This is a genomic window from Undibacterium paludis, from assembly GCF_022568815.1.
GTDB lineage: Bacteria > Pseudomonadota > Gammaproteobacteria > Burkholderiales > Burkholderiaceae_D > Undibacterium.
Genome location: NZ_JAKZHX010000010.1, coordinates 1 through 57,195, shown reverse-complemented (window position 1 = coordinate 57,195; position 57,195 = coordinate 1). Strand labels below are relative to the sequence as shown.

Annotated in this window: 57 protein-coding genes (1 of these 57 only partly in view); 34 read left to right on the top strand and 23 right to left on the bottom strand. The window is 52.5% G+C overall.

The window, feature by feature from the left end; translation table 11 throughout:
- The 7 genes from alaS to LZ463_RS17585 all read left to right on the top strand — a co-directional run.
- A protein-coding gene (gene alaS, locus LZ463_RS17615; protein ID WP_241457123.1) for an alanine--tRNA ligase crosses the window boundary here: on the top strand, positions 1-1,093 show its 3' end. 1,520 nt of this gene lie to the left of the window's left edge; only the last 1,093 of its 2,613 coding nucleotides appear in the window; its start codon lies off the left edge, out of view; its stop codon occupies positions 1,091-1,093.
- Positions 1,072-1,608: a GNAT family N-acetyltransferase gene (locus tag LZ463_RS17610; protein WP_241457122.1), complete on the top strand. Its 537-nt coding sequence runs from the start codon at positions 1,072-1,074 to the stop codon at positions 1,606-1,608. The genes alaS and LZ463_RS17610 overlap by 22 nt, the downstream gene beginning before the upstream one ends.
- A 4-nt stretch (positions 1,609-1,612) precedes the next feature.
- Entirely contained in the window at positions 1,613-2,131 is a 519-nt protein-coding gene (locus LZ463_RS17605; protein ID WP_241457121.1) for an NUDIX domain-containing protein, read from the top strand.
- 407 nt (positions 2,132-2,538) lie between these two features.
- Positions 2,539-2,766, top strand: a complete 228-nt coding sequence (locus LZ463_RS17600) for a sulfurtransferase TusA family protein (protein WP_241457120.1) — start codon at positions 2,539-2,541, stop codon at positions 2,764-2,766.
- A gap of 491 nt (positions 2,767-3,257) precedes the next feature.
- On the top strand, positions 3,258-4,010 hold the full coding sequence (locus LZ463_RS17595; protein WP_241457119.1) for an electron transfer flavoprotein subunit beta/FixA family protein: 753 nt from the start codon (positions 3,258-3,260) through the stop codon (positions 4,008-4,010).
- Between the two features lie 93 nt (positions 4,011-4,103).
- Entirely contained in the window at positions 4,104-5,033 is a 930-nt protein-coding gene (locus tag LZ463_RS17590) for an electron transfer flavoprotein subunit alpha/FixB family protein (RefSeq protein WP_241457118.1), read from the top strand.
- Between the two features lie 134 nt (positions 5,034-5,167).
- Entirely contained in the window at positions 5,168-6,958 is a 1,791-nt protein-coding gene (locus tag LZ463_RS17585) for an acyl-CoA dehydrogenase (RefSeq protein WP_241457117.1), read from the top strand.
- Positions 6,959-7,043: 85 nt separating this feature from the next.
- Here LZ463_RS17585 and LZ463_RS17580 read toward each other — a convergent pair whose 3' ends face one another.
- Positions 7,044-7,472, bottom strand: coding sequence for an NINE protein (locus tag LZ463_RS17580; RefSeq protein WP_241457116.1), 429 nt, complete (start codon positions 7,470-7,472; stop codon positions 7,044-7,046).
- A gap of 271 nt (positions 7,473-7,743) precedes the next feature.
- Here LZ463_RS17580 and rpsP point away from each other — a divergent pair, with 271 nt between their 5' ends.
- The 9 genes from rpsP (at position 7,744) to LZ463_RS17535 (ending at position 14,439) form a co-directional block, all read left to right on the top strand.
- The gene (gene rpsP, locus LZ463_RS17575; RefSeq protein WP_110255824.1) at positions 7,744-7,995 is read left to right on the top strand and encodes a 30S ribosomal protein S16; all 252 of its coding nucleotides are present in this window, start codon (positions 7,744-7,746) and stop codon (positions 7,993-7,995) included.
- An 18-nt stretch (positions 7,996-8,013) separates the two neighbouring features.
- Positions 8,014-8,556, top strand: a complete 543-nt coding sequence (gene rimM, locus LZ463_RS17570) for a ribosome maturation factor RimM (protein ID WP_241457115.1) — start codon at positions 8,014-8,016, stop codon at positions 8,554-8,556.
- A gap of 25 nt (positions 8,557-8,581) precedes the next feature.
- Positions 8,582-9,328 carry a tRNA (guanosine(37)-N1)-methyltransferase TrmD gene (gene trmD / locus LZ463_RS17565; RefSeq protein ID WP_241457322.1) on the top strand — a complete coding sequence of 249 codons (747 nt, stop codon included), beginning with the start codon at positions 8,582-8,584 and terminating at the stop codon, positions 9,326-9,328.
- 132 nt (positions 9,329-9,460) lie between these two features.
- On the top strand, positions 9,461-9,844 hold the full coding sequence (gene rplS / locus LZ463_RS17560; RefSeq protein WP_241457114.1) for a 50S ribosomal protein L19: 384 nt from the start codon (positions 9,461-9,463) through the stop codon (positions 9,842-9,844).
- A gap of 138 nt (positions 9,845-9,982) precedes the next feature.
- Positions 9,983-10,651, top strand: coding sequence for a CoA pyrophosphatase (locus LZ463_RS17555; RefSeq protein ID WP_241457113.1), 669 nt, complete (start codon positions 9,983-9,985; stop codon positions 10,649-10,651).
- Positions 10,652-10,938: 287 nt separating this feature from the next.
- On the top strand, positions 10,939-11,889 hold the full coding sequence (locus LZ463_RS17550; RefSeq protein ID WP_241457112.1) for a CobD/CbiB family protein: 951 nt from the start codon (positions 10,939-10,941) through the stop codon (positions 11,887-11,889).
- Between the two features lie 117 nt (positions 11,890-12,006).
- Positions 12,007-12,576, top strand: coding sequence for a GNAT family N-acetyltransferase (locus LZ463_RS17545; protein ID WP_241457111.1), 570 nt, complete (start codon positions 12,007-12,009; stop codon positions 12,574-12,576).
- 88 nt (positions 12,577-12,664) lie between these two features.
- A complete protein-coding gene (locus LZ463_RS17540; protein WP_241457110.1) occupies positions 12,665-13,729 on the top strand; it encodes an acyltransferase family protein in 1,065 nt (354 codons plus the stop codon).
- Positions 13,730-14,100: 371 nt separating this feature from the next.
- Complete coding sequence (locus tag LZ463_RS17535) at positions 14,101-14,439, top strand: DUF3579 domain-containing protein (RefSeq protein WP_241457109.1); 339 nt, start codon at positions 14,101-14,103, stop codon at positions 14,437-14,439.
- 33 nt (positions 14,440-14,472) lie between these two features.
- Here the strand turns inward: LZ463_RS17535 and LZ463_RS17530 are convergent, their stop codons facing one another.
- Positions 14,473-15,399: a LysR family transcriptional regulator gene (locus tag LZ463_RS17530; RefSeq protein WP_241457108.1), complete on the bottom strand. Its 927-nt coding sequence runs from the start codon at positions 15,397-15,399 to the stop codon at positions 14,473-14,475.
- Between the two features lie 93 nt (positions 15,400-15,492).
- Between LZ463_RS17530 and LZ463_RS17525 the strand changes: the two genes are divergently transcribed.
- From LZ463_RS17525 to LZ463_RS17505, 5 genes are all read left to right on the top strand, one after another.
- Positions 15,493-16,227, top strand: coding sequence for a histidine phosphatase family protein (locus LZ463_RS17525; RefSeq protein WP_241457107.1), 735 nt, complete (start codon positions 15,493-15,495; stop codon positions 16,225-16,227).
- 24 nt (positions 16,228-16,251) lie between these two features.
- Positions 16,252-17,016, top strand: coding sequence for an SDR family oxidoreductase (locus LZ463_RS17520; RefSeq protein ID WP_241457106.1), 765 nt, complete (start codon positions 16,252-16,254; stop codon positions 17,014-17,016).
- 21 nt (positions 17,017-17,037) lie between these two features.
- The gene (locus tag LZ463_RS17515; RefSeq protein WP_241457105.1) at positions 17,038-17,487 is read left to right on the top strand and encodes a PaaI family thioesterase; all 450 of its coding nucleotides are present in this window, start codon (positions 17,038-17,040) and stop codon (positions 17,485-17,487) included.
- Positions 17,488-17,536: 49 nt separating this feature from the next.
- A complete protein-coding gene (locus tag LZ463_RS17510; RefSeq protein WP_241457104.1) occupies positions 17,537-18,763 on the top strand; it encodes an acyl-CoA dehydrogenase in 1,227 nt (408 codons plus the stop codon).
- A gap of 139 nt (positions 18,764-18,902) precedes the next feature.
- Positions 18,903-20,606 carry a long-chain-fatty-acid--CoA ligase gene (locus tag LZ463_RS17505; protein WP_241457103.1) on the top strand — a complete coding sequence of 568 codons (1,704 nt, stop codon included), beginning with the start codon at positions 18,903-18,905 and terminating at the stop codon, positions 20,604-20,606.
- Between the two features lie 99 nt (positions 20,607-20,705).
- Here LZ463_RS17505 and LZ463_RS17500 read toward each other — a convergent pair whose 3' ends face one another.
- The 4 genes from LZ463_RS17500 to LZ463_RS17485 form a co-directional block, all read right to left on the bottom strand.
- Complete coding sequence (locus tag LZ463_RS17500; RefSeq protein ID WP_241457102.1) at positions 20,706-20,879, bottom strand: hypothetical protein; 174 nt, start codon at positions 20,877-20,879, stop codon at positions 20,706-20,708.
- Between the two features lie 76 nt (positions 20,880-20,955).
- Positions 20,956-22,416, bottom strand: coding sequence for a TIGR01777 family oxidoreductase (locus LZ463_RS17495; protein ID WP_241457101.1), 1,461 nt, complete (start codon positions 22,414-22,416; stop codon positions 20,956-20,958).
- A complete protein-coding gene (locus LZ463_RS17490) occupies positions 22,413-23,060 on the bottom strand; it encodes a DUF4166 domain-containing protein (RefSeq protein ID WP_241457100.1) in 648 nt (215 codons plus the stop codon). The genes LZ463_RS17495 and LZ463_RS17490 overlap by 4 nt, the downstream gene beginning before the upstream one ends.
- Positions 23,057-23,512, bottom strand: a complete 456-nt coding sequence (locus LZ463_RS17485) for a cell division protein (RefSeq protein ID WP_241457099.1) — start codon at positions 23,510-23,512, stop codon at positions 23,057-23,059. The genes LZ463_RS17490 and LZ463_RS17485 overlap by 4 nt, the downstream gene beginning before the upstream one ends.
- 184 nt (positions 23,513-23,696) lie before the next feature.
- Between LZ463_RS17485 and LZ463_RS17480 the strand changes: the two genes are divergently transcribed.
- The 5 genes from LZ463_RS17480 (at position 23,697) to LZ463_RS17460 (ending at position 28,025) form a co-directional block, all read left to right on the top strand.
- On the top strand, positions 23,697-24,359 hold the full coding sequence (locus LZ463_RS17480) for a response regulator (protein WP_241457098.1): 663 nt from the start codon (positions 23,697-23,699) through the stop codon (positions 24,357-24,359).
- Positions 24,356-25,681 (top strand): ATP-binding protein, encoded by a 1,326-nt coding sequence (locus LZ463_RS17475; protein ID WP_241457097.1) that lies wholly within the window; start codon positions 24,356-24,358, stop codon positions 25,679-25,681. The genes LZ463_RS17480 and LZ463_RS17475 overlap by 4 nt, the downstream gene beginning before the upstream one ends.
- A 445-nt stretch (positions 25,682-26,126) precedes the next feature.
- Positions 26,127-26,651 (top strand): peptidoglycan-associated lipoprotein Pal, encoded by a 525-nt coding sequence (gene pal / locus LZ463_RS17470; protein WP_241457321.1) that lies wholly within the window; start codon positions 26,127-26,129, stop codon positions 26,649-26,651.
- A 106-nt stretch (positions 26,652-26,757) separates the two neighbouring features.
- On the top strand, positions 26,758-27,597 hold the full coding sequence (locus LZ463_RS17465) for a serine hydrolase (protein ID WP_241457096.1): 840 nt from the start codon (positions 26,758-26,760) through the stop codon (positions 27,595-27,597).
- A gap of 86 nt (positions 27,598-27,683) precedes the next feature.
- Positions 27,684-28,025 (top strand): NIPSNAP family protein, encoded by a 342-nt coding sequence (locus LZ463_RS17460; protein ID WP_241457095.1) that lies wholly within the window; start codon positions 27,684-27,686, stop codon positions 28,023-28,025.
- 46 nt (positions 28,026-28,071) lie between these two features.
- Here LZ463_RS17460 and LZ463_RS17455 read toward each other — a convergent pair whose 3' ends face one another.
- Positions 28,072-28,476 (bottom strand): winged helix-turn-helix transcriptional regulator, encoded by a 405-nt coding sequence (locus tag LZ463_RS17455; protein WP_241457094.1) that lies wholly within the window; start codon positions 28,474-28,476, stop codon positions 28,072-28,074.
- A gap of 85 nt (positions 28,477-28,561) precedes the next feature.
- Between LZ463_RS17455 and LZ463_RS17450 the strand changes: the two genes are divergently transcribed.
- Together LZ463_RS17450 and LZ463_RS17445 are read left to right on the top strand one after the other, a co-directional pair.
- Complete coding sequence (locus LZ463_RS17450) at positions 28,562-29,098, top strand: nuclear transport factor 2 family protein (RefSeq protein ID WP_241457093.1); 537 nt, start codon at positions 28,562-28,564, stop codon at positions 29,096-29,098.
- A 57-nt stretch (positions 29,099-29,155) separates the two neighbouring features.
- A complete protein-coding gene (locus LZ463_RS17445; protein ID WP_241457092.1) occupies positions 29,156-30,016 on the top strand; it encodes an SDR family oxidoreductase in 861 nt (286 codons plus the stop codon).
- Positions 30,017-30,056: 40 nt separating this feature from the next.
- Here the strand turns inward: LZ463_RS17445 and LZ463_RS17440 are convergent, their stop codons facing one another.
- Together LZ463_RS17440 and LZ463_RS17435 are read right to left on the bottom strand one after the other, a co-directional pair.
- A complete protein-coding gene (locus tag LZ463_RS17440; RefSeq protein WP_489686131.1) occupies positions 30,057-30,518 on the bottom strand; it encodes a NuoB/complex I 20 kDa subunit family protein in 462 nt (153 codons plus the stop codon).
- Positions 30,519-30,576: 58 nt separating this feature from the next.
- Positions 30,577-31,503, bottom strand: coding sequence for an AraC family transcriptional regulator (locus LZ463_RS17435; RefSeq protein ID WP_241457090.1), 927 nt, complete (start codon positions 31,501-31,503; stop codon positions 30,577-30,579).
- 111 nt (positions 31,504-31,614) lie between these two features.
- Here LZ463_RS17435 and LZ463_RS17430 point away from each other — a divergent pair, with 111 nt between their 5' ends.
- The gene (locus LZ463_RS17430; protein ID WP_241457089.1) at positions 31,615-32,163 is read left to right on the top strand and encodes a hypothetical protein; all 549 of its coding nucleotides are present in this window, start codon (positions 31,615-31,617) and stop codon (positions 32,161-32,163) included.
- Between the two features lie 23 nt (positions 32,164-32,186).
- Here LZ463_RS17430 and LZ463_RS17425 read toward each other — a convergent pair whose 3' ends face one another.
- The gene (locus LZ463_RS17425; protein ID WP_277624090.1) at positions 32,187-33,317 is read right to left on the bottom strand and encodes an acyltransferase family protein; all 1,131 of its coding nucleotides are present in this window, start codon (positions 33,315-33,317) and stop codon (positions 32,187-32,189) included.
- A 240-nt stretch (positions 33,318-33,557) separates the two neighbouring features.
- Between LZ463_RS17425 and LZ463_RS17420 the strand changes: the two genes are divergently transcribed.
- On the top strand, positions 33,558-34,139 hold the full coding sequence (locus LZ463_RS17420) for a YdeI/OmpD-associated family protein (RefSeq protein ID WP_241457087.1): 582 nt from the start codon (positions 33,558-33,560) through the stop codon (positions 34,137-34,139).
- 240 nt (positions 34,140-34,379) lie between these two features.
- Here LZ463_RS17420 and LZ463_RS17415 read toward each other — a convergent pair whose 3' ends face one another.
- The 8 genes from LZ463_RS17415 to LZ463_RS17380 form a co-directional block, all read right to left on the bottom strand.
- The gene (locus LZ463_RS17415) at positions 34,380-35,006 is read right to left on the bottom strand and encodes a hypothetical protein (RefSeq protein ID WP_241457086.1); all 627 of its coding nucleotides are present in this window, start codon (positions 35,004-35,006) and stop codon (positions 34,380-34,382) included.
- 117 nt (positions 35,007-35,123) lie between these two features.
- A complete protein-coding gene (locus LZ463_RS17410; protein WP_241457085.1) occupies positions 35,124-35,729 on the bottom strand; it encodes a response regulator transcription factor in 606 nt (201 codons plus the stop codon).
- Positions 35,726-36,853, bottom strand: a complete 1,128-nt coding sequence (locus tag LZ463_RS17405; RefSeq protein WP_241457084.1) for a sensor histidine kinase — start codon at positions 36,851-36,853, stop codon at positions 35,726-35,728. The genes LZ463_RS17410 and LZ463_RS17405 overlap by 4 nt, the downstream gene beginning before the upstream one ends.
- A gap of 39 nt (positions 36,854-36,892) precedes the next feature.
- Positions 36,893-38,713, bottom strand: coding sequence for a CIA30 family protein (locus LZ463_RS17400; protein WP_241457083.1), 1,821 nt, complete (start codon positions 38,711-38,713; stop codon positions 36,893-36,895).
- 207 nt (positions 38,714-38,920) lie between these two features.
- Positions 38,921-40,777, bottom strand: a complete 1,857-nt coding sequence (gene sppA, locus LZ463_RS17395) for a signal peptide peptidase SppA (RefSeq protein ID WP_241457082.1) — start codon at positions 40,775-40,777, stop codon at positions 38,921-38,923.
- A gap of 34 nt (positions 40,778-40,811) precedes the next feature.
- Complete coding sequence (locus LZ463_RS17390) at positions 40,812-41,825, bottom strand: S1/P1 nuclease (RefSeq protein ID WP_241457081.1); 1,014 nt, start codon at positions 41,823-41,825, stop codon at positions 40,812-40,814.
- 144 nt (positions 41,826-41,969) lie between these two features.
- On the bottom strand, positions 41,970-42,311 hold the full coding sequence (locus LZ463_RS17385; protein ID WP_241457080.1) for a hypothetical protein: 342 nt from the start codon (positions 42,309-42,311) through the stop codon (positions 41,970-41,972).
- Positions 42,312-42,348: 37 nt separating this feature from the next.
- The gene (locus LZ463_RS17380) at positions 42,349-42,699 is read right to left on the bottom strand and encodes a hypothetical protein (RefSeq protein WP_241457079.1); all 351 of its coding nucleotides are present in this window, start codon (positions 42,697-42,699) and stop codon (positions 42,349-42,351) included.
- A gap of 221 nt (positions 42,700-42,920) precedes the next feature.
- Between LZ463_RS17380 and LZ463_RS17375 the strand changes: the two genes are divergently transcribed.
- The 4 genes from LZ463_RS17375 to LZ463_RS17360 all read left to right on the top strand — a co-directional run bounded on the left by LZ463_RS17375 (position 42,921) and on the right by LZ463_RS17360 (position 47,118).
- On the top strand, positions 42,921-44,615 hold the full coding sequence (locus tag LZ463_RS17375) for a peptide chain release factor 3 (RefSeq protein ID WP_241457078.1): 1,695 nt from the start codon (positions 42,921-42,923) through the stop codon (positions 44,613-44,615).
- A 355-nt stretch (positions 44,616-44,970) separates the two neighbouring features.
- Positions 44,971-45,285 (top strand): hypothetical protein, encoded by a 315-nt coding sequence (locus LZ463_RS17370; protein ID WP_241457077.1) that lies wholly within the window; start codon positions 44,971-44,973, stop codon positions 45,283-45,285.
- Positions 45,286-45,521: 236 nt separating this feature from the next.
- Entirely contained in the window at positions 45,522-46,328 is an 807-nt protein-coding gene (locus LZ463_RS17365) for a cystine ABC transporter substrate-binding protein (RefSeq protein WP_241457076.1), read from the top strand.
- Between the two features lie 130 nt (positions 46,329-46,458).
- Positions 46,459-47,118 (top strand): amino acid ABC transporter permease, encoded by a 660-nt coding sequence (locus LZ463_RS17360; protein WP_241457075.1) that lies wholly within the window; start codon positions 46,459-46,461, stop codon positions 47,116-47,118.
- Between the two features lie 27 nt (positions 47,119-47,145).
- Here the strand turns inward: LZ463_RS17360 and LZ463_RS17355 are convergent, their stop codons facing one another.
- From LZ463_RS17355 to LZ463_RS17335, 5 genes are all read right to left on the bottom strand, one after another.
- Positions 47,146-48,633 carry a M48 family metalloprotease gene (locus LZ463_RS17355; protein WP_241457074.1) on the bottom strand — a complete coding sequence of 496 codons (1,488 nt, stop codon included), beginning with the start codon at positions 48,631-48,633 and terminating at the stop codon, positions 47,146-47,148.
- A complete protein-coding gene (locus tag LZ463_RS17350) occupies positions 48,621-50,729 on the bottom strand; it encodes a tetratricopeptide repeat protein (protein ID WP_241457073.1) in 2,109 nt (702 codons plus the stop codon). Before LZ463_RS17350 ends, LZ463_RS17355 begins: the two co-directional genes overlap by 13 nt.
- A gap of 123 nt (positions 50,730-50,852) precedes the next feature.
- A complete protein-coding gene (locus LZ463_RS17345) occupies positions 50,853-51,590 on the bottom strand; it encodes a YoaK family protein (RefSeq protein WP_241457072.1) in 738 nt (245 codons plus the stop codon).
- A 167-nt stretch (positions 51,591-51,757) separates the two neighbouring features.
- Entirely contained in the window at positions 51,758-53,272 is a 1,515-nt protein-coding gene (locus tag LZ463_RS17340; RefSeq protein WP_241457071.1) for a tryptophan halogenase family protein, read from the bottom strand.
- 161 nt (positions 53,273-53,433) lie between these two features.
- Positions 53,434-56,190 (bottom strand): TonB-dependent receptor, encoded by a 2,757-nt coding sequence (locus tag LZ463_RS17335; protein WP_241457070.1) that lies wholly within the window; start codon positions 56,188-56,190, stop codon positions 53,434-53,436.
- Positions 56,191-57,195: the final 1,005 nt, after the last annotated feature.

Here is a 57,195-nt window from a genome sequence, read left to right as displayed (position 1 = left end):
TGGTCTGGACGGTGCCGTGTTTGAAGTCACTGATACACAAAAAATCCAGGCAGATGTATTCGGTCATCATGGTGTGTTGAAGTCTGGCAGCCTCAGCATCGTGCAAAACGTCAAGGCACAGGTGAATGCCGAAGTGCGCGCGCAAACCATGCGCAACCACTCTGCCACGCACTTGATGCACAAGGCTTTGCGCGAAGTGCTGGGCGCACACGTATCGCAAAAAGGCTCGCTGGTTGATGTTGAAAAAACCCGTTTCGATTTCAGCCACAATGCACCGATGACTGCCGATGAAATCCGCCAGGTAGAAAACATCGTCAACCGTGAAATTCTGGCGAATGCGGCAACACAGGCGCAACTGATGGGCTACGATGACGCCGTCAAACATGGCGCCATGGCTCTGTTTGGCGAAAAATACGGTGATGAAGTACGCGTGCTCGACATCGGTTCTTCACGTGAATTGTGTGGTGGTACGCACGTGTCCCGTACTGGCGATATCGGCCTGTTCAAGATCGTTGCTGAAGGCGGCGTCGCAGCCGGTATCCGTCGTGTAGAAGCCGTGACCGGCGAAGTGGCCCTGACCCTGGTGCAAAACCTCAACAGTCGCATCAATGAAGCTGCTGCTGCCTTGAAGACACAGCCAGAAGAACTGACGACACGTATCGGCCAGGTACAGGATCACGTCAAGGCACTGGAAAAAGAACTGGCTATCCTGAAATCCAAAATGGCTTCCAGCCAGGGCGATGACCTGGTGAGCAAGGCAGTTGACGTCAAAGGTATCAAGGTACTGGCGGCAACGCTGGAAGGCGCTGATGTGACAGCCCTGCGCGAGACCATGGACAAGCTCAAAGACAAACTGAAGACTGCCGCCATCGTGCTGGCTGCTGTCAATGATGGCAAGGTCAGCCTGATTGCCGGTGTCACGGCAGACAGCACATCTAAAGTCAAAGCTGGTGACCTGGTCAATTTTGTCGCCCAGCAGGTGGGTGGCAAAGGTGGTGGTCGTCCAGATATGGCGCAAGCCGGTGGTACCGATGCCAGTGGTCTGCCAAAAGCCTTGGAGGGTGTCACTGAATGGGTAACTTCACGTCTATGATCCATATACGCCGTGCTGAAGTGTCAGATGCGGCCCAACTGCAAAGGGTGTTCGCCAGCAGCGGCACCTATGCAGGTACTTTGCAATTGCCACATCCGACAACGGAGATATGGCAAGAGCGGCTGGAAAAGGCTGACCCCAAAGATACCCGCCTGGTCGCTATCTATGATGGCGTCGTGGTGGGTATGGCCAGCCTGCATATGGAAAAAAAGCAGAGACGTAGTCATGTCGCCTCGCTCGGCATGGGCGTGGCGGACTCTTTTTCCGGACGTGGCATAGGGACCGCCTTGCTGACCGAGCTATTACATCTGTCTGACAACTGGCTCAATATCCTGCGCCTGGAACTGACGGTGTTTTGCGACAATACGGCTGCCATACGCCTGTACAAGAAATTCGGCTTTGACATAGAAGGCACCATGCGCGCTTATGCATTTCGCGATGGTCAATTTGCCGACAGTTATGCCATGGCACGCCTGCACCCCAGGCAAGCCATGGTGCCCCTGAGAGAAACCTGAATCCATGGAAATGAAATTTTGCCCGGTCTGCGCGACCTCGCTGATAGAACGTGCAGATGAGCAAGAAGCCGGCAAAATAAGGCTGGCCTGCCCAGACGGACACTGGACCCATTGGGACAACCCGCTGCCGGTACTGGCAGCCCTGGTTGAGCTCGATGGCAAGATCATGCTGGCGCGCAATGCTGCCTGGCCGGAGAAAACTTTCGCCCTCATCACCGGCTTCATGGAGCGTGGTGAAACGCCAGAGCAGGGTGTCGCCCGTGAACTGAAAGAAGAAACTGATCTTGACGCTGACCAGGTTACCCTGATCGGTGTTTATGAGTTCATCCGCAAGAATGAGCTCATCATCGCCTATCACGTCAAAGCTTCCGGCACGGTCAGACTGTCGCCAGAGCTGGTCGATTACCGCCTGATAGAGCCGGAAAAGCTCCGTCCATGGAATGCCGGCACCGGCCATGCCATGGCAGACTGGATGCGTTCACGCGGTCTGAACCCGGTTTACCAGGAATGGCAGAGCAGTTGAATCATCTGGCATGACGTCTGAAACAGGTTTTTGCACTTGCAAAAAATATGACTCTGCCACGTCAGTGTCTGCTCTGATTTCTGACAGTTATTTAGGGGAAGCAATCTAAAACCGCAACGCTTGTCAGGAATAATTGTCGCTGGTTGTGCAGGCGAGCAGTTTTCCTGTTGATTTGATGAAATACCTGTCCCAGTAAGCAAGCCGTAAGTTTTGTGATTAAGATGAAAGAACTTGCTCCGAGCGAAGATTATTTGGTTTTGCACCATTTTCGTGCGGAAACTTTTTAAAATATTTTGTCTTTTGTTGTTAGTCTGCTGCAATGCACCATCCAAATGAAAAATCCGGTAGAATTGGTGCATCGATTGTAGAGCTCATATGCTTGTTCAATTTGTATTACTGGGAAAATCATGCAATTCAATAAAGAACTGGATGCACGCGGACTGAATTGTCCTCTTCCAATTTTAAAAACGAAAAAGGCGCTTGCCGAAATGCTCACTGGTGAGGTGTTGCATGTACTGGCAACTGACCCTGGTTCGGTCAGGGACTTCAAGGCCTTTTCCAAGCAGACCGGCAATGAGTTGCTGGCACATCAAGAAAACAGCAAAGAGTTTGAGTACTACATCAAGCGCAAATAAGTAAGCGTGATATTGGCAGGCCCAGATCATTTGTGCAGAGACATAAAAAAAACCCGCGACGTTGTTGCGGGTTTTTTTGTATGTTTTATATGCCGCATCAGTTCCTGACCTGGCCATGATGCTTGGTTGGTCTATCTGGCGGTACAGTATCTTGCTCAACATGACACTTCAAGCTGACCAGGCCAGAGTGGATTAGGCATTCTGCTCTAGCCATAATGTGGATTGAAAAGAACGATCGTGCTAAATTGTGCAAAATCTTGATGTTTTCGTTTTATAATCAATAGAATTTACGTATACGTCAATTTGCGGAGGCGAAAGCGCAGTAATATGCAGGCAGTGTGCAAAACAGCGTGCGTACCAATGGCGAGTTTCGTGCATGGGTAGTACACGAGCGCAGACAGGCGTAAGCAACAAATGTATTCAGTATCAAGCTTTACAATTCGTAATTCGTATCAATCGGTATTTCCCCATTAGCTCATAAAGGCAGAACTATGAAAGTCCTGGTACCAGTCAAACGCGTCGTCGATTACAACGTCAAAGTACGTGTCAAATCGGATGGCTCCGGCGTTGATATCGCCAATGTCAAAATGTCCATGAACCCCTTCGATGAAATCGCTGTTGAAGAAGCGACACGTCTGAAAGAAGCGGGCGTCGTGACTGAAGTGATCGCTGTTTCCTGCGGCGTAGCACAATGCCAGGAAACCCTGCGTACTGCGATGGCGATTGGTGCTGACCGTGGCATCCTGGTTGAAAGCGATGCAGAACTGCAACCGCTGGCCGTTGCCAAATTGCTCAAGGCATTGGCTGACAAAGAACAACCGCAACTGATCATCCTCGGCAAGCAGGCGATTGATGATGACTGCAACCAGACTGGTCAGATGCTGGCAGCCTTGCTGGGTTGGCCACAAGCGACATTTGCTTCCAAAGTCACCGTCGCTGATGGCAAAGCCACAGTCACACGTGAAGTGGATGGCGGTCTCGAAACATTGTCTCTGACTCTGCCAGCCATCATCACTACCGATTTGCGCTTGAACGAGCCACGCTATGTGACTTTGCCTAACATCATGAAGGCCAAGAAAAAACAGCTGGACAATGTCAAACCAGCCGACCTGGGTGTAGATGTTGCTTCCCGCGTCAAGACCCTGAAGGTTGCTGAGCCTGCAAAACGCAGCGCCGGTATCAAGGTGCCTGATGTGGCAACCCTGGTGTCCAAACTGAAAAACGAAGCCAAGGTACTGGGCTGATTCTATTCAGGCTGACTTTTTAAAGCATAGATTTTAAGAATAATTTTGTTGCCAGACGCACGGGCGCTGGTGACACTACAAGTGGAAAACATCATGACTACACTCGTCATCGCTGAACACGACAACGCTGGCCTCAAGGGCAGCACATTGAATACCGTTACTGCTGCTGCACAATGCGGCGCAGATGTACATGTACTGGTTGCTGGTCACAATGCTGGCGCTGCTGCTCAGGCGGCTGCTCAAATCGCTGGTGTCAGCAAAGTATTGCATGCAGATGCAGCGCATTTTGCTGATGGTCTGGCTGAGAATGTGGCTGAACAAGTTTTGGCAATCGCATCCGGCTATAGCCACATCCTGGCACCGGCAACTGCCTACGGCAAAAACATTTTGCCACGCGTTGCCGCCAAGCTCGACGTGTCGCAAATTTCTGAAATCACCAAGGTTGATAGCCCTGACACGTTCGAGCGTCCTATCTACGCAGGTAACGCCATCGCTACTGTGCAATCGACAGACGCGATCAAGGTCATCACTGTACGTACAACAGGCTTTGATGCCGCCACCACTGGCGGTTCTGCTGCTGTTGAAACGATCGCTGCTGTTGCTGATTCCGGCAAATCTGCTTTCGTTTCCCGCGAAGTCGCCAAGTCTGACCGTCCTGAACTGACAGCGGCCAAAGTCATCGTTTCCGGTGGCCGTGGCATGGGTTCTGGCGACAACTTCAAGATTCTGGAGCCGCTGGCTGACAAGCTCGGCGCTGCCATGGGTGCATCTCGCGCCGCAGTTGACGCTGGCTTTGTACCGAATGACTGGCAAGTTGGCCAGACTGGCAAGATCGTTGCACCAACGCTGTATATTGCTGTCGGTATCTCCGGCGCGATCCAGCATCTGGCTGGTATGAAAGATTCCAAAACCATCGTCGCCATCAACAAAGACCCAGAAGCACCGATCTTCTCGGTCGCTGACTATGGCATCGTTGGTGATCTGTTTGATATCGTTCCGCAATTGGTTGCTGAACTGGGTTAATCTGAATTTGCTTTAATCGCCATCACGCTAACCGTGATGGCTCAGGCAGGATGAGTGGTTTGTCGCGCTACTGACAGCAGATTTTGTTGTGGTGACATATTGCTGATCTTGCCTTTTTTATTGGGATATCAAAAATGAGCTATGTTGCCCCTGTTAAAGACATGCTGTTCATCATCAATGAACTGGCTGGTCTGACTGAAGTAAATGCCTTGCCCGGTTGCGAAGATGCGACTGCAGAAACCGTAGAAGCCGTACTGGAAGAAAACGCCAAGTTTGCCGGCGAAGTGGTGGCCCCTTTGAACTTCCCTGGTGACCAGGCACCAAGCTACTGGAAAGACGGTGAAGTATTCACCAGCAAGGGCTTCAAGGAAGCCTTCAAGATGTTTGGTGAGGCTGGCTGGCAGGGTGTGCAGCATCCGCAAGAATTTGGCGGTCAGGGCTTGCCCAAGCTGGTGGCAACGCCGTGCATAGAAATGCTCAATGCCGCCAGCATTTCTTTTGCCCTATGCCCATTGTTGACGGATGGCGCGATTGAAGCCCTGCTGACAGCAGGCAGTGATGAGCAAAAAGCCATCTATCTGGAAAACCTGATCTCGGGTAAGTGGACAGGCACCATGAACCTGACCGAACCACAAGCCGGTTCTGATCTGGCGATGGTGCGCAGCCGCGCCGTGCCACAGGGTGATGGCACTTACAAGATATATGGCACGAAAATTTTCATCACCTATGGTGAGCATGATATGGCAGAAAATATCGTCCACCTGGTGCTGGCGCGTACACCTGATGCTCCAGAAGGCGTCAAAGGTATTTCCCTGTTCATCGTGCCAAAATTCCTGGTCAATGCTGACGGTAGCCTGGGTGCACGCAATGATGCACACTGCGTATCCATAGAGCACAAGCTGGGCATCAAGGCCAGCCCGACTGCAGTACTGCAATTTGGCGACAACGGCGGCGCGATAGGCACGCTGGTTGGCGAAGAAAACCGTGGCCTCGAATACATGTTCATCATGATGAATGCAGCCCGCTTTGGCGTTGGCATGCAAGGCATAGGTGTGGCAGAACGCGCTTACCAAAAGGCTGTGCAATATGCCAAAGACCGCGTGCAATCGCGTGATCTGGCAGGCTCTGCCGGCCCGGTTGCCATCATCAATCACCCGGATGTGCGCCGCATGCTGATGTCCATGCGCGCCCAGACTGAAGGTGCGCGTGCATTGGCCTATGTAGCTGCCGGTATCAGTGACTTTGCTCATCACCATGCGGATGCAGCAGTGCGCAAGGCCAGCCAGGCCAAGTATGAATACCTGGTGCCCATCGTCAAGGGCTGGTCCACAGAAATGTCGCTCGATGTCACATCGACTGGTGTGCAGGTGCATGGTGGCATGGGCTTCATTGAAGAGACCGGCGCGGCACAACACTACCGCGATGCCAAAATTCTGACGATCTATGAAGGTACGACAGCCATACAGGCAAATGATCTGGTAGGCCGCAAGACTTCACGTGATGGCGGCGCTACTGCCAAAGCCTTCATCGCCGACATGCGCGCAACAGAAGCACAATTGACAGCTATTGGTTCTGTAGATGCACTGGCGATACAGCGCCAACTGGCAGCAGGTACAGCAGCACTGGAAGATGTGGTTGATTATGTTGTTACCAACTTCAAACAGGACATCAAAGGCGTGTTTGCCGGCAGTGTCCTGTACCTGAAGCTGGCAGGCATCGTTTTCGGTGGTTGGCAAATGGCGCGTGCTGCCATCATCGCTCAGCAAAAACTGGAAGCGGGCGAGGGTGACGCCGCGTTCTACAAGGCCAAGATTGCTACTGCCCGTTATTTTGCTGACCACATCCTGTCTGCGGCCCAGGGCCTGCGTTCAGCGATTGTGGATGGCAGTGCCGGTGTCATGGCTTTGGCTGAAGATCAGTTCTGATTATCTGCAAGCCATGAGGTAGGCAAGAATAAAAAAATGGCTCATCTATAAAATGAGCCATTTTTATATGCCTGCAGTTTGGCGATCAACCGTAAGCGCCGCCGGTGTACAGCAAGTCAAAAGTGCGGGCAATGGCCGCGATCAGGGCCGTGGCGCCAAAACCTACTGTCAGCACCAGCAACAAGGCCAGTGGCCAGTTCGATGCGCTGGTCTTGCCTGAACCGGCGTTGTAGCGGGCATCCCATTTCTCGTCAGGTGTCAGGCCCAGCACGAGGGCTTCGATCACCGCCACCAGGAAAGAAATGAGCAACAGGCTGTATTGCACAATGTCTGGCTGGCCAAAATAGAAATAATGTACGACCATGCTGACCGGCAGGGTGACAAAGTGCAGCCAGCCCCATTTATCTTTTTTGCCGTTCAGGTAAAAGCGGTGCATGCCAATAGCGCCAAATACGGCGGCGAGAAAGGTTGCCAGGGTTTTGTTTTTGTGTGGTTTTTTGTCGATTGATGTCATTGCAGCAAGTCGTATAAGTCGAAGCTGTGATTGTAAGCCAAGCCGGGCCAGACTGTGTTGATCAATCCGGATGCGTGGATAATATTAATCAAGTGATATCTTTCTTGCATTGATCTACGCCGGAAAGTAGCACGCTGTGTCTCGCAATGATCACATTGAAAGATAAAAATGCAGTTGCAGAAAGGAAAAGTGGGATAGTTCTTGCGACTTGCTTAAGAAGCGGGCTATAATCTACAGCTTTTTCCGCGTTCAGACATTTTTTGGAAATATTATGGTCGTTATTCGTTTAGCTCGTGGTGGCGCAAAAAAGCGCCCTTTTTACAACATCGTTGCAACTGATTCCCGTAATCGTCGCGATGGTCGCTTTATCGAGCGCATCGGTTTCTACAATCCAGTAGCTACTGGCAATGCAGAAACAGTACGCGTTGCTGCAGATCGCCTGGCTTACTGGCAAGGTGTTGGTGCTCAATTGTCTCCAGCAGTTGCTCGCCTGGTAGCTCAGTCCGGTAAAGCAGCAGCTTAATTGCTGCCAAGCTGTATCATGACTGCTGCAGTCCATGCTCCTGATGATCTGGTCCTTGTTGGCTATGTCTCGGGAGCATTTGGTATTCACGGCTGGGTAAGGATACGTCCTTATTCTGCTGATGCTGATGCACTGATGTCAGCAAAAACCTGGTGGTTGGATAAGCCTGAGTTGCGTGATGTTGACCGGCTGGAAGTCAAAATCCAGGGTGAAGACGTCGTTGCGCGACTGGTGGGTGTGCCTGACAGAAATGCCGCAGAAGCACTGAAAGGTGCAACTGTACAAATTTCTCGCAAGCATTTTCCTGCTTTGGCGACCGGCGAATTCTATTGGCTCGATCTGATAGGTTTGCAGGTAGAAAATCTTCAGGGTGAAAATCTCGGTGTGGTCAGGGATTTGATGGACAACGGCGCGCATCCGATTTTACGGGTGGCAGCGGCCGATGTGCCCGAAAATGAGCTGGTCAAACACGAACGTCTGATTCCTTTTGTAGAAGCTTTCGTCAAGGAAGTCGATCAGAAGGCGGGCAAGATCCAGGTTGACTGGGGTAGTGATTATTAAGGTGATGAACTCAGAAGGCATGAACATGCAGTTTGATGTCATTACGCTGTTCCCCGAAATGTTCGCAGCCATTACACAATCGGGTGTGACGAGGCGCGCTTTCGAGCAACAGAAATGCGAATTAAAGCTGTGGAATCCGCGTGATTTTACAACTGACAGGCATCGTACCGTGGATGACCGGCCTTATGGCGGCGGCCCTGGTATGGTGATGCTGGCAAAACCCTTGCAGGCCGCAATCGAGTCCGCCAGGGCGCGTCAGGCTGGATTGTCTGCAGTGGCACCCAAAGTGATTTATCTGTCGCCCCAGGGTAAGCCGCTGACACATGAAAAGGTCATGCAACTGGCGGCAACGCCTGGCCTGGTCTTGTTATGTGGCAGATATGAGGCAGTGGACCAGCGCCTGCTGGATAATTACGTCGATGAAGAAATCAGCCTCGGCGATTTTGTCTTGTCTGGCGGTGAGTTACCAGCCATGGCCCTGATGGATGCTGTCATACGGCAAATCCCTGGCGTCTTGCATGATGACGCCTCGGCAGTGCAGGACAGTTTTGTCAATGGCTTGCTGGATTGCCCGCATTACACCAGGCCAGAAGTCTTTGAAGATCAGGCAGTGCCAGCCGTGTTAATGGGTGGTAATCATGCTGAAATCGAAAAGTGGCGGCGTCAGCGTGCACTTGAGGCCAGTCAGTTAAAGCGCCCGGATTTAATCATCGCAGCGCGTGCGGCAGGCTTGTTAAGCCGTGCCGACGAAAAGTTTTTAAGCAGTTTGTAGTATTTTTCAGCTCATGAGCTGAAATTTTTAAGCGTGAATCTTCATTGATTCACATGGTAAACCCCATCCTCTACCGGGCATCAGTCAGAACCAGATTCTGCAGCGTCGGCAAGATGGTCATAGGAGTAAAAAATGGATCTGATCCAAAAATTAGAGCAAGAAGAAATTGCTCGCCTCGGCAAAAACATCCCTGACTTTGCACCAGGTGACACAGTTGTTGTGAACGTCAACGTTGTTGAAGGTACACGCAAACGTGCGCAGGCTTACGAAGGTGTTGTTATTTCCCGTCGTAACCGTGGTTTGAATTCCAACTTCATCGTCCGCAAGATTTCTTCCGGCGAAGGCGTTGAGCGTACATTCCAGTTGTACTCCCCACTGATCGCTTCTATCGAAGTGAAACGTCGCGGTGACGTACGTCGCGCCAAGTTGTACTATCTGCGTGAACGTTCAGGCAAATCTGCTCGTATCAAAGAGAAATTGCCAGCACGTAAAGCTGTTGCTGCAAAAGCAGAGTAATATCTGGTCTTGCCGTAATACCGCTTTGAAAAAGGATGCTTCGGCATCCTTTTTTCATTGGCATTTTGTGGGCAGTTTTTTCCATGCAGATTGCCTGGCGATCAGGTGAATCGATATTTTAAGAAGACGTAAGCAAACGTGAGCAAACCGGTTTTTGATCCCCAGACTTTCCCCATTCATTCACTTGGTGAAGAGTTTGCCCTGCCTGCCGAGCACCTTACTCCCGCCTGGTTGCGTCAGCGTTTTCAGCAAGAGCATGCATGGTCGCCAGAAAGCGTGGATGAGAGTTTTTTCTCCAGGAACCTGCCTTTTCGTCCGGCATCGGTACTGATCCCCATTGTCATGCGTAACGAAGGCCTGACCTTGCTCCTGACGGAGCGTGCGGCACACCTCAACCATCACCCTGGGCAGATCAGTTTCCCTGGCGGCCGTTTTGAAGAAGAGGATATTGACCCGGTAACCACAGCCCTGCGCGAAGCAGAAGAAGAGATAGGGCTGACGCGCGAATTTGTTGAAATACTGGGGCGCTTGCCCGACTACAAGACCGGTACCGGCTACCAGGTCAGCCCTATCGTTTCCCTGGTGCGACCCGGCTTTCCTTTGCGTACAGATCCGGCTGAAGTGGCCTCCATTTTTGAAGTGCCACTGGGTTTTCTGATGGATGGCAAAAACCATCAGCGCAGAAGCTTTGATTTGCCCGACAATGCCGGCAAAAGGCATTTTTATGCTATGCCTTACGAGCAGCATTTCATCTGGGGGGCCACGGCTGGCATGCTGCGCAATCTGTTTCATTTTCTGCGTGCATAAGGACTTGAAGTCTTTCCTATAGTGCCCTGAGTTACTAATACATTCAACAAATCCGGCGAGAATCGCCACGATACTACCTCTCCAATGCGTCCCCAATGTGCGCAAGGCATCAGCCTTGCTGTGCTTTGCTCCTTGCCTCGTAACGATTTCTCCAGATTAGTTATTGAATGCATTAATAACTCAACGCGCCCCAGAACAAAGCTTCATAATCTGGGCAAATCGGTTTACACTTGCCGCATTTGCAAACTGATTGTTTGCGGTATTGCGCCGCAACATAGACTAGTCACATGACCTTTCTTTCCATTTTGTTAGCTCTGTTGATAGAGCAGCTCAAACCCTTGCGGGCGGATAACCCCATCTATACGCAAATCCAGACCCTGGCTGACAAAATCGAGGCATCCTTCAATGCAGGCAAGGTCAAGCATGGTCGTCTGGGCTGGTGGATAGTGATTGCCTTGCTGACCCTGCCAACGGCGCTGATTTACTGGTTGTGCCTGCGCCTCAATCCTATCGCTGCCTTGTTATGGAATGTGCTCATCGTTTATTTGACGCTGGGTTTTCGTCGTTACAGCCATTACTTCACCTCCATACAGCTGGCCCTAAGTTCCGGTGATGAAGATACTGCCAGACGCTTTCTTGGTGAGTGGACCCATCTCGATACCACAGGCATGGAAGTGTCGGAAATTTCCCGCCTGGCCGTAGAGCGTTCGCTGATCGCCACCCATCGCAATGTCTTTGGCGTATTCTTCTGGTTCCTGATGCCTGTGGGGCCGGCCTGCGCCGTGATGTACCGTGCTGCCGAGTACCTGGCGCGCGCCTGGAATGAGCCCGAACACATGAAGAATGAAGAGTTTGGTGTCTATGCCGCCAAAGTCTTTTACTGGATAGACTGGGTGCCAGCTCGTCTGACTGCCGTGGCTTTTGCCGTGGTCGGCAATTTTGAAGATGCCGTCTATTCCTGGCGCAATTACGCCGACCGCTGGTCGGATGAACTGGTTGGCATCATCCTCTCGGCTGGTGGTGGCGCACTCGGTGTACGCCTGGGCGAACCGGAAGAAAAAGCCATGGTCCTGCAGGCTGACGCCACTGCTGTCGACGTCGACAGCCTGGAACTGGAAAGCCAGCCCGGTGCAGAAGCTTCACCCCGCGCCTTGCAAAGTGCAGTCGGCCTGGTCTGGCGCGCCTTGCTGCTATGGATGCTCCTGCTTTTACTGCTGTCATTTGCCGTCTGGATTTAAGCGAGACCAAGCCCTGAATACTTCAGGGCTTTTTTTGACGTACATTTTGTGTCCGGTTTTGATCAGGCTATACTCACAGGTCTTGTTTTAATATAAATCATAACAATGAGTATAACAATGCGAAAAATTAATGCTCCCGGTTTTTGCCTGCGCGCTTATGAATCCAGAGATGCAGACATGTTTGCTGCCGTTGTGCGTGAATCAGTGCCAACAGTGGGGCGCTGGATGAGCTGGTGCCATGCAGAATTCAATACTGCTGATGCACAAGCCTGGTTTGAGGTATGCGACAAGGCCAGAGAAGAAGGTAGCGCCTATGAGTTCGGTATCTTCTCTGAAGATGGTCATGAATTACTTGGTGGAGCTGGTTTGAATCTGATCAGCAAAATGCATAATTATTGTAATCTTGGTTATTGGGTGCGACCGTCCCGCCAGGGGCAGGGGCTTGCCAGCAAGGCAGCTGGCGTGCTGGCAGGGATAGGCTTCAATGAATTGGGTTTGAGCCGCATTGAGGTTGTTGCTGCTGAAGGTAATCACGGCAGCATCAAGGTCGCCAGCAAGCTCGGCGCCCAGCTTGAATGCATGGCCCGTAATCGCCTGCTGGTTGGCGGCGTGCCGGTAAGAGCAGCGGTGCACTCGCTGTTGCCGCAGGATTTGCGCATAGCAATGGCGTATGTCATTGAAAAATAAGTTGTTTTCGCAGTAAGTGGTTGGGTGTGGCAAGCAATGTTGGCTTGCTGATATTGCGCTATCAACAGATGCATGATGATGGGATTACATGACAGAGCATGATGTCGGCGTGGATACGGCCAAAGGCATAGGCATCATCCTGATCGTCTTTGGTCACAACTGGATCATCGCCCATGATCACGGCGAAATATTCCGCATTGTGTTTTCTTTTCATGTGCCGCTGTTTTTCTTTTTGTCTGGTGTGTTCCTGCGTCCGCAGCAAGATTTTGCCGGGCTCTTGCGGTCCAGGGCTGATGCCTTGCTGAAACCCTTCTTTGTTGTACTGCTGGCCTGGGGACTGGCGCGCTTCCTCGTCTCCCATATTGATTTGCGCAGTTATTTGCTGGGCATGTTGTATGGGACGGGCAACACGATAGAGTGGGTGCCGCTGTGGTTCTTGCCACATCTTTTCCTGGGCATGCTGCTGGCCTGGGCTATGCTGCGCATTGGTATGCGCAGTGCACGGGCCGAGCGGATTACTGTTATCAATATGGTGTTGCTGCTGGCAGCGGGTATCAGTGTCATTCATCTATTCGCCAGCATGGATGCAAGTCAGTTTAACGGGCTGAACCAATTGCTTGGTAACAGGCAGGGCAATTTTCCCGGACTGCCCTGGAGCCTGGACTTGATCGGCGTCAGTAGCGCCTTCATCTTGCTGGGACAGGTTTTGCGTCAGCAGGTTGTGCAGTTCAAACCGAAAGGATATCTGTCTGCCCTGGCGCTTGCCGGATTCGTCGCACTGCATTACCTGTTTGATGAAGCCATAGACCTCAACATGCGTCTGTATGGTAGCTGGTGGATATCGACCTTGCAGGCATTGCTGGGTATTTACCTGGTGCTGGCAATATCTGTTTATTTACAACGGTACTCCGGGGTGGGCAAAGTACTTGCTTACTTTGGCAGCAGCAGCCTGTTCATCATGATTTTTCATTCGTGGATAGAGGTCAAGGCTTTCACCATGGCTGCCAAATGGATCAGTAACGATTACCTCAATGCCATACTGGCATTGCTGGCGGGCCTGCTGCTGCCTTTGCTGCTACTCGAAATGACGAAGAGGCTGAAATTTCTGGCCATGTTGCTGTTGCCAGTACAGCGGCAGGCAAGAAAAGGCTAGGGGGAATGCGGATCATCGTCTGCCATCTGTAGTATCTTGCATCAACGCCAAGTTTTAACCCCCATCTGGCCCAGTACCACATGCATTGGCCTTTAGTCTCTCAAATAAAAGTAGATGCATTTTTGATATGCTTCATCTTGTCTTGAGCTTGTCATTTACACAGCGCATCTTATGCCTGCTACTTTACTCCCTCTCAAAATGAACTATATTGGCTGAGTAGCATTGCTCTACAGACATCAAAATCAGATATATCAGCGCGGCAATTTTGATTCAAGTCTTCTATAAGATATAATATGGAAGTATTCTGAAAGCTTGATATCACATAATGATGTTTTGCTTAATTCACCCTTGCCTCACAGCGAGCCGAGCACATGGCCGATTCCGACAAAAAACAGACTCAGCAAGTACGCGAGTTTTTCATCCAGGGTATCACCAGCGATGGAAAGCAATTCCGCCCCAGCGATTGGGCAGAGCGCCTGTGCGGAGCCATGTCCTGTTTCAGTCCTGATGGTGGCCGCCATTCACATCTGCAATATTCACCCTATGTGCGCCCGATATTATTGAATGGCGTACGTTCCGTCGTGGTCAATGAGGCGATCCGCGAGATAGAACCTTTGGCCTATCATTTCGTCGTCAGCTTTGCCAAAGATAATGATTTGCAAATTATCGATGCCTGTCTGCTGCCAGATGAGCCCAAAGCAGCTAAATAGGCAGCTTTGATTGAAGTGTTAATCCAAGCCGCGTCAATTGCCTTTGTCTGCTGATCCCTGGTCCTGAAAAGCCTGTATCACCTGCTGTCTTAGCCAGCGGTTGGCCGGATCATTTTCCACATTCTGGTGCCAATATAAATACACGTCCCAGGACGGCATGGTCACCGGCAAGGGCAAGATCTGGTTATCAAATTGCTGATTGGCGATGCGGGCATAGGCTTCCGGCATGGTCAGCAATAAATCTGTCTGGCTGACCACGCGGCAGGCGGCAAAATAATGCTGGCAGCGCAGACGTATTTTTCTCTGCAAGCCCAGACGGCTCAATTCAAAATCTTCCAGACCCATACCCTTGCGGCGTGAACTGGCCAGTATGTGCTCGGCTTGCAGGTAGTCGTCAAAACTCAGCTTGCCGCGTATGACAGGGTGATTGCGTCTGGCCAGCACGACCGTGGTGTCCTGTTCTATCTTTTGTCGCCGTATCTCGTTCGGCAAGGGTAAAAGCATATCGATCGCCAGGTCCAGGCTGCCAGCCGCCAGTTCGCTGACCAGTTCCCGTCTTTCTACCTGTATGGCTGCCAGGTTGATCAGTGGCGCCTGGCGCGTGATGCTTTCCATTAATGGTGGCAGGACTGTTGATTCCAGCACATCGCGCAGGGCCAGGTTGAATTGCTTGCTGGCCTGTGCCGGGTCGAATTGTTCGTTCTCGGTCAGTGTCACTTCCAGGCCGCGCAGAGCCAGCCGGACAGGTTCTATGATGTTGCGCGCCAGAGGCGTCGATACCATGGCCTGGCCCTGGCGTACAAACAGCGGGTCATTGAACAACTGACGCAGGCGGTTCAGTGCATGGCTGATGGCTGGCTGGGTCAGGTTCAATTGCTGGCTGGCACGGGTCACGCTGCCTTCTGTGTAGATGGCGACAAAGACGGTGAACAGGTTAAGGTCTATACGAGATAAATGCATGAAATTAATAGATTAAGATAATAACTATTCATTTGATCAATTATAGGCTGGCAATTACACTTTGTTCATCAATTTCTCGCATTTGAGGTAGTCATGGCAGCTTTATATCTGGTCAGGCACGGGCAGGCGTCGTTCGGTAGCCAGAATTATGACCAGTTATCCGACCTTGGTCTGCAACAGGCGCAGCATCTGGGGCGCTGGTGGGCGGAGCGCGACATGCAGGTATCGCGCGTGGTTACCGGCAGTTTGCTACGCCATCAGCAAACTGCTGAGGCCTGCCTGGCAAGCATGTTGCAACAAAGTGCAGACGTGCTCGACAAGTCCGCCTGGCAGGTTGATGCCGGTTTCAATGAGTACAACCACCATGAAGTCCTGGCCAGACATGTGCCTGAATTTGATGACCCTGCTGCCGTCAAGCATTTCCTCATGCACACACCGAATGGCAAACAGGCCTTCCAGGAGATTTTTGCCCAGGCCGTACTGCGCTGGATATCGGGCCAGCATGATCATGACTATTCCGAAACCTGGCTGGCATTTCGCAGCCGCTGTGTTGCCGCACTGGAGCAGCAACTGCTGATCAAGGATGAGGCAAAGAACATCGTTATTTTCACGTCTGGCGGCACTATTTCTGCACTGTGCCAGCATGTGCTCGGTTTTCCTGATCTGCGTTTTGGTGAACTGAACTGGTCGCTGGTCAACAGCGCCGTGACGCGTTTCCATTTGCAGGCAAACAGCGAAGGCAGCAAGTATCGCCCGGCCCTGGCTTACCTGAATAATTTTTCGCATCTTGAAGTATTGAACAATCCCAAAGCAATTACCTACGTATAAACAAGATAAAACCCCGAGGAAGACATGACAGCAATGTTTGATTTGACAGGCAAGGTCGCCCTGGTCACTGGCGCTAGCCGTGGCATAGGTGAGGCAGTAGCCAAAACCCTGGCCGCCCATGGTGCTTATGTCATCGTGAGCAGCCGCAAGGCAGAAGCCTGCGAAGCTGTGGTCGCAGCGATTACTACCGCCGGTGGCAAGGCAGAAGCACGTGCCTGCCACATCGGTGAAATGGCCCAGATCGATGCACTGTTTGCCGACATCGTTGCAGCACATGGCAGGCTCGATATCCTGGTCAACAATGCCGCGACCAATCCGCACTTTGGCCATATTACCGAGACCGATGTCAGCGCATTCCAGAAGACTGTTGACGTCAACATACGTGGCTACTTTTTCATGTCGTCTGCCGGTGCAAGGCTGATGGCAAAAACCGGTGGCGGCAGCATCATTAATGTGGCCTCGGTCAATGGTGTGGTGCCGGGCGCCATGCAGGGCATCTATTCGATTACCAAGGCAGCCGTCATCGCCATGACCAAATCCTTTGCACAAGAATGCGCGCCCATGGGCGTGCGTGTAAATGCCTTGCTGCCAGGCGCGACTGATACCAAGTTTGCATCAGCCCTGTTCCACAACCCGGTGATACTGGAAAAAGCGCTGACCCGCATCCCCATGAAACGTATTGCCGAACCCGATGAGATGGCCGGTACCGTCCTGTACCTGGCGTCGAATGCCTCGAGCTACACCACGGGTGCTGCCATCAATGTAGATGGCGGTTACCTGGTCAGTTAAGGCAATGAATAAGGCAGAGCCATGAAAACTGCTCATGTGGCAAGTAATCCGGATTATGCGATACAGCTGAAGAGAGCGGTGCTGGCCATGCCCATGGCGAGATGGCTGGGCATAGAGTTTGTGAAGATCGTGCCAGGAGAGGTAGATCTGGACATTGCTTACCGCGAAGAACTCAGTTTCGTCCCCGGAAAAATGCAGGCCACGGCCATCTTTGCAGCGGCTGATTTTGTTGGTGTCTCTGCTGCGGGCACCTTGTTACCAGTGGGCTGGATCAATGCCAGTATCGATTGCAATTTGAAGATAGTCGCACCTGCCGATGGTGAAAAACTGCGGGCACGCGGGAGGGTCGTTTCACACAGCAAGTTGCTGACAGTCAGTGCAGCAGAAGTATTTTCTGTACGTAGTGGCGAAGAAATTTTATGCGCAACAGCATTGCTGACGGCGCGCAATATTGAGCTGCAAAGAAAGTAAACCGGACATAGTCATGTCCATCTGAACCAACAAGGAAAAAGGACGCATCATGGATTTTCAATACAGCCCCAAGGTCAAGGATTTGCAGGCACGCCTGATCGCTTTCATGGACGAGCATGTTTATCCGAACGAAAAAGTATTTTTTAGTGAAATCGCTGCCAACCGCAAGGCAGGCGATGCCTGGGTGCCGACCAAAATCGTTGAGCAGCTGAAGGCCAAGGCGCGCGATGCTGGTTTGTGGAATCTGTTTCTGCCTGAATCTGGTCACGGTGCGGGTCTGACCAATCTTGAATATGCACCCTTGTGCGAAATCATGGGCCGTGCTGTCTGGGCGCCGGAAGTATTCAATTGCTCGGCTCCCGATACCGGCAATATGGAAGTATTTGCTCGCTATGGTACACCAGAGCATCAGGAACAATGGCTGAAACCCTTGCTGCGTGGTGAAATCCGCTCCTGCTTTGCCATGACAGAACCAGCCGTGGCTTCATCAGACGCGACCAATATCGAATCGTCGATAGTGCGCGATGGTGACGAGTATGTCATCAATGGCCGCAAGTGGTGGTCATCCGGCGCAAATGACCCGCGCTGCAAGGTCTTCATCTTCATGGGCAAGAGTGACCCGGACAATGCTGATCGCCACAAGCAGCAATCGATGATCATCGTGCCACGAGACACGCCGGGCGTGACCATACTGCGCGCCTTGCCGGTATTCGGTTATGACGATGCGCCGCATGGTCATGGCGAAGTGCTGTTCGAGAATGTGCGTGTGCCTGCCTCCAACATGCTGCTTGGCGAAGGCCGTGGTTTTGAGATTGCCCAGGGCCGCCTTGGCCCTGGCCGCATCCATCACTGCATGCGTCTGATCGGTCTGGCAGAACGCGCGCTGGAAGACATGTGCAAGCGTTCACTGAGCCGCGTGGCTTTTGGCAAACGGGTGGCAGAGCAGGGTGTGACGCTGGAGCGCATCGCCAATGCCCGCATCCTCATCGATCAGGCCCGTTTTCTGGTGCTGAATGCGGCGCAGATGATGGATACGGTCGGCAATAAAGCCGCCGCCAAAGAAATCGCCATGATCAAGGTAGCTGCGCCGAACATGGCTTGCCAGGTCATCGACTGGGCCATACAGGCGCACGGCGGTGGAGGTGTGTCGGATGATTTCAACCTCGCCTATTCCTATGCACAGGCGCGCACCCTGCGCATTGCGGACGGCCCGGATGAAGTGCACAGGGCGCAGATAGGCAAGATGGAATTGAAAAAGCATATGGAGAAAAAATAAATTATTGATTGCTTCATGAGTTTGATTGATCGGTAGTGCAGGCCGGGCTCTTTCCTCTTTTGAGGACGGGGCTTTTCCTGCTTTAAGCCCCCCTGTTGGTTGACATTTTCAAATTATTCTTAAAAATAGAGAGACAAAAATGCGCGACATACAACCCTGGATCAAATCTTATCCCGCAGGCGTACATTGGGATGCCGACCTGCCTACGAGCAGTGTGCCGCAATTGCTGCATGATGCCGTTACCAAATGGCCAGATTTACCCGCCCTGGAGTTCATGGGCAAAAAGACCAGCTACGCCGAGCTGCAAAAACTCGTGAACCAGGCGACCAAAGGCTTACAGCAGTTGGGCGTCAAGCCTGGCGTGCATGTCGGCTTGTATTTACCAAATACGCCGCATTACGTCATCAGTTTCTTTGCGATTTTGCAGGCGGGCGGCACAGTGGTGAATTACTCCCCGCTGGATGCCGAGAAAGTACTCGAGCATAAAATTGCCGACAGCCATACCGATATACTGGTAACGCTGGACATGGTCATGCTGTATCCGCAGATGGCCAAGATGCTCACGCATACCCGACTGCAAAAACTCATCATAGGCAATATTGCCGAGATGTCGCCTTATCCTGACGCAGTCAAAACGAATCTGGAAAAGGCCGGGCAACTGAGCAGTATCCCGACGGATGCTCAGCATCTGCTGTTTGCAAAACTGCTGGACAATGACGGCGCTTATACCCCCATCCCAGACATAGACCCCAGAGAAACCATCGCCGCCCTGCAATACACAGGTGGTACTACCGGCCTGCCCAAGGGCGCCATGCTGACCCATGGCAACCTGACTGCCGCCTGCAGCCAGATCATGGAAACCACCCACATAGAACCGCGTGTACTGGAAGAGGGCAAGGAAAAACTGCTGGCGGTACTGCCGCTGTTCCATATCTATGCCCTGACGGTAGACATGCTGTTTGGCATACGTCTGGGGGCAGAGATCGTGCTGCATACCCGTTTTGATGTTGATGCTGTCGTCAAGGATCTGGCGAACAAGAAAATAACCGTATTTCCCGGTGTGCCGACCATGTACACGGCCATCATCAATCATCCGCAAATACGCGAGTTTGATCTGAGTGCACTGAAGTTCTGCAACTCTGGCGGTGCACCGCTGCCAACTGAAGTCTTGCAGCAATTCCAGACCCTCACTGGCTGTACCCTGCTGGAAGGCTGGGGTATGACCGAAACCTCACCTACAGGCACCTTTACGCCGCTGGGCGGTGTGCGCAAAGCTGGTTCCTGCGGTTTGCCAACGCCAGGCATACGCTTCAAGTTCGCCAGCATTGATGACCCGCGTCAGGAGGTGCCACTGGGAGAGCGCGGTGAAATCTGCGTGGCCGGGCCGAATATCATGAAAGGCTACTGGAACAAGCCTGATGCCAACCGCGATGCTTTTACACACGATGGTTATTTCCGTACCGGTGACGTCGGTTATATGGATGCCGATGGTTTCATCTACATCGTTGACCGCACCAAGGACATGATCTTGTCTGGCGGTTATAACGTCTACCCGCGCAATATAGAAGAAGCGATTTATGAACATCCGGCCGTGGCAGAGGTCAGCGTTATCGGCATCCCGGATCAATACCGCGGTCAGGCCGCCAAAGCGTTCATCAAACTAAAGGCAGGGCAGGCAGCATTTAGCTTTGATGAGTTGAAGGGCTTCCTCAAACAACGCCTGGGCAAGCATGAAATGCCTCAGGAGATGGACATCCGTGCCGAACTGCCAAAGACACCGGTAGGTAAATTATCGAAGAAAGAACTGTATGAGGAAGAAGCACGTAAGCGTGCTGCAAGCTGAGGATGTGAAGATGGGGTGAGTTTTAATTGTTAAGCGCTTTCGCGGCTTCCGGTGTGGAACCGGAAGCCGTTTTTTTATCTGTGCTTATCAGTATCGCGGTTACTTCTTTGCAAAACCATCTCTGGTTTTTAATTGCAATGCCAGTAGTTCTTCCTTGCTGTTTTCCACAATGATGGTCCTGGTATCGACCTGGACAAATTGCTGGCTGCTGACTTGCTGTTCTGGCACTGCTTTTCTGGGGCGTACCGGTTGGGGGTGGTGAAGAAAGAACATGAATGCCTCCTGATATCGTCACATTCAAGTAGGGATGTAAAACCCTTTTACAAGCGCTGTTGATCAATAAAAACCTTCAAATCAAATCAGTCAGGGCGCTACGCAAGTCAGCATATTCAAACGCAAAGCCTTCAGCCTGTAAGCGTTTTGGTACGACCCGCTGGCCTTCCAGCAGCAGGTCTGCCTGCTCACCCAGCATCAGGCGCATGGGCCCGCCAGGGGTAGGGAAGAAGGCAGGCCTGTGCAGGAGTTTTGCTGCGACCACGCTGAACTGTTTTTGCGACAAGGTTTCTGGCGCTGTGAAGTTATAGGCGTTCTGTGCTGATAACTGTCCCTCATGCTGCCAGATATGGGCAATGCCACGCAGGATATCATGCACATGTATCCATGACAGCCACTGACTGCCACGACCCAGCGCTCCACCCAGCCCCAGTTTGATCGGCAGCAGCATCATGCCCAATGCCCCTTGCTGGCCCAGTACCAGGCCAAAGCGCATGGTGGCGACCTTGACGCCTTCGCTGCTCGCGCTGTTACTGGCTTCTTCCCATTCGCGGCACAGGTCAGACATGAAGATGGCCTGTGGTGGCGCGGATTCTGTCAATGCGGTATTGTTGCCCGCTGCCTGCACACCGTAATAGCCGATGGCGGACGCCGATATCAGCAGCCTTGGTTTATGCTCAGCCTGTCTGATCCAGTTGACCAGGTTCTGTGTCAGGCCCGTGCGGCTACGGCGCAATTCTGCCTTGCGTTTTTCTGTCCAGCGCCAGCCCAGTATGCGTGCACCGGCCAGGTTGATGATGACATCAATGCGCTGTCTGACAGGTAGTTCATCCATGCTGCTGATGGCCCTGACCTTGCCATCAAATTTCCAGGCGGCCTGTCTGGGGTTGCGGCTGAGTACGGTGACCTGCTGGCCGTTGGCCAGCAAGGCTCTGACCAGCAACTGGCCGATGAAGCCGGTAGCGCCGGTAACCAATACCTGTTCTGAGCGATCACTGAAATGTATGGGAGATACAGCCTGGTCTTTTGCCTCGAGTTTTTTCAGGCGCAGTGCCGCCAGTCCATCACGTATGCCTGACAGGCCAACGCCGATACCGCACGCAGCAAGGAATACACTGAGCCAGCCCTGTGGCTGCCATAACATCTGTGTGGGCTCTGCCAGCCAGCCCGGTGTATTGAGCGCCAGCAAGGTAATGAAGGCGCCGCCGTTGATCGCCAGCACGGTGTGCGTGACTCGCTCTGTTGCAGGTAGTAGTCGGGTCTGGTCTTCAATAACGAAATCCCACAAGGTCAATACGATTTCCACGCCAAATACCAGCAGCAGGACGATGGCCCAGGCGCCGTGCCAGGCCCAGGCAGACAGGCCGACAAAAAGCAGGCTGTAGATCAGCGCGCGCGTGCAGTGTATGCCCAGTTCGGTACGGGCAGTGGCGCGCTGCGGCAGGGCTTCAGTCAGTTCATGGTGGTAGAGGGTGTCAAAGGCGCCCAGCAGGCCTTGTGCTGCCATCAGTTGCAGCGCGATCAGATGGGTATTCATGTTGCAGTCTCTGGATGAATTTCCCTGAAGACTCCGACCTGTTTAAAGGTCAGGCCAAACAGGGCGTGTTTGATTTCTATGCGTATATTGAATTGTTCAGGGTTGTCATTGCGGTGACAAAGAAAGGTTTTGCCCGGTGTGAAAATACCGGGTATGGGAATGCGCCAACCCAGTACGTCCCAGAAATAACCGTCGCTGGTGAAATAGAGATTACCTTCATGCACATGTAAGACCAGTTTCATGCCCAGACCCATGCCTACATATTCGAGCACTTCGCCTTTTTCACTCTCTTGCATGTAAGAAGTGAACTGTATCGGTTTTCTGTTATGCAAACGATAGATGCGTTGCTTGAAGATGGAGGGACAATCCGGTTTGGAATACACCATGATATCGACAGGGAAGTTATGGTCAGTGTAAGGGATCAGTGCACCGGCTATCATGGGTTTGGTGATATGGCCCAGCAGTTTTCCTATGCGCGAACAACTGAGTTCGCTGAGCTCACCGGTGTAATACAGGGGTTTGCCAGGCTCCGGGTTTTTGGCAAAACGGGCCTGTATGTCCGGGTGCAGCTTTTGCCATTCCCTGCCCAGTATTTTTCTGAAGAGCTCGCCTTCAGAGACGATCATGTTGTCGCCAGCGCTCATATTTTTCCCTTGATTGTTGTCGCGTCGATTCTCCATAGACAGAGCAAGGGCGGGACCAGGCTCAGCAAGGCTGCGCAATCTATCCACACATTGATACGCATGTTTGCCTGCATCGATATCCACATATCCTGCGGCGCCCAGGTCAGTATGCCAGCCAGCAGCCACAGCCAGGCTGCGCGGCTGCGGTGTTTGTCACCAAAATAGCTCAAGGCTGCCATCCATATGCCTACCGTTTGCACGGTGGGGCCAAACAGGCTTAGCCACCAGGCCTGTATTTGGCGGGCAGCTACTGGTGCGGTTTGTGGCCAGAAATGCTGTTCTATCTGCTGAAGATAGCTAATGCCCAAGTCCGTATGGACAATCCACGGCAGCGCGAGTCCGACGGCGACATGCGCCAGGGCAGCGGTATACAGCCAGCGTATCAGCCAGGGGCGCAGTTGTTCTTGTGACATATATTTCCTTTGTTTCTTTAATTTCTGTCGTTACAGAAATTAAAGATCAAATGCCAGGCTGTGTCAAGCGCTTTTGCGCAATATCTTTTCAAGCCTGGCTTGACGTACAATCCACGCTGCCGCATCCTGCGCAAAGAAAGCCACTTCATCTTTACTGCCATCCCATACCCATACACAACAAGACATGAAAGTCCTGCTCGTCGAAGACGACACCATGATAGGTGAGAACATACAGATCGCCCTGGAAAGTGAAGCCAATCTGGTTGACTGGATCAGCAATGGCGAAGCGGCTGAGGCTGCTCTGCAATTCCATAGCTATGATGTCTTGCTGCTGGATCTTAGCCTGCCGCAACGTGATGGCATGGACATCCTGAAAGCCTTGCGCAAGCGCGGCGACCAGTTGCCGGTGCTGGTGATGACGGCGCGCGACGCCGTGCCAGACCGGGTACGCGGCCTGCATGCCGGTGCGGACGATTACCTGGTCAAACCGTTTGATCTTGATGAACTGATCGCCCGCATGCATGCCCTGGTGCGCCGTGCGCATGGCCGCACCGATACCTCCTACGTCTGCGGTGAAATTGTCGTCAACACCACTACCAGGCAGGTATTCAATGGTGACGAGCAGGTCATCCTGTCTTCACGTGAATGGACCATACTTGATGCCCTGGTTGCACGCCCCGGCGCCATACTCTCGCGCAGCCGGCTCGAAGACCAGCTGTTCGGAGCGACTTCAGAGATAGAAAGCAATGCAGTGGAAGTCTACATCCACGGTCTGCGCAAAAAACTGGGACAGAAGTTCATCGTCAATGTGCGTGGTGTTGGTTACATGGTAGAGAAGACCGCATGAAGTCCTTGCGCCTGCAAATGATGCTGCTGGTCGGTATAGCGATTGTGGCGGCAGCTACCCTGCAATTCGCCAGTTCCCTGCATGCAGCCATCGGTGAAGCGAACAAGCTGTTTGACTACCACATGCAGCAAATGGCCCTGGCCTTGCAGGACGGCGACTTTGAGCAGGTCGACTGGCATAACCTGCCAGGTACAGAGCTTGATGATTTCGATTTTGTCGTGCAGGTCTGGTCAGAAGACGGCGCCAGGGTTTATCAGTCGCGCCAGCACCGCAGCCTGCCAAAGCAGGCCGCGCTGGGTTATTCCACGGTGACGCTGGAAAACGGTGATTGGCGCGTATATGCCGCAGAAGAAAACAAACGGGTAATCCAGGTAGCACAAAAAATCAATGCCCGCCGTGACCGGGCCATATCATTTGCACTCAGTACCTTGTGGCCGGTGATTCCGGTATCGCTACTGCTGTTTTTTGCTGTCTGGTGGGGTATCAATTCTGTACTGGCTCCTTTGAACCGTATAGGTAGTGAACTGGCCAACCGCAATGCCAATTCCACTGATCCGGTCTCTGCTGCAGGTGTGCCCAGGGAGGTGTCGCCGCTGGTGACGGAATTGAATTCCCTGCTCAATCGCATGGGTCTGGCGATACAGGCACAACAGCGCTTCGTTGCCGATGCCGCCCATGAACTGCGCTCGCCAATTACAGCTTTGCGACTGCAGGTGCAAAATCTGGGCAGGGCCAGGGATGAGCTGAGTCACGACCAGGCCATCAGCCGCCTGCTCGGTGGGGTAGACCGCGCTTCGCGCCTGGTCGAACAATTGCTGGCCCTGGCCAGGCAAGATCCGGCATCGCAGGCCAGCCTGAGCCTCACCCCGGTATCATTGAATGCCTGTATAGAACAAGCCATCAGCGATGTCACACCGTATGCGCTCTCCAGAAAAATCAGCATACACACAGAGATGGATCAGGTCGCAGAAGTGACGGGGGACGCAGAAAGCCTGCGTATCATGATACGTAACCTGATCGACAATGCAGTGCGTTATATGCCGAATGAAGGCCAGGTGCAGATCAGTCTGAAACGTCAGCCTGGTGCGACCCGGTTAAGTATAGAGGACAGTGGTGACGGCATACCGCTGACTGAACGTGAGCGTATTTTTGACCGTTTTTACCGGGTAGCTGGAAGCAACAAGGGTGGTAGCGGCCTGGGTCTGGCCATTGCCAAGGCCATTGCTGACCGCCATCATGCCAGTATCCGTCTTGGCGATGCCGCACTTGGTGGCCTTGAGGTAAGTCTGGAATTCCCTGCGCTTTCAGGAAATTCGGTTTGATTGCCAAATAAACAGGCAAATAAACACGATCAGGCCCTTATTCTTAAGTCGCCTTAAGATTCACCTAAGTTTCATCTGGCAATATCCCAGCACTAGTGGACTGTAACAGTGAAAAGCGAAGTGCCTGCCATGCGCGCGACGACCAGGGCGGCGTTGCAAATACGCGCGGTAGCCCGCTATCGCTGTGCTTATTTGTCAATACCTTGCCTTGCCTTGATTTACCGGGCGCATGTCCTTCACTTCCGCTTTCACCGTTACAGTCCACTAGAAAAGTTAGGACTTACGCAAAATTGTCCCGGCAACGCAGTCGGGGGCAGTTTTGCGAAAGTCCTGAAAATCTGGGCAGATGCCCGGCATCCAGTCTTGATTGCGACCTGAGTTGCGTAAGCTTTCGCTCCAGGTTTGAAATGACCATGTAAAACTTCGAGGAAAAACCATGTCTACAATGAATACCATCAAAACCACTGCCAGCCTGGTCGCTATCGCAGTCCTGGCCACTGCCTGCTCTACGCCTGTACCAAAGGCCGAGGTCAAGCAACAGGAAAATGTCGTCGCTAAAAAACAGGATGACGACAAGAACAAAGGTCAGGGCGTGACACAATTGGACGTGACCAAGAAAGGTTTCGATGAGTCTGCCGCCAAGAACAGTGTCTACTTCGACTTTGACCAATACGTCGTCAAAACTGAATACGCCAGTGTCGTTGATGGCAATGCCAAGAATCTTACCGCCAACAAGGGTAAAAAAATCCTGATCCAGGGTAATACCGACGAACGTGGTGGCCGTGAATACAATCTGGCGCTGGGTCAGAAGCGTGCTGAAGCCGTGCGCAAATCCATGGCGTTGCTCGGCGTACCAGAAGCACAGATGGAAGCAGTATCCCTGGGCAAGGAAAAACCAAGAGCAACAGGCAGTGATGAAGCTGCATGGGCGCAAAACCGTCGTGCAGACATCCTGTATTCTGCCAAATAAGTACTGCCTTGCTAAACCAGACTGGCTGCAATTGACGTAAGATAGCTTCTTGTCCAGATATGTGGCAGTCTGGTTTTTCTCGTGACAAAAAAATAGAAGTACCCCGATGTTGATACGTAAGCTTGTTCTGGTTCTGGCGTTTTACAGTGGCAGCCTGGCTGCCATGCAATTGAATTCTCAAAATGCCATCGTTGTCGATGACAGTAGCGGCAAGGTCTTGCTGGAAAAAAATGCAGCAAATGTCGTTCCTATTGCGTCACTGACCAAGCTGATGACGGCCATGGTGGTGCTCGACAGCAAAGCCAGTATGGATGAAAAAATCTCCATCGAAGAAGGCGACAAGGACCAGATCAAACATAGTACTTCGCACGTGCCGGTTGGCAGCACCCTGACACGCAGGGAAGCCTTGCAACTGGCGCTGATGTCGTCCGATAACCGCACTGCTGCTGCACTGGCGCGTACCTATCCTGGTGGTAACCAGGCTTTTCTTGCCGCAGTCAAGGCCAAGTTGCAGGCACTGGGCATGCAGAACACTTCCATCAAGGAGGCAACCGGCCTGTCGCCGGAAAACACGTCGACCGCCACTGACCTGGTCAAACTGGCCCAGGCTGCGTCACGCTATCCCGCCATTACCGATATCACGACAGACAGTGAAGACAGCGTAGAGCTGAAAAATGGTCGCACCCGCGAATTTCATAATACCAATCGCCTGGTCGGCAGAAAAGGCTGGGACATACTTCTGTCCAAGACCGGTTTCACCAATGAAGCGGGGCGCTGCCTGATCATGCGTGTCAAACTCGCCGGCAAGAAGGCTACCATGGTCCTGCTTAATGCCGGGGCAGGTTCTGCACGCTGGATGGATGCCTTGAATATAGGGAAATTACTGGGTTACAAAGAAGAAGCAAGGCCCAGGATTGCAGCGCGACACAGGCGGCGTCGTCATTGATTGTTGACCACGATGTGCTTCATCGTCGGGCAATATTCACACGATGCTAACATGTTGATTTCTTCCCGATATTGACAGGTCATGCCATGCCCCGTTTGCTCGAAATTCGTACTTACCGCCTCAAACCCGGTACTGCCGGGGATTTTCATCATGCTGTCCATACAATGGCTGTCCCCATGCTCAGGGACAGGAACATGGACGTGGTTGCCTACGGTCATTCTGACCATGAAGAAGCGGCTTATTACCTGATACGCTCCTATGCCAGCCGCGCAGCACTTGAGCAGGAACAAGATGCCTTTTACAGCTCCAGTGAATGGAAAAACGGCCCCAGGGCAGAATTGGTGGACCGCATTGTCAGCTACGTCAATACCCTGGTCTGGCTGTCGGAAGAGGGGATAGACAGCATGCGCGAATTGAACAAGGTTTGACTCTTGCTGAATGAATGAGCATGCCGGGATTTATCCAGCCTCAATATTACAGCCCGCCAGCATGATCGAAAGACTGTCTTGAGAGTCTGATCTTCTCGAAATTTGTTTTTGCCCAGTGGACCAGGGCATTCATGGGGGCCATGACAGAGGTGCCCATTTCGGTCAATTCATATTCAACACTGGGTGGTTTGGTCGGGAATACTTTGCGGCTCAACAAACCATCGCGTTCCAGGTCACGCAAAGATTGTGTCAGCATGCGTTTGGAAATATCGGGAATCTGTTTGTGCAATTGGGCAAAGCGCAGCGGCCCGGACTGCAAAGTCAGCAGGATCAGCGGCGTCCATTTGGTGCTGATATGGTCGAGCACATTCCGAACCGGGCACAGTTCGGGGTCAAAGTCAGACGCCAGACCTTCGCGCCTGACCTGGTTCACTTCAGGTAACCTTGTCACGAAAAACTGCCTCCTTACAATATATAGACTTAGTCTCTATTATAGACCTTATCGGTAACTACACTGAAAAAGGAGAGACTATCCCATGAAAAACAGTTTTCGCCATGCTTCAAGACCTGGTCGGCTCAGTGCCCTTGGTGTGCTGGCACTGAGCATGTTGAGCATCGCTGTCACTATGCAAAGCAGTTACGCACAAGAGCCCGTGCTTGCTGTCGACCGGCCAGAAGCCTTGTTTAGCAGCAGCGATCCAGTACTGCATGCCAACAAGCAGGTGGTATACCACATCGTCAAAGATTTGCTTGAAGCCGGGCATTGGGAGCTGGCAGACAAGTATCTGTCGCAACGTTATATACAGCATAACCCGAATGCGGCTTCCGGCAGGGATGGCGTAGTCAGGTATTTTGTCGAGGTAAGAAAGGTCAAGGCCAAACCCATACCGGAAAAAATGGCAACCCCCATTGCGGCCGTTATTGCCGAAGGTGACCTGGTGACAGTCATGTACCCCTTGCCAGTGAAGGACAAGGCGACCGGACAGCTTTTGTATACCACGACCTGGTTCGACACCTGGCGGATTGTTGATGGCAAGGCCGACGAGCATTGGGATTCCGCTCTTAAAAACTGAGCTGGAAATTGACTGAAGAAACAGATTAAAGAAATTGATGAAACAAGGGGATGAATCATGATTGCAGTGACAGGTGCAAACGGACAACTGGGTAGCCTGGTCATACAGGCTTTGATGAATACGGTACCGGCCGGAGAGATTGTGGCCATCGTCAGGGATACAGCCAAGGCGGAAAAACTGCGGGCCAGCGGCGTACAGGTCCGCCAGGGTGATTACGGGCAGGCAGACAGCCTGGGCAGTGCGCTTGAGGGCATTGATAAGCTGCTGCTGATTTCATCAAGCGAGGTAGGCCAAAGGCTGGAGCAGCATCGCAATGTCATCGAGGCAGCCAAGAAAGCCGGCGTCGCCTTGCTTGCCTATACCAGCATTTTGCATGCAGACACTTCACCACTGCTGCTGGCCAAAGAACATGTGGAGACCGAACGCCTGATACGTGACAGCGGCATACCATTTACGTTCTTGCGCAATGGCTGGTATATCGAGAATTATTTTCCTGCGATCAGTACGGCGCTGGAAACCGGCAAAGTGCTTGGCGCCGCAGGCGATGCAAAATTTTCGGCAGCTTCGAGGGCTGACTTTGCCGCTGCCGCCGCCGCAGTGCTGACTACTAAAGAACAAGAAGGACAGATCCATGAACTGGGCGGCGACCAGGCATTCACCCTGAGCGAACTGGCAGCAAGCGTGTCAGAACTGTCGGGTAAATCAGTCAGCTATGTCAATTTTTCAGAGCCTGATTATAAGAACATGCTGATATCTTTCGGTGTGCCGCCAGGTTTTGCACATATGCTGGCGCAGTCAGACAGTGGCGCTGCACAAGGTGGTCTGTACGAACCTGGCAGGCAATTGAGCAGACTGATACAGCGGCCCACGACAGCACTGCAAACTGTACTGAAAGCGTATCTGTCATCCCAGACTTGACAATCATCAGACACGGGTGTGTTGAAACGGCTTGTGAAGCTCAGACCCTGGTTATGGTATTGCTGCGCTTGATCTTGTTCTGCAACTGGATCAAGCCATAAATCAGGGCTTCGGCAGTGGGTGGGCAACCTGGTACATAGATGTCGACCGGTACGACACGGTCGCAGCCTCGCACTACGGAATAAGAATAATGATAATAACCGCCGCCGTTGGCGCAGGAGCCCATGGATATCACATAACGCGGCTCAGCCATCTGGTCATATACCTTGCGCAGGGCGGGGGCCATTTTGTTGGTCAGGGTGCCGGCAACGATCATCAGGTCGGCCTGACGCGGGCTGGCACGCGGGATGAAGCCGAAGCGGTCCATGTCATAACGGGCACTGGCCGCCTGCATCATCTCCACCGCACAGCAGGCAAGACCAAAAGACAGGTACCACAGGCTGTTGCTCTGTACCTTGTTCATCATATCGTTGACGGTAGTCAGAATGTATGAATCCTGCATGAAACCTGTTTGCTCTTCCATGAATGCGACTCCTCTTTGAGATGGAGCGATTATGGATTCAGGCAAGAACCTGGTCTTGAACCGAAACGACATCCATATCGTCGTTCGGAATAAACAGTTTCTTTATTTCCGTCCCGGCAAAGCAAAAAGCCCATAAAGCAGGGTCTCGTTCACTGATGCCGTGCATGAGTTTTGCTGGCGTATGCCCGCAAAACCGCAGAAAATCCCGTGTCATATGCGCCTGGTCTGCATAGCCAAAAATGAGGGCGCACTCTGCCCAGCTGGTGGTGGGCAGTTGACCCAGCATCAGATGCAGCAGCGATTTACCCAGGCGGATTTGTTGCTTGTAGCTGCGCAGGCTCTGGCCATAAGTGGCCAGGAAACGTCTTTCAAACTGACGCGTACCCACACCCAGGCGAGTGGCCAATTCTCCTGAAGATTCGTTTAACCAGTGAGGTGGCAGGACAAGCGGGGCCTGGTAACGCTTTTCTGACAGGCGCAGGCGTACCAGCATGTCTTGCAGGGCATGGACTTTGCCGTTGATATCTTTGGCTGCATGCAGTTTATCGCTTAGTTCATTGCAAACCGAAAGTGGCAAGATATCATTGAAATCAATAATCAGGTTAGTGAATTCTTCTATAGGAAAGCCAAGCAGGCTGCTGAGTTTGCCGGGCAAAATGGCCGTTGAGACAAAGCAGGAGCCAGGTTCTGCCTTGCCCCTGTAATGTTTACGGCTGGCGCCAAGAACCGTCATGCGTGGCAGGTTCTGCCCGTCGTGCATCTCGACGCTTCCACTGAGAATAAAGATCAACATGGGGAGCGGACTGGCAGGCACGGTATACCAGCAGGAGGGCACCTCCTTTGCCAGAAAATGCATGCATATGTCAGCCAGCAATGGCTGAGGTGCGAAGCTGAGGTGACTGGCCAGGTTGACTTCAGGGGGATTGGGGATCATCATCTCCAGGCCCGCATATTGGGCATTCATTGGACATTTGTCAGACATTTATTGAGTACTTGCCGGGTACATGGATATGACAACAATAACAGGGCAATGACGTTATAAAATGACACTTACTTTATGCACGCAAAATTGTATATGAAAATTCCTGCTCTTGTTTTTACCCTGACTTTTTTGACGGCAAGCTGTGCCCACGCCATGGATGTGGAAGCTGCGTATGCAGCAATCCCGCATCAGCGCACGGTATTCGACGCAGGCAAGTCTGCACTCACCACCACCCAGGCCGCCAGCCTGAAACAGTTGCTGACCTGGTCTGACAAGGCCATGGTCTTGCGCGTAGAAAGCTGGCAAGCATACAAGGCCGGTAACCTGGTTGAACTCAAGCGTTTGCTGTCAGGTTATAAGGCAGTGATCGATGCTGGTAACACCATGAGCACCTTGCCAGAACTTAAACCAGTACAGGGTCTGATATTGCAGGCCATACAGGGACAGCAAGCCTACTTGGAAAAGAAGCTGCTTGAAAAACAGGGTTCATCAAAGGCAGATAATGCTTTCACACCAGAAGTACAGCAGGCCAGCCAGAAATTACAACAGGCTTATGGCTTGCTGATGCAGCGCTACCCAAATGAGACCAGGCAAAACAAGCAGGCCTTTTATGATTACCTGTGCGCCCTGGATTTTCTGTAAGACCTGGCTCACCGGCCTGCGCTCTATTCATTCAAATTTTTCCTGCGCATCAAGGTTTGCGCCAGACGTTTGCCGATAACGAGGCTTGGTAATTCTGTCGTTCGATGTAAAAGAAAAGCAAGGGCACTGACTAACGCGAAACTCAGCAGGGCGGCAAAGTTGAAGCTCATTCCTGTTTGTAGCAACAGTTTTATGAGGACATAGCCAGTCAGGCCGTGGATGGCATACAAAGGAAAGCTGATATCGGCCAACCAGTCTATTGCACGGTTTGGATGGAATTTGTGCTGGAGCAGATAAGCCAGCGTAAATATCAGCAAGCCCCATCCGTAAATTTTGGGCACTACAGGGAATTGTCCATTGATGGGACTATATTTCCAGGTCAATGCAAACAGAAACAATTGTGTGAGTACACACACTGCAAGCCTGACAGTTGAGAGCCTTCCCCGGCTGGCATGATAAAAGAAGATACCAATCAGCATGAACTGTATATATACGGACGCTGTCGCCAAAGCTTGCAAGATGATGAGCAGGGCGGCTGGACTTGAACCGGGCGTCAGCCTATCCAGTAGGCAATTGAAGAGCAGGAAGAATGCAGAGAGCGCAAACAGGGCAAGAATCTTTCCCTCGCGTATGAATGCACTCAATAGGGCAATCACGATATAAAACTTTAATTCGATTGCCAGCGTCCAGTTCACCAGATCGGTGGTGGGAATGCCAAGCAGGTCATGACATAGGAAGGCATTGGCGACGACGGTTTTGACATCCCAATTGGGCCTGTTTCCCCAATATAGACCGGATAGCCAGACCGCACCAAGGCTGACCAGCATGCCAGTCCAGTAAGTAGGGAAGATTCTGAACACCCTGGCCAGCATGAAAGAGCTGCGAGAGTTTTTTTCCAAAGAAAAGGGGATGACAAAACCACTGATCAAAAAGAAAATGGAGACTCCCAGAGGACCAAGACCAAATTCCGGATTGATGGATACCAGTTGATATGCCATTGGATTGGGGCCGGTCTGGACCGGTGAGGCGGTGTATGCTGCGACCAGTTCACGCATGCCCCAGTAGACGCCTAGCCAATGGGACAGCAACACGAGCAATGCAGCGCATCCACGAAGTTGATTGGCGTAAAGGTAACGCTTGGAAGCTTGACTCATGCAGGTGTATCGACAATGCGTATTGAAAAATAATCGGCAATGGTATCACTATCCCCTGACCCACGGATGAAGCAGCCTCTCTGGTAGATCCAGGGCGTCCTGAGAATCGTGCGTTGCGCAGTGCCGTATTGATCTGTCGATAAAAGTGGTTGATAATGCAATGATATTGATGCGTCGCGCCTGTTTTTGTAAACAGGGTAAATGAACTTCGTCTCCACTTCAATTCATGGAATCAGATCAATGAATCCTCAGGTCGATGCTTATCTGGGCAAGATTAAAAACTGGCAGGAAGAATCAGCGAAATTAAGAGAAATACTGCTGGATTGCCAACTGACGGAAGAACTGAAATGGGGTGTTCCCTGCTACACCTTCCAGGATGGTAACGTGGTCTTGATCCATGGATTTAAAGAATACTGTGCGCTGCTGTTTTTCAAAGGCGTTTTGCTCAAGGATGCCAAGGGCATACTCGTTACGCAAACCGAGAATGTCCAGTCGGCACGCCAGATACGCTTTACCAGTACCGATGAAATCGTCAAGATGAAAGCCACTTTGAAGTCTTATGTCAAAGAAGCGATAGCGATAGAGAAATCTGGTGCGCAAGTGCCGTTCAAAACTACAGAGGAATTCGCGGTTGCTGAAGAATTCCAGAGCAAGCTCGATGAACTCCCTGCCCTGAAGGCTGCCTTTGACGCCTTGACCCCTGGGCGACAAAGGGCTTATCTTCTGCACTTTGCTGCGCCAAAACAGGCCAAGACCCGCATCGCCAGGGTCGAGAAGTGCATGCAGGGTATACTCGATGGTAAAGGCTTGAACGATCAGTAGATCTGACAGGTCGGCAAGATGACCAGATTTACCCGCATCTGTTTTCATTCCCGGCCCGTAACGGCCATTGCAGTGGGCTGTAACAGTGGAATCGAGAGTGAAGACATGCACCCGGCGTATCAGGGCAAGGCAAGGTTTTGACAACTAAGCAAAGCGATAGCAGGGTTGTCGCGCGTATTTGCAACGCAGCCATGATCGTCGCGCGCATGGCAGGCACTCCGATTTCACTGTTACAGTCCACTATGGTTCTGAAGAGCTGTTTCCCTGCTCGTTGGTTTCAGGTTCTTTGTCGGCCGAGCGGATGTAGCAACTATCAGGCAGTTGCTCCTTTCTCAGACGATACAGATACCGTGGCTGCTGGTTGCTGCCAGTGGGTTTCAATTTGATGGTGTTGAAGTAGCGACGCCTTAGATCAAAATTACTGCGCAGGTTCAGCGGCAGGTCCTGCAACAGCAGCAGCGGGTTGGCAGCTATGGCATCGAAGTCTTGTGCTGGCCGGTATTTGGCAAAGGCAAAGCCAAGGCGTTTTACATAGGTGGCAAACATGGCGCCGCTTTCTGGCATATTGCAGGCCAGCAGTACAGCAATTGCCTGGTGTTGCGCTGATAGTTTCCATTTGCGACTGTCATAGTAATACAGACCAGCATCATCATAATTCTCTATGGTGCGCCAGTTGGTTTCCGGCAGTTGACGTGCCAGCCTGATTGCCTGTCTGTTGAGCCGCAGGGCGTTGCGCCTGTCATGATGTTGTTCAAATCTATTCATGGCGGCGTTACGCAGACTGTCCACCCGTTCTTCCCTGGACCTGTCATCAGCGTGGCATATCAAGGGCAGGCAAAGGGAAAATACCAGGATGAGGTTTTTCATTGCGAACTCGTTTGTTGAGGGTATCAATCTTGGAAAGGATAAGCTGACCACGGACAGATGCATTTGGATCGCCGAAAATTTTCCTGCGCATCAGTCTGTCATAAGACTGATGTGCATTCATAACCAGCCCTGGTCGCGCGCCAGCCTGAACGCCTCGACCCGGTTCTTGGCATTGAGCTTGCTGATCGCTTCTGACAGGTAATTGCGTACGGTGCCTTCTGACAGGTGCATGATCTTGGCGATTTCTGTGCTGGTGGAACCGCTGCCGGCCAGACGCAGAACCTGGCGTTCACGCTCGCTGAGCGGGTCTTGTTCGCCACTCCAGCTTTCCATGGCCAGTTCGGGTGCAATTGCGCGCCCTCCGGTGTGGACGGTGCGTATAGCCGTTGCCAGTGCTTCAGCCGGTGCGTCTTTGAGCATATAGCCGCGCACACCGCTGGCCATGGCGCGACGCAGGTAACCGGTGCGGGCAAAGGTGGTCAGGACGATGACTTTGCTGTTGAGTTTTTTTTCTGCTATCGCGGCGGCCAGTTCCAGGCCCGTCATGATGGGCATTTCTATGTCGGTGATGACGACGTCAGGTGCTTCTTTTTCGCACAGGCTGAGCGCTTCCTGGCCATTCTTCGCCAGGCCTACGACTTCTATGTCGTCTTCAAGCCCCAATAATGCGGCCAGGGCGCCTGATACCAGGGCCTGATCTTCTGCAATGATGATGCGTATCATGGTTTTTCTTTCTTTTCATGGACAGGCAGCGATATATCTATCTGCAAGCCTGAAGTATCTGTTCTGCTGCTGATCTGTAAATTGCCGCCCAGGGCTTGCACACGCTCGTTCATGCCTTTGAGCCCGCTGCCTTTCAACAGCATTTTTGTCTGGTCTGCGATGCCATTGTCACTGATTTTCATGATGGCGTTCGTTTTTTCCATGCTGAGGCTTATCTGGCATTGGCTGGCCTGGGCATGGCGGATGATATTGGTGACAGCTTCACGCAGGGCAAGCGCCAGTACATTTTCAACGGCGTGCGGCATGGTGAATTGCTTTACATCGGTAATAAGGTTGACTTGTGCCGCATCCAGCGCATTTTTTGCCGATTCCAGCTCATGGCCCAGGCCTGTGGCGCGGTAACCAATGACTGCCGCACGTACTTCAGCCAATGCCTGTCTGGCGGTGTGTTCAATGTCATTGATCTCTTTTTTGCAGGCCGCCGGATTCCGTTCCTGCAGCTTGCCCGCCAGTTCAGCCTTGAGGGTGATCACGGACAGTGTATGGCCGAGCAGGTCATGCAGGTCCCTGGCAATGCGTTCACGTTCTGCCAGGGCGGCCAGGTATTCAACTTCTTCCTGTTTTTTCAACAGGCTTTCATTGCTGCGGGTCAGACGTTCGCCGATGATGGCGCCAGCACCACTGGCGATGCTGAAGATCAGGGCGGGTACCCAGAACATGGTGGTCAGATCCATGAGGTAGCTGGCGATGCCAATGACCAGGCCAATACTCAGCAGGCACATATATGCACGCTTTGAGTCCGGCAGGCGTGAACACATGGTAGCGGCAAAAATACAGAAGGTGGAGCTGCCGTAATTGTAGGGAGCCCAGACTATACCCATGGTGCAAATCAGTGTGATACTGGCATAAATGCGCCAGCTCGCGGTTTGCCAGAAGCTATAAAAGTAGATTGGTAGAAAGACCAGGATGCAGGCCAGTAAAAGGGGAAGTTCTGTAGATCCGGGTTTAACATACAGGTATTTCCAGCCCATGATGACAAAGGATAGCAGCCAGAAATAAGGCGCCTTGCCATAGCGTGACGGCACCCAGGGGAAAGATAAGATGGATTGTAGTTTTGCTGACACGGCTTCACCTTGGGTGCGATTTTTACAGAATGCTGCGCATTATTCCTTCAAAAGGCGTATGTCCGCAATCTGAAAACGATATTCCCCGGTTTGCGGCCCGGCATTGAAGCCGATGATGGTGATGATGCTGGGGTCCAGGTCCTTGAACTTGCTGAAAGGAATGCTGACTTCCCTCCATTCTTCGCTTGCCCTGAAAGGGACTGAAACAGGGATGTAATTACCTTTGACGCTGATGCCCACGCTATAGTCCTTGCCATCGCCCTTGACCCTGAATTTCAATACATTCGCCGCACTCAGGTCCGCCGCATCCATCGGCGCCTCGCCCGGGAAGAAGGTCAGTCCTGCCCAGGGGTAGGCAAAGCCGGGCCTGATGCTGGCGCTGACCGACAATACCGGTTGCCTGTTCGGGGCGTCCGGCACTTCTTCCGCCAGCTTGATTTCTATCTGTGACTTGCCGCCCATGCGGGAGTCATCTGCCGGATACCAGCCAAAACCGAACGGGCTGGCCAGTTTTTCCTTGCTGAACAGACCTATACGGCCATCCGCCGGCATTTGAATCTGAACGGTTTTTTGTACAATTTCTTTGGTGACCAGTTGACGCTGTTCTTCGCGTTGGGTTGTAACCTTGTCACCATCCTTCCATACTTCGACGATATTGCGCGCCTGGCTGACGTCCATGTCCGGCTCACCTTCCACCAGCACCAGGTCTGCCTTGTAGCCCTTGGCTATCCTGCCACGATCCTTGAGACCAAAGGCGGCAGCTGGTACGGAGGTGGCCGATGCCAGTGCTGCCAGTGGCTTCAGGCCCGCCTTGACCAGGGCGTTCAGTTCATGATGCAGGCTGACCCCATACTGGGTGCCGGAATTGCCTGCATCGGTACCAGCCAGTATCGGTATGCCCGCCGCATGCATGGCAGCTGTCACCTTGTTGGGGACGGACAACAAGTCCGGGCTGGCTTGCGCCCCATATGGCGTATTGAGTGGTTGCAATTGCGCTTTTTTTAGCAGGGCCATCATGCGCTTGTCTTGCAGCACATCGTTTTCTTTGACGCCGGCTATGCTTTCCAGCACGCTGAAAGTGGGGATAACGAAAGCACGTCTGGACTTGGTCAGGGCGACCAGGTCATGCAAATCCTTGTCAGCTATCTGCTTACCCACGAATAAATGCACCAGGCCATCTGCACCGGCGTTCAAGGCATCATTGGCTTCTTGCAGCGTACCCACGTGCACCACGGCCAGTTTATGGCGCAGATGGGCCGCCTTGACCAGGGCAGTGAGGGTGGCATTGTCGAGAGTATTGATAGCATGTTTGTCGCTGCCATGTTCGAGAACGATCTTGATGAAGTGCGAACCTTCGGCAATCCTGGCATCCACCCAGGCCTGCGCTTCTTCCGGCTTGGTCAGGGTAGGGATGGGGAAACCATACTCTGTACCATGGCCGCCGGGTGCAGTTGCCAGCACGCCTGCAGAAATCAGGTCGGCACGGTCATGATTCTCACCTTTTTGCATTTTGGCATTCATTTCCTGCATCAGGGGGACGGCAGTGAACATGTCTATCTGCGTAGTGACGCCATACATCAGGGGTAGTTCCTGGTGCTGGTAGGCATGCACATGGGCGTCAATCAGCCCTGGCAGCAGGGTGCGGCCCTGGCCATTGATGATGCTGACACCGGCAGCAGCCTTACCTTTAAAGTTGATGTCCTGGATTTTGCCGTCAGCGATCAGCACGTTTTTATCCTGCTGGATTTTCTCTCCATCGAACACACGTACGTGTTCAACCAGGAAACTGGCGGCGGTTGCCGGCAAATGAGTAATGCCTGTGATTGCTGCCAGGGCCAGTGTAATGCTTGTTTTGATCATGACGGAAGTCCTTGTGTTTGGATGCGTGCATTATGTCGCTTGCATGCATGTTGAAACAGAAGCAAATGCCATGACTTTCATATGACATTTGTCATGTGCTGATGTCAAGTGCCTGCCAATCTGCCAATTGTGCGGGCGGGGCGGCAAAAAAAATCCCGCATTGCTGCGGGATTTGTCTGTCGGCTCGCTAGAGATCGTCAACAGGCTCTAAGGTGCTGTACACAGGCAATGGGTGAGGGCGGTAAAGCCTTTGCCTTCCTTGTTGGCTTCCGCCAGCCAGGTCAGGTCAGACAGAACCTGGCTCGCTGCTGCCGGTGGCAGGCCGCTGGTGGCGCTGGCCAATTTGAACTGCTCATGTACGACACTGGCGATCTTGGCGTCGAAGATGCTCAACAGTCGGTCAAACTTGGATGGTTCGCGTTCTATATAACTGATGCGATAGTCATTGCCAAGCTTGCCGCGGGTGGCGGCTGATTTCAAGGCATCACCAAAGTTGCCTATGGTGTCAATCAAGCCTCGTTCCTTGGCCTGGGTGCCAGTCCAGACACGACCCTGGGCCACTTCATTGATTTTTTCCGGCGTGGTTTTGCGTGCCGCTGCTGCCTTGGCCGTGAAATCGCCGTAGGTATGGTCAATACTGCTTTGCAGGAGTTCGGCAAAACGGCTATTAAAGGGGCGCAGCGGGTTGAATGGATCTGCCAGCCAGGTGGTCGGCGAACCAGCCGTGTGCACACCCAGTTTGTCCGCGGCCTTGTCTGCCGTTGGCAGGATGGCGATGACGCCGATGGAACCGGTAATCGTCGCCTCATCTGCAATCACTTCGTCTGCCGCCATCGATATCCAGTAGCCACCCGACGCCGCCACGTCACCCATGGAGACGACCACGGGTTTGCCGGCCTTGCGGGTCAGCTCCAGTTCACGGCGTATCAGCTCGGAACCAAAGGCGCTGCCGCCAGGTGAATCAACCCGCAAGACGACGGCCTTGATGCTGTCGTCTTCACGTGCCTTGCGTATCAGTTGTGACGTGGACAAGCCGCCGATAGAGCCCGGTGGGGCCATGCCTTCACTGATTTCACCGGCTGCAATAACGACACCAACGGCATCACCAAAAACCTTGGGTTTGATGCGGGCCAGGTATTCTTCAAACGGCACCTGGCGGAAAGTCTTGAGCTGCGTATCCTTGACACCGCGCTTGATCATCAGTTCACGCAATTCGTCGCGGGTTTTCAGGCCGTCGACCAGTTTTGCATTAACGGCCAGCTTGGCAATGTCACCACCGGCATCCTTGAGCAGTTTGCCCAGGTCATTGATGCCCTGCATGATCGCGCCTTCAGGCAGCTTGCGTGCCTTTTCCACGTCGGTGGTATAGGTTTTCCACAAGCCATTGTACAGATAGGCATCCGCCTTGGCTGCTTCCGGCGATGGGGCGTTGGCGACATAAGGCTCGCCAAAGCTCTTGAAATTGCCGGCCTTGAGTACGGTGACCGTCACGCCGAACTTGTCGAGTGCATCGCGATAGTAATTCCGGTATTTGCCAAAACCAGTGATCATTACCGTACCCATGGGGTGCAGGTAGATTTCATTGGCATGCGATGCCAGGTAGTACTGGCGCTGGTCATAGCTGGAGCCCCAGGCAATCACGGCTTTGCCGCTGGCTTTGAAGCGGTCTACGGCAGCCGTGATCTCGCGCAGGCTGGCCAGCCCGGCGCCGCCGAGGTCGTCAAGCAGCAGGACCACGCTGTTGATCTGCGGGTCTTTGGATGCCTGGTCCAGTACGGCCAGTACATCACGCAACTGCGTGGTTTTCTTGGCGTCGCCCCTGGCCTCTGCGATCAGTGCCTCGCGCGGGCTGTTGGCATGTTGCTCAACCAGTGTGCCCTTGAGGTCCAGTATCAGGGCGGTCTTGTCTTCCAGTTTCCTGACCCCGCCGCTGAACAGATTGATGATGATAAAAATCAGGACAGCAAGTATCAGCAGGTTGAAAAACACCCTGCGGCTGAAATCCAGTGCTGACCACAGGTATTTGAAACCTTTTCCTATCCAGCTTATTGGGGTAAATGCCATGACGAAATTTTCCTAATGTAACAGTAAAGCCGGCTTATTCAGGCCAGATGGTTTTGAGCAACTGCGCCAGATGCGCGCCGGCACGGGCCAGTGCATCTTCTTTCAGGTTTTGCATGGTTTTTTCATATTCCAGCGGTAAGGCTATAGACCAGCTATTGCCTTTTTGGTTCGGGGTACTTTTGCTGAATTGTGTGCCGGCAAACAGCAATTTGGCATCGCGGATGGCATCATCTGCCCACAGGACTGGCAATTCTTCTATGGCCGCATTGCTGGCGACGACAGCCCTGGCTTTTTTGGTCAGTGCGTCATTCATGCGGCCACGCTTGAATTGCTGTGGCAGGTCATCCCACAGGGAGTGAAAATTACCGCAAGGGCATTGCAGGGCATTGCCGCCGACAGTATTGTTGCCATGATCATAGACCCCTTCATCGGGGTTGATGATCTTGCCGTCAGCATTCAAAAAGACCGAACCTACATGCAAAGGCTGGTGCAGGTCGCCGACATAGTGGGTCAGCAAGGCCAGTGCTTCTTGCTTGTCCTTGAAATTGAAAGGCTTGGGCTGAGGCCTGTCCTGTAACATCAGGACGGCTGCGCGGATGGCGTTGACGACATCGTGATCGCTGGTGCCGACGTAGCCGGTTTTGTAGTGATCATGTTGCAGGGCCACGTCAGCGTAGTGGTACTGCTTGTGGCAGTTTTCTTCGTTTGGACCGGGGTTGCAGTTGGTGTTGTTGCGTTTGACATAGTCTGCCATGGCAGCAATGCCTGCAGCCGTTTCAAATGGTGTGCACTCGGGGTAGCGGCCAGCGGAGGTATAGGCAAAATCTTTCTCTGGAGCTATGCCTTTGACGCAATCGCCCCAGACTGCCATTTTCTCCAGAGTATTGTCCCCGAGCAGGACTTTGACCTGGGCCCCGGCTTTGCTGCCCGCCAACAGGGAGTCGGCAATCGCGCCCACAGTCTGGTGACCATCCGCACCCCAGGCAAAGCTGAGTTGCGGCAAACTGGCCAATGCCAGCATGAAGGCTGAAATTATTAACTTTTTCATAGTCAAGTCTTTAAATGAATATTTAAATGAATAAACAAGTACAAGCGGGGGTAAGCGAAATGAGCGCCTTACCATTAATGGTAGCCAGCATGGTAACAAACAAAGATGACGAGGATATAGCAAACCGGGGGGATTGTGTACAGCTCAGAATGCGTATTGCATGCGCAGGCTCAATACCTGGGCATGTCGGGTGCTGAGCTTGCCCATCACATACGAGATTTCATAGCTGATGGACTGGCTGCCACCAAGCCGGTATTTGCCTGAGACGACAGGGCCGGCGCGATGAGACTGACGGCTGAGACCAGACCAGTGATCCCAGTCACCGAGTTCGCCAAAGCCTTGCAAGCCCAGCTCAAATTCTGGCTGCAGGCGGTATTTGCCCTGCCACTGGTACTTCATCTGCGTGCTGGTCGGGGGTGTAACCTGGTACGTGCGTTCAAAAAAGACATTGGCATTGACTTGCAGGCGGCCAAACTCGGTTTGCATGGCTGGACCAAACTCAAAGTCTGTGCCACGGCTGCGATCAGTATTTAAGGCTGGTATGCAGGGCCAGGTCGACCGGGTATTGTCCGTGGGTGAGCAAAAAATCGTTTTGCCAGGTCCATGCACTGGTCGCCAGTGTATCTGCCCCGCGTTTGAACCAGTTGGCTATCACCTCGGTATACCAGGTCTTGTTGGGCATGTAACTGATGCCAAGTTCAGGTGCTGTAGAGGTTGGGTGCTTGTCGGCAAATGAAGACCAGGATTTGAAGTCGACGGCCTTCTCTCCTTCGTTTTCATAGATACTGACAAGATAATAGCCAGAACCTGCCCATGCAGGCAGAGCAGGGCAAGTTAACAACAGGATGACTGCACTTGGCGCAATTTTCTTCATGGATGCTCATTTATTCTGAAGATGACCAGGGTATTTTGACATCATGGCACTGATACAGGAAAGTGCAAGGTCAAGGGTTATGGTCTGGTTTTTTTTTTGCCATTCATGCATAAAACCTGCCACTTCTTTACTGTGCTACAAGACTGAATTCGACTTCATCCTCAATACCAGCTAAACTTATACGTTTTTCTTCCATTTTTGCGGCATCTGCAATGAATACCATGAACACAACAGACGACAGCCAGGAACCGGTCAATGACGTAGCCGCAGATGTCGCCGATACGTCCAGTACCTCAAGTGTGTCCAGCGCACCATCAAAAGACCTGATCAGCCGCGAAGTAGCGCGCCGTCGCACCTTTGGCATTATTTCCCATCCGGATGCGGGTAAAACCACGTTAACGGAAAAACTGCTGATGTTCTCGGGCGCGATCCAGCTGGCCGGTACGGTCAAGGCGCGCAAGAGTGGTCGTCATGCGACATCTGACTGGATGGAAATCGAGAAGCAACGCGGCATTTCGGTGGCTTCTTCCGTCATGCAGTTTGAATATCGCGACCACGTGGTCAACCTGCTCGACACGCCGGGTCACCAGGACTTTTCTGAAGATACCTACCGCGTGCTGACGGCAGTCGACTCGGCCCTGATGGTGATTGATGCCGCCAAGGGTGTGGAAGAACAGACCATCAAGTTGCTCAACGTATGCCGTATGCGCAATACGCCCATCATCACCTTCGTCAACAAGATGGACCGTGAAACCCGCGACCCGCTGGAATTGCTGGATGAACTGGAATCGGTGCTGAAGATACAGTGCGCACCAGTGACCTGGCCCATAGGCATGGGCAAGACTTTCCGTGGTGTGTATCACATCCTGAAAGACGAGATTTTGCTGTTCACGCCAGGTAGTGAACGTGCTGACCAGGAATTTGAAGTCATCAAGGGCATTGATAATCCCCGTTTGGTAGAGATGTTCCCGCTGGAAATCGAACAATTGAAGATGGAAGTCGAGCTGGTGCATGGTGCTTCCCATCCATTCAGTCTGGAAGACTTTCTGGCCGGCGTGCAGACACCGGTGTTCTTTGGTTCTGCCATCAACAACTTTGGTGTGCGTGAAATTCTGAACGCTTTGCTGGACTGGGCGCCGGCGCCCCGTGAGCGTGATGCCACCGTACGGGCAGTCGAACCCAAAGAGACACCGTTCTCAGGCTTTATTTTCAAGATACAGGCCAACATGGACCCGGCTCACCGGGACCGCATCGCCTTCCTGCGCGTGTGCTCTGGCCGGTTTGAACGTGGCATGAAACTCAAGCATCTGCGTCTGAACCGTGACATCAAGGTGTCGTCCGTGGTCACCTTCATGGCGTCTTCGCGTGAACAGGTGGAAGAAGCTTATGCCGGTGACATCATCGGTCTGCCCAATCACGGCAATATGCAGATAGGCGACAGTTTCTCTGAAGGTGAATTGCTGCAATTCACTGGCATCCCTTATTTTGCGCCGGATTTTTTCCGCACGGCACGTATCCTGAACCCGCTGAAGATCAAGCAACTGCAAAAAGGCTTGCAGCAACTGGGTGAAGAGGGTGCGGTACAGGTATTCAAACCTGTTGTCAGCAGTGATCTGGTGCTGGGTGCGGTTGGTGTCCTGCAGTTTGAAGTCGTGGCCAGCCGTCTTAAAAACGAATACGGCGTGGATGCCGTGTTTGAAGGCACCAGCATCAGCAGTGCCCGCTGGATTACCTGTGACGACAAAAAAATGCTGGCTGACTTTGAGCGCTCCAGCGCCGGCGCCAACATTGCTTTTGATGCGGCAGGCAATATGGCCTACTTGGCGACATCGGGCGTGAACCTCAAGCTGACACAAGAACGCTGGCCTGGCGTCACTTTCCATGCCACACGTGAACATGCGGCGAAATTGAGCTGATCTATCAGTGCATGCAACGGAGCGGCTGACAGAGGTCAAACTCTGTCAGCCGTTTTTTATTGGCTTTTGGCAATTGTAAATCCGCTCTTGAAAACTCATGATTTTTTGCTACTATGCTGTTTTAAGCTACTTTTTTTAATCAAGATGATGACACACAGATGTCATATTGAAAGTGCAAGATAAGCCTTGAAACGGGCTGAAAAAGCAGCATATAGTCAATAAGTCAATAGGCAACAAGCGTCGCAAGAGGTCGTATCGGTAGTGCAGGCAAGATCAGCAGATCCAATTAATTCCACCAGGCAAGTTCAACACCCTTCCCTATTTTCTGTCACTGTAACTTAAGAGGAGTTTGATCATGGCATTATTTTTTATTGAAGCCGTTCGTTTTGACGATAGTGGAGAACGGATTGCCAAAGTGCGCTGGGGAAAAAGCAAAGGTGGTCAGGTCATGCCTCCTGCCATGGTCGATGATCCGCAAGAAGCTGATGTGGCTGCAGTCCTTGAAACGATCGCCAACGGTGATGAAGTCATTCCCAAGTTTCACAATGACAATGGCATTTTCCTGGGGCCCAAAGTTGTCGGCATCATGTACGCAGACGGCGCGCATGGCTTGAGCACAGTCGGCGCTGACCAGCCAGGGCATGATTTGAAAGACTTGCCTTCATTCTGAGTTTATACAGACCGGAACACGCTGCTGTAACCAGCAGCGTGTTTTTTTATCTGCGGCCCTTCCATGTTTTTTGCATATGAGCGTGCTTGTTATATGCAAATAAGAAATACTTCGTTGTAGTAGCCAGCCCTGACTCCATATCATTAACAGGTCGCCGGATGTGATTGCTTTCCGGCATGTTGCGTATCTGGCCCTGCATTGCTTTCCAACGGGCCGGCATTTATCCAGGAATAATAATGACTAACACGAATAAAAAAACGATCTCTGCATTGTTCGCCGGTATTGTGCTGGCTGGCGCCAGTCTGACGGCAACTGCTGCTGACCTGCTCGATACCGTCAAGGCACGCGGTACCCTGAAAATTGCCCTGGAAGGCACCTACCCGCCGTTTAACTTTAAAGATACCAAGACCAATGAGCTGGCTGGTTTTGACGTTGATGTCGCCAAGCTGCTGGCGGCCAAACTTGGTGTCAAACCTGAATTTGTCACCTCTGAGTGGAGCGGTATTCTGGCAGGTTTATCCGCTGGCAAGTTTGATGTCATCGTCAACCAGGTTGGCGTGACTGCCAAGCGCCAGGAAACCTTTGATTTTTCTGATCCTTACACCGTGTCCAGCGCACAGCTGATCGTCAAGAAGGACGACAAGCGCGAGTTCAAGAGCCTGGAAGACCTGAAAGGCAAAAAACTTGGCGTAGGCCAGGGCAGCAATTATGAAGAGCGCGCCAAGGCCGTGGCCGGTATCGAAGTCAAGAGCTATCCGGGCGCACCAGAGTATCTGCAAGACCTGGCAGCAGGCCGTGTTGATGCTGCATTAAACGACAGCCTGATGGTTGCCTATCTGCTCAAGGCCACCAATCTGCCGGTCAAGGCGGGTGCACCTATCGGCGAGCTGGCAAAGAACGGCATCCCTTTCCAGAAGGGTAATCCCAAGTTTGCTGCAGCCCTGAATACGGCACTGGCCGACATCATCAAGGATGGCAGCTTCGCCAAAGTATCAAACAAGTGGTTTGGCAAAGACGTCAGCAAAGCACCGTCTGCCAACTGAAGCGAACTCAGGATGAAATAAGACAGTCCTTTACAGAAATCATCCTCGCAGCTTGTACTCGCGGTATCATCAGACTTGATACCTGCACCATATCCCCGTACGTACGGGGATATTTCTTTTTGAAATCGCCATGGAAATTCTGGAATTGCTGCAGATGGCTGCCCCGGTCATGTTGAAAGGGGTTGGCTATACCTTATTGTTTGCGGTTGGCGCCATGTTTGGTGGCCTTGTGCTCGGCTTTGTACTGGCCGTTGCGCGCATATTGCCATTCAAGCTGGTCAGCGTGCCGGCAGCCGTATACGTCAGCCTGATACGCGGCACACCCTTGCTGGTGCAGATATTTGTCATCTATTACGGCCTGCCCAGCATAGGCATAGAGTTCTCGGCAATGTCTGCAGGCATACTGGCGCTGAGCCTGAACGCCGGTGCTTACCTGTCAGAAAGCATACGGGGCGCCATCGTCGGTATCAGTCGTGGTCAGTGGGCGGCCAGTTCCAGCCTTGGCCTCAATTATGGCCAGACCCTGCGCTATGTCGTGGTGCCGCAAGCCATGCGTACTGCCGTGCCATCGATGAGCAATACCCTGATCAGCCTCATCAAGGATACTTCGCTGGTGTCGGTCATCACTGTCACAGAACTGATGCTGGCTACCAAGGAAGTGATCGCCACCAGCTTCAGGCCTTTGCCGCTGTATGTCGCAGCAGCCGGTGTCTACTGGGCATTGAGCCTGTGTTTTGAAGTCGTTCAGCGGCGGCTGGAAAAACGCCTGCAACAGGCACATCAGGTGTGAGTCAGGCAGCCAATCTGGCTGGAATGCTCAAGCTGTTACTGCTGAAGTACCGGGGGATTGCTCCATGCGCTTCAAGTCATCAAGGTTCGAATGACCGAGCAAAGCTGTCTGCAATAATGTCGCCGGTTGCACGCTGCCGTCGGCACGGGTCATGACCAGAGCCTGGCCAGGTATCAGGCTGGCTCTATAGCCATACTGTGTCAGGCAAGCACTGATCCAGGCTTCCATGATTTCAAGCACATACTGCCGCTTACCCAGCCGGGATAAAAAGCTGACGCCTTCCGGCCTCAACCTGTCCCATAGCGAATCAGGGTCCAGTGCAAGGTTTTTCAGTTCGCTCAAGGGCAGTACCTTGGGGTCCATCCAGCTACCTTCAAAGCGTTTTTTGTTGATGGCCTGCATGACATCGGCCGCGTAGTTATCCCAGTCGCTGACAGTCAGTTGTTCGACTTCAAACAGGCTGTACCACGCGTCTTCAGTCTGTTGTTCGCCTCCAAGTAAATGCAGGCATTGCGCCAGCGGCGGCATGCCTGGTCTGGCGCCGGGCACGACAGCAGCGACACGCTCTTCCATGCTGGGATGAGTGTCATACTCGGAACTCTCGTGTGCCTCTGCATAATGGATGGCTTCCTGGATTTCTGCGCGGCGTATGCCCGGTTTGCAGAAACGGCGAAAACCCTCAAAAATAGGCATGCGGGCACCACGGTTCAGGGCAGGCCCCAATTCATAGTCCAGATAGCTGGACCACAAAGGTGAAATCAGATGTACCTTTTCCAGTGCGCTGCGGGTGGCGACCGGGCCAAATTTTTTGGCGGCCGTTGCATCGGCTGCATATTCCTGCTCCCGTGATACTGCCGCCGACAGGCGCAGAAACCATTTGCCATACCAGCGAAACAGGATGTCGAGAAAGAACATGGAGTCGTCAAGATCAGTGACTGTGCGGGCGATGGAAATGCGCGTGCGGTATACCCATGGGCCCAAAGACAAGTCACCGGCAACAAAGTGACCATATTCATGCGCGATGACTGATCCCAGTTCGGCCTCGGATAAGGTGCCGAGCAGAGGCAGACCCAGGCCAACCTCCAGGGACTTGATCCTGCCCAGCCAGTTCTTGTTGCCGCTGATGAAGGCTGTTGCCCCTCCTATCAAATGGATATTGACGGTGGCACTTACCCCAAGCTCTTTACCTATACGTTCCACCATGGCGTACAAAGGGGCGGCAGTGTCGCGCGACAGGGGTTTGACTGATTCCCCCGATTTTTTCTCTTTGCGCCTGGGGCGCAGGGTATAGGCCAGGGTAAGTGCCGCGATACCCGCCACAATGCCCGAAAATTCTATCGTCGAACGATGATTGATCTGTGCCAGCGGTATCCAGGCGAGGCCGGCAACCAGGCCCAGGGCCAGTATCCAGAAACCCAGCCACAAGGCCACGACCAGAAAAGCGCGCTGGGTCAGGTTGCCAGGCCTGGAGCCGGACTTGTTTTCTGTCTTCTTCGATGAACTCAGGTTTGCCATTGCTTGCTCGCGGTAGTAATGTTGCTTTGCCAGACATCGGTTTTGACTGCCAATTGTTTCAGGCCGCTTCTTTCTTGCGGTGAGAGATGCTGATTGCGTGAGCGTACCAAATGGGCGGAGGCTTGCACGTCAAGGTTAAGATCGATATTGTCGATACTGACATTGTCGCCGCGCAGGTATTGATCCAGCAAGGTGAAGTCATTTTTATTGACCTGCAACAGACTTCTTAAACGGCCCTGTGCAATCTTGTCGTTGACGCGGACAGCTTCGCCATAAAGCAGGGCCAGCTGATCCATGCTCAATGCCTGGGTCAAGGTCGCCGGACTGATATCCCGTAACAATGTCAATGCCTGTCCGGGGTCGCTGCGTAAGGTCATCGATAGCCTGACGACAGGCATACGGGCGTCTGCCGGTATCAGTATGGGCAGGCCAGCCCTTGCGCGATACACGTCCAGGGTTCTTTCCGTACCTTGTTCTGCAGGCAGTGTCTTCAGATATTTTTCTGCGTCGCCACCGGTTTGCCTGCTGATCAGGTAGTAGGCAATCGCGTTGCTGCCATAAGCGTGGCTCTGAAGTTCAGGCATGCTTGCTTCCAGTAGTTTCAGTGCTTCTTTGGCTCGCCCCTGCGCTACCAGCAGTCTGGCTTCAAGGTCCAGCAGATGGCTGGCGTCGGCCGGCGCAACCTTATGCAGTCTGGCCAGATCCTGCAGGGCGCCTGCCGCATCACCGTGCGCCGCCCTGCGCCAAGCCAGGCTGCGCAGGATATTGTTATTATCAGGGAAGCGTTGCGCCAGGGACTTGAGAACCGATATGCCCTCATTCCCGCTCAACAATGCGGCATACAGATATTGCTCATTGGCCGAATCAGGGTGCTGATCCTTGCGCGCTGCATATTCCGTCAGCATGCTCGCATGTTCGCCGGCATCCTCGCGCAGATCCTGTATCGTCCTTTCCAGGCTGATATTATCCGGATGGACTTTCAGCGCCTTCTGCGCCACCCGTAAGGCTTCTTTTGTCGACACATTGGTTGCAGCAAACATGGCGGCATTGGCATAACCTTCATTCCAGTCATTGAATGCAGCCAGGGCTTCGAGCGCCTTGAGCATCTCTTTTTCCTGACTGTGGTCAAAGGCATAGTTGATACAGCTTTGCACGCCTGGCGTATCGGGCTGGCTGACGACAGCCAATTGCCTGACACTGATCATGCTGTCATGTTTGCCCATGCTCATGGTTGGCGGTGGATCGGTGAACAGGAATTTGATGTCATCGAACTCCAGGAAAGTTTTTCCGCAATACACGGTCTGGCTTTCATTACCCTCGGGATTGACTGGCTTTACCTTGTAATAGGTGACCGTATTCTGTACCAGCGGGGAGGCGCCAGCTACATTCCAGATACTGGTGCGACCACTGCTTTCCAGTACGATGTCGAGCTTGTCGACGACACCAGCCTTGTCTGCACTGGCGACACCATGCAGTTGTCCGGTGGGCAGGGTCAGCTTGCTGCGTCCCTGTGCCGGCACCTGCACCATTTTGTCATCGAACCGGACTGTCAATGGCACTGCAAAACCATTCAATACGGTCAGGTCCTGATTGTTTGATGCATGATAACTGTGAGCAGCGCCTGTCAATACCATGATCACCAGGGCCAGCGCCAGCCCGCGCGTGTACAGCCATCCCATGATACCCAGGGGAGTGCGCGCATAGATCTGCCATTGACGTTCACCCGTACTCTTGACCAGGTAAGATCCCATCGGTATCAGGGGAATGGCAAACAGGACGACAAAGGCATGCAGGGCGATGTGACTGCCATCACTGTCCCGTTCGGATTCGCCAACAAAACCGAAACCCACCGAGTTGTAAGTTCCCAGCGAGGGCGTACCTTTCAGGGGCCTGGCAAACAAGCGCCGCTCCCTGGTCAATTCCCGTAATATGGGCATATGCTCAGGCAAGCGCCTGAATATACGTGCCAGCACCAGCGCACGATATACCTTGAAGGGGTCGCCAGATTCTATCGCGCGGCTGATTTTGGGATCATCGCTGAGAGCTCGCAATTCTGGTACGCGTTGAAACAGATTGGCTGGGTCAGAGATCGGCATACGTGATCGATTCAAATTGAAGGGCGTAATCTGGCAATGTACATTTTCATTGACATTATTGTCAAAAGAAAAGGATACCAGGGTGGTATTTCAATGCTGGGCCGCAGGCATGCCGTCGCGCAATCAGAGTTTCTTCAAACGTGGCGCCAGTGACAGCACAACCAGGGCAGTCGCAATCGGCAGTGTGGAAACAAAGCCGAAGTGCTTGAAACCGTAAGCGCCAAGTACGGCGCCCGTGAAAAAAGCCAGGACCAGCAGGCCATGCAGGTGCAATTTATGAACATTGGCGCTGACTTCACCCTGGGGATGGAATTCATCCCTGTTCCTGTTCCAGTAAATCATCTTGCCCAGCTCTATACCTATATCGGTGACCAGGCCGGTGACATGGGTGGTCCGGATTTCTGCATTGGATATCTTGGTGATCAGGGCATTTTGCAGGCCCATCACATAGCAGAGCAAGACTGTGGTGAACGACACGGTAATCACCGCATGTTCCTGCAATTCTGTGCCCACCAGGCCGAACAGCAGCAAGAGCACGGCTTCCAGCAACAGCACAGGTGTGTAGATATAGCGAAACTGGTTACGCTTGGCGTAATTGACGATCAACGCCGTACAGGCTGCACCCCAGGCAAAAGCCAGCAACATGAACAAGGCTGCAAAGGCGGGCAGGAATTTCCCCAGCACCAGATCATCGGCTGCAGATGACAGCATGCCCGTCATGTGCGAGGTATATTGGCCCACGGCCAGAAAACCGCCTGCATTGAGCGCACCGGCCACGCACGCCAGAGTAACGCCAAGATGGCGATTCGCCTGTGGCGTGCGCTTGGGAGAGGTCAGTGCGGACAGATAATGGAATGCCATGTCTGGAAAATATAATTCTTACCTATATTCCATAGTGTAATCGATATTACACGCGTAGCGCGATTTGCTCTATCCAGGGTAGTCGCAAGGGATGGTCTTATTGCTATCAATAAGACCCTCTACTACCTTATCCGTTTGTTTGACCCTTACATGGTTGTCGCCCGGCTTCAGGCGGCTTTTGCATAGGTCGCCAGCATGCTGCGATGGTCGCGGAAGTTGAGCGCACAACGCTGCATGAAGTCGCCGAGCGGGTGTTGCTGATCAGCCTCCCTGCCTGCGCTCCTGTTTTCTGCATCAGGGAATATCCCCATGCCCGCCAGCAAGGCATACCAGGAGGCGACAGGGTAATACTTCTCTATCTTCTGACGGCGGATTTCGTCACCGAGGTCGCGCCCTTCCAGCCATGCAGAAAAGATATGCTTGAGCGAATCCGGTATGGCATGCAGGTTGGCTGCATTGGCTTTCCAGTATTCCGTGTCTGTCCTGGTGTTGGTTTTGTAGTGGGCGATGATGTAGTTCCTGTGCCCATCAAAATAGTCATTGATCTCCTGGTTGTAGATTTTCTGTGCCTGCTCACTCAGGTCGCCTTTTTCCAGGAACAGACAGAATATGGCAGCCGTCATCTGCGTCAGGTACAAGGCCGTGGCTTCCAGCGGTTCCAGAAAGCCTTGTGACAGCCCGACTGCCAGGCAGTTCTTGTTCCAGTGTTTTTCCACCCGGCCCAGCTTCATCTTCAAATGGCGTGCTGGTGTATCAGAATCGAGCATGCCGATTTTCTCGCGTAATTCAGTTTCTGCCCGATCTGCGGTTGTGAAGGCAGAACTATACACATAACCATTGCCATAGCGGTTTTGCAAGGGGATTTTCCAGGCCCAGCCATGTTTCATGGCGGTGGATACGGTCAGTGTAGGAATCTTTTCGCCGATGTCAGTAGGCATGGCGATGGCAGCATCATTGAGCAGGTTATCTGCATAGCTGACAAATGGCGTTTTCAAGGCCTTGTCTATCAGCAGGGCAGAAAAGCCTGAGCAGTCAACAAAGAAATCTGCGGCCAGCTCATTGCCATCTGCCAGTGCGACGGCGGCAATATTGCCCTGCTCATCAAGGCGGGCGTGATTGATATGGGCCCTGATGTGCTCTATGCCAGCCTGCAAGGCCTTCTTGCGCAGGAATTTCCCCAGTAGCATGGCATCAAAGTGATAGCCATAAGTGGTGAAGAACGGAAAGTTATGGTCCGCTATCGGCGCCAGGCATGCTTCAGCCAGTTGCGCAGACAGAAAGAATTTGTTTGGCAGGGCGCAGACATCAGCGCCATGCATGCGTGCCTTGACATTGTCGATAAAGGGCGGCAAGGTCAGGTTGTCGACCATGGTCACAAAAGGGTGGAAATAACTTGCATGCCCGGGTTTGGTTGACCAGCCATCAAAGGCAATGCCGCTTTTATAGGTGGCATTGCACTCCGGCATCCATTCGTGTTCCTGTATGTCCAGGGTATCAAAGAATCGTTTCATGACCGGCGTCGAACCTTCTCCCACGCCGATGACACCGACGGTCTCTGATTCAATGACGGCAACCTGTATGCCCTTGTTCTTGACCGAATGAGCAATCAGCAGGGCTGCCATCCATCCGGCAGAGCCGCCGCCGACAACCAGGATTTTTTTGATGGATTCTTGTGTAGTCATATCGTTCGCCATAAAGATAGCAGTATCAGAAGCATATCTGACAACAGGGGTTCAGATGCAAAAAAAGTGATGGGGCAAGTTTGCACCATCACTTAAGAACCGGGGAAGCAGAACACCGAATTCACTTCCCCGTATTTACCGCTGTTAAATTACTCTACAGCTTAGATCTTGCCATGCAAAGTCAGGAAGATCTGGCGGCCGTTTTTATACAGGGATGCAGGTACGTCGGCTGCACCAGGTGTTTTCCAGGTGGAGCTGACCAGCGGATTGTTGAGATCCTTGCCATCCAGGGAAATCGAGAAGTTGTCGCTGAACTGGTAAGCCAGTGTGGCAGACAAGGTGCCGATATCGTTCTGGAAGGCAGCACTGTTACGGCTGGTACCATTGAGGAAGCCGGAACGGTAGCTGTATGTCAGACGTGCACTGAACTTGTTGTCTTCATAGAACACACCCAGGTTATAGGCATTTTTGGATGTGCCGATCAAAGTACAATCAGGTGCAATCAAATCACCGCACTTGGAACCAGGAGCCTGGCCTGTTTCTTTACCCAGCGTGTAAGTGTAGTTGGCGTTGATACCAAAGCCAGCTGGCAATGCCTGGATGTAAGACAGTTCCAGACCTTTCACTTCTGCCTGGGTATTGATCGGTGTGCTCATTGCATACACGGTGTTCTTGCCTTGAATCTGGTTAAAGAACGTACCTGTGCTTGCACCATAAGTGACATAGCCATCCAGTGCCGAGTAGAAGATGTCAGCGGAGACCATGGACTTCGGCGCGAAGTACCATTCCACACCCAGGTCAACCGTGTTGGCGCGGATAGGCTTCAGGTTGGGGTTACCACCATTACCAGTGCCCTGTACGTCACGCAGATCCAGGCCTGCCATCTGGCCCAGTTCAGGACGGGCCATTGTGCGGGACACACCAAAACGAGCAACCATATCCTTGTTCAGGTCCAGGCGGAAGTTGGCGCTTGGCAGGAAGTCGATATAGTTGTTGTTATAAGTGCGTGGCTGGAAAGTACCGGATGGGCCAATCTCGTTACGGGTGACCTGTTCGCCAGTACGGGCTACGCGCAGGCCGAAGTTACCGCTGAAGCCTTCGCCGCCGAAATCAGCCATCACATAAGCAGACTGGGTCGGTTCCTTGATGGTGAACTCGTTTTGCAGCAGGTGGCCGCTATAGTTGGTGTATTGAGACAACCAGCCATTGACCGCAGCTTGCGAGAACGTCCAGTAGCCAGCACCATTTGCACCCAGATCATTGAAGATGCTTGGGAAAGAGGTCAGGCCAGACATAGGCAGGTTTGCTGCATTGTTGAGGCCAGGCAAGGCATTGATGCCGATAGAGCTCAGATCACGCTTGTGTTCCGCTGCGCGGAAGCCAAAGCGCAGGGTAGGGATGCTGGCGATGTCGGTTTTATATACGCCATCGATCTGCGCATAATCTTCCTTGTCGTTGGCAGTGACATGTGAGCCATAGGTGTAAGGTGCGCCAGGTGTGCCTGGTGCGCCATTGTTGAAACCACCGATGGAGAACTTGTCTGCACCTGGCGTTACATAGATCACTGGCTTCTCAACGCCCTGGATGGTGTAGCTGCCACCTGTCCATGGCATCCAGATACCCATCGCGCCGCTGACGGTATTGCCCAGGCCTTTGGTCGTGCCAAGTTTGCCGCTCAAGGTCAGCGCATCGTTGACGCGGAAAGAGCCGTCAATATTGAAGAACTGCGACTGGCTCTCAGCGATAGGGCGGGAGAAGATTTCCTGCACTGCGCTGGACATGCCGCTGCAAGGTACGCAACCTGCCGGATTGGTTACTGTCAATTGGGTAATGACAGCCTGGCTCAAGGTACCTGTAATAGCGCTGCTTGGGAAACCTGTCGTTGCCCAGGATGGACCAACGAAACGGCCCAGTGACTGCATGAAGTTGTGGTTGACGTTAGGTGCATCGAGGTGAGACTGGAAAGCCGTTACGTCGATACTGACATCTTTCGATGGCTTGAACTGGAAGTCGATCAAACCGCCCTGACGGGTACGTTGCTGCTCAAACCAGGCAGTACCGCCGAGATAGCTGGTCAATGCGCCAGATGGTGAAGCGGTTGCCGTATTGGCCGTGCTTGCACCCTTGATGGCCATGTCGATCGGTGCACCTGGGTCAACCTTGTCCCACCAGATCTGGTTTTCCTGACCGGCACGGCTCAGAGTACGTTTCTGATGAAAGCCCTGTACCAAGATGCCCATGGTCGATGCATCATTTTTCCATGCGATCAGGCCACTGATCTGCGGATCAGACTTGCTGGAGTTGGCAGAGTTCACCATACCCAGGCTGACCTGACCATTGAACTGCTTTTTGAAATCCAGGGGTTTGCGTGTTTCGATATCGATCACACCTTCAGCACCGCCATCGAGCAGGTTAGCCTGTGAACCTTTGTGGACGGTGACACGGCCAATCAATTCAGATGGGAACAGGGAAAAACTCACGCTGCGGCCACCGCCAATAATATTGTCGGCAAACCAGTCGCCACTGGAAACGGAATGCCCATTCAAAGTAGTCAGGGTCAGGCCAAATGGTGTGCCACGCAAGGCAACGCGGTCATTTTCACCAAAGCTGCCTTCGCCACCGCCGGCTGCTGCAACGCTGACACCAGGTACGCGCTGCAAAGAGTCTGCGACGTTTTTATCAGGCATCTTGCCCACGTCTTCTGCAGTGATCACTTCAACGAAGGTATCCGCATTGCGCTTCTGATTCATGGACTGTTGCAGGGACGCGCGAATACCAGTTACGACCACCTCTTGTGGCGCTGCCGGCTTGGCTGCTTCCTGCGCCTGGGCCTGCATGGCAACACTCATGACCAGCAGTGCGGCTGCAGACGCCATCGGCGTCAGATTACTTCTTATAGGACTTGATTTATTTTGCATTTATTTCTCCTTCGGTTAAGACCTGTAAACAACTTATGACTGATGACAAAAATTGCTTCCTCCCCCCATACCCTACACACTTGACGTCGCAGACAGTGAGTATTTTTGGTACAACCCGCTGCAGAACAAAATACATTCTGAGTTAACTACCACTCGAAACAACCACACCGGATGTGAAGCACTTTAGTGGTGACTAAACAGGTTGTCAATCGGTATCTAAGTGGTATCTAAGCGATGTTTAATTGATTGCTATGTGAATAACTATGTGCATCATATGTATATGATTTTATTGGATAAATTATTTTTTTTAATTTGCCAATGACAAAAGTGGACTGATGTTTTAAACCCACAGCTGGTTTTAAAACAGGTTTTGAATGTTAAGAAAAGTGGCTTTAAAGTGGATTTAAATTAAAACTTTTTGATCGCTTTTTTCTGGATTTTACTGGTCGGAAATATTGGCTGCAGCGCGCATGCTGGGGGAGTTGGCGACATGCAGTCCGTTGGTTGGAATATCGTCAGAAACTGTCAGAATGTGGTGTTTGACAGGACTTGTCTACCTAAGACCAGTTGTAAGAAAACAGTCATGATTTGAAGTAAATCTTTTCCCTGGATATGGGCGAAATTTCAGCATAAAGCCTGCCGATGATTTTCTCTTTGCAGACTTTTATTAATACCACATAGATACCGCTTGACAGCCAGTTGTGAGGACACTAAAGTGAGTCCAATTCAAAATCAATGCCCATGTTCCTCAGGTGATTTTCAGGGTTTGCATCAACTTGTATGTGACTGGTATTGATTGTATATGACGTCATTCTGCGCAGATAGTCGCCAGTGAATGGGCAGCGTTAATTCAAGAAACAGAATCATTAATAATAGGACTTACGCAAAATTGTCCCAGCAAGGCGCTGCGACGAAGACAGTACTTTAGTACGGCTAGGAGCTGCAACGCAGCTGGGGCGATTTTGCGTAAGTCCTAAATAAAACAAAAGAGAACGAGGAATAGGA

Coding starts and splice junctions, on each gene's coding strand:
- LZ463_RS17610 (WP_241457122.1), top strand. CDS start 1,072: ATGGGTAACTTCACGTCTATGATCCATATACGCCGTGCTGAAGTGTCA.
- LZ463_RS17605 (WP_241457121.1), top strand. CDS start 1,613: ATGGAAATGAAATTTTGCCCGGTCTGCGCGACCTCGCTGATAGAACGT.
- LZ463_RS17600 (WP_241457120.1), top strand. CDS start 2,539: ATGCAATTCAATAAAGAACTGGATGCACGCGGACTGAATTGTCCTCTT.
- LZ463_RS17595 (WP_241457119.1), top strand. CDS start 3,258: ATGAAAGTCCTGGTACCAGTCAAACGCGTCGTCGATTACAACGTCAAA.
- LZ463_RS17590 (WP_241457118.1), top strand. CDS start 4,104: ATGACTACACTCGTCATCGCTGAACACGACAACGCTGGCCTCAAGGGC.
- LZ463_RS17585 (WP_241457117.1), top strand. CDS start 5,168: ATGAGCTATGTTGCCCCTGTTAAAGACATGCTGTTCATCATCAATGAA.
- LZ463_RS17580 (WP_241457116.1), bottom strand. CDS start 7,472: ATGACATCAATCGACAAAAAACCACACAAAAACAAAACCCTGGCAACC.
- rpsP (WP_110255824.1), top strand. CDS start 7,744: ATGGTCGTTATTCGTTTAGCTCGTGGTGGCGCAAAAAAGCGCCCTTTT.
- rimM (WP_241457115.1), top strand. CDS start 8,014: ATGACTGCTGCAGTCCATGCTCCTGATGATCTGGTCCTTGTTGGCTAT.
- trmD (WP_241457322.1), top strand. CDS start 8,582: ATGCAGTTTGATGTCATTACGCTGTTCCCCGAAATGTTCGCAGCCATT.
- rplS (WP_241457114.1), top strand. CDS start 9,461: ATGGATCTGATCCAAAAATTAGAGCAAGAAGAAATTGCTCGCCTCGGC.
- LZ463_RS17550 (WP_241457112.1), top strand. CDS start 10,939: ATGACCTTTCTTTCCATTTTGTTAGCTCTGTTGATAGAGCAGCTCAAA.
- LZ463_RS17545 (WP_241457111.1), top strand. CDS start 12,007: ATGCGAAAAATTAATGCTCCCGGTTTTTGCCTGCGCGCTTATGAATCC.
- LZ463_RS17540 (WP_241457110.1), top strand. CDS start 12,665: ATGACAGAGCATGATGTCGGCGTGGATACGGCCAAAGGCATAGGCATC.
- LZ463_RS17535 (WP_241457109.1), top strand. CDS start 14,101: ATGGCCGATTCCGACAAAAAACAGACTCAGCAAGTACGCGAGTTTTTC.
- LZ463_RS17530 (WP_241457108.1), bottom strand. CDS start 15,399: ATGCATTTATCTCGTATAGACCTTAACCTGTTCACCGTCTTTGTCGCC.
- LZ463_RS17525 (WP_241457107.1), top strand. CDS start 15,493: ATGGCAGCTTTATATCTGGTCAGGCACGGGCAGGCGTCGTTCGGTAGC.
- LZ463_RS17520 (WP_241457106.1), top strand. CDS start 16,252: ATGACAGCAATGTTTGATTTGACAGGCAAGGTCGCCCTGGTCACTGGC.
- LZ463_RS17515 (WP_241457105.1), top strand. CDS start 17,038: ATGAAAACTGCTCATGTGGCAAGTAATCCGGATTATGCGATACAGCTG.
- LZ463_RS17510 (WP_241457104.1), top strand. CDS start 17,537: ATGGATTTTCAATACAGCCCCAAGGTCAAGGATTTGCAGGCACGCCTG.
- LZ463_RS17505 (WP_241457103.1), top strand. CDS start 18,903: ATGCGCGACATACAACCCTGGATCAAATCTTATCCCGCAGGCGTACAT.
- LZ463_RS17500 (WP_241457102.1), bottom strand. CDS start 20,879: ATGTTCTTTCTTCACCACCCCCAACCGGTACGCCCCAGAAAAGCAGTG.
- LZ463_RS17495 (WP_241457101.1), bottom strand. CDS start 22,416: ATGAATACCCATCTGATCGCGCTGCAACTGATGGCAGCACAAGGCCTG.
- LZ463_RS17490 (WP_241457100.1), bottom strand. CDS start 23,060: ATGAGCGCTGGCGACAACATGATCGTCTCTGAAGGCGAGCTCTTCAGA.
- LZ463_RS17485 (WP_241457099.1), bottom strand. CDS start 23,512: ATGTCACAAGAACAACTGCGCCCCTGGCTGATACGCTGGCTGTATACC.
- LZ463_RS17480 (WP_241457098.1), top strand. CDS start 23,697: ATGAAAGTCCTGCTCGTCGAAGACGACACCATGATAGGTGAGAACATA.
- LZ463_RS17475 (WP_241457097.1), top strand. CDS start 24,356: ATGAAGTCCTTGCGCCTGCAAATGATGCTGCTGGTCGGTATAGCGATT.
- pal (WP_241457321.1), top strand. CDS start 26,127: ATGAATACCATCAAAACCACTGCCAGCCTGGTCGCTATCGCAGTCCTG.
- LZ463_RS17465 (WP_241457096.1), top strand. CDS start 26,758: ATGTTGATACGTAAGCTTGTTCTGGTTCTGGCGTTTTACAGTGGCAGC.
- LZ463_RS17460 (WP_241457095.1), top strand. CDS start 27,684: ATGCCCCGTTTGCTCGAAATTCGTACTTACCGCCTCAAACCCGGTACT.
- LZ463_RS17450 (WP_241457093.1), top strand. CDS start 28,562: ATGAAAAACAGTTTTCGCCATGCTTCAAGACCTGGTCGGCTCAGTGCC.
- LZ463_RS17445 (WP_241457092.1), top strand. CDS start 29,156: ATGATTGCAGTGACAGGTGCAAACGGACAACTGGGTAGCCTGGTCATA.
- LZ463_RS17440 (WP_489686131.1), bottom strand. CDS start 30,518: ATGCAGGATTCATACATTCTGACTACCGTCAACGATATGATGAACAAG.
- LZ463_RS17435 (WP_241457090.1), bottom strand. CDS start 31,503: ATGAATGCCCAATATGCGGGCCTGGAGATGATGATCCCCAATCCCCCT.
- LZ463_RS17430 (WP_241457089.1), top strand. CDS start 31,615: ATGAAAATTCCTGCTCTTGTTTTTACCCTGACTTTTTTGACGGCAAGC.
- LZ463_RS17425 (WP_277624090.1), bottom strand. CDS start 33,317: ATGAGTCAAGCTTCCAAGCGTTACCTTTACGCCAATCAACTTCGTGGA.
- LZ463_RS17420 (WP_241457087.1), top strand. CDS start 33,558: ATGAATCCTCAGGTCGATGCTTATCTGGGCAAGATTAAAAACTGGCAG.
- LZ463_RS17415 (WP_241457086.1), bottom strand. CDS start 35,006: ATGAAAAACCTCATCCTGGTATTTTCCCTTTGCCTGCCCTTGATATGC.
- LZ463_RS17410 (WP_241457085.1), bottom strand. CDS start 35,729: ATGATACGCATCATCATTGCAGAAGATCAGGCCCTGGTATCAGGCGCC.
- LZ463_RS17400 (WP_241457083.1), bottom strand. CDS start 38,713: ATGATCAAAACAAGCATTACACTGGCCCTGGCAGCAATCACAGGCATT.
- sppA (WP_241457082.1), bottom strand. CDS start 40,777: ATGGCATTTACCCCAATAAGCTGGATAGGAAAAGGTTTCAAATACCTG.
- LZ463_RS17390 (WP_241457081.1), bottom strand. CDS start 41,825: ATGAAAAAGTTAATAATTTCAGCCTTCATGCTGGCATTGGCCAGTTTG.
- LZ463_RS17385 (WP_241457080.1), bottom strand. CDS start 42,311: ATGCAAACCGAGTTTGGCCGCCTGCAAGTCAATGCCAATGTCTTTTTT.
- LZ463_RS17380 (WP_241457079.1), bottom strand. CDS start 42,699: ATGAAGAAAATTGCGCCAAGTGCAGTCATCCTGTTGTTAACTTGCCCT.
- LZ463_RS17375 (WP_241457078.1), top strand. CDS start 42,921: ATGAACACAACAGACGACAGCCAGGAACCGGTCAATGACGTAGCCGCA.
- LZ463_RS17370 (WP_241457077.1), top strand. CDS start 44,971: ATGGCATTATTTTTTATTGAAGCCGTTCGTTTTGACGATAGTGGAGAA.
- LZ463_RS17365 (WP_241457076.1), top strand. CDS start 45,522: ATGACTAACACGAATAAAAAAACGATCTCTGCATTGTTCGCCGGTATT.
- LZ463_RS17360 (WP_241457075.1), top strand. CDS start 46,459: ATGGAAATTCTGGAATTGCTGCAGATGGCTGCCCCGGTCATGTTGAAA.
- LZ463_RS17355 (WP_241457074.1), bottom strand. CDS start 48,633: ATGGCAAACCTGAGTTCATCGAAGAAGACAGAAAACAAGTCCGGCTCC.
- LZ463_RS17350 (WP_241457073.1), bottom strand. CDS start 50,729: ATGCCGATCTCTGACCCAGCCAATCTGTTTCAACGCGTACCAGAATTG.
- LZ463_RS17345 (WP_241457072.1), bottom strand. CDS start 51,590: ATGGCATTCCATTATCTGTCCGCACTGACCTCTCCCAAGCGCACGCCA.
- LZ463_RS17340 (WP_241457071.1), bottom strand. CDS start 53,272: ATGACTACACAAGAATCCATCAAAAAAATCCTGGTTGTCGGCGGCGGC.
- LZ463_RS17335 (WP_241457070.1), bottom strand. CDS start 56,190: ATGCAAAATAAATCAAGTCCTATAAGAAGTAATCTGACGCCGATGGCG.